Here is a 46,482-nt window from a genome sequence, read left to right on the forward strand (position 1 = left end):
GTGCTCGCGAAACACCCGTCGCTCCGCGGTCAGCCCACCCCCTTGCGGATACCTCATATGACCGGCCTACTGCGAGAACCAACGCTTGTCAGCCCCTGCGACATCACGCCAACAAGGTCAGTAACCGTCACCCAGGCCGCACAGGCGGTCCAGCACTCGGCATACCCCAACGCCTACGCGCAGTGGGAGGACCTGGCGACCGCCCTGCAGACAGCGATCGCCGCCACGTTCCCCGACGCCGACCAGGACACCCGCGAGACGGACACCGCCTCCAGCACCACGTCCTGCGCGGCAACGGAGGACGGCTCGGGGTACGGCACCATCCCGGAAGGATCGGTACCGAGGGGCTACTCGATCCCGAAGGACGCCGATCCCACGGCACGCAAGGCAATCGCCTGGGCGATGGCGCAGCTCGGCACGATGTACCAGTGGGGCGGTACCTGCACCGCGCCGCACGGCCCCGACCCGATGGGCCGCTGCGACTGCTCCTCGCTGACCCAGCAGGCATACGCACACGCCGGCATCCCGCTCACCCGCACCACCTACACGCAGATCAACGAGGGCAAGGCCGTCTCCACCAAGGCACTTGAGCCCGGTGACCTGATCTTTTCCCGCGGCAGCGCCGCCCGCCCCGAACACGTCGGCATGTACATCGGCTCCGGACTCGCGATCGAGGCACCAAGGACTGGAAATCCCGTTCGCATCACGTCTCTTGCGGACTGGGACGTCCTCGCCGCCCGCCGGGTCATCTGCCCCTCGGCCGGAGTTCGGCAACCCCGGCCCACTACTCCTGGCCGGAATACCCCCTGGGCCTCGTCCGCCCTCCTCGGGGGGACCGCCCCCGCAGGACACGCCGTCCTGCTCCTCCCCTTCCCTGACAGTACGGAGCATCTCCTTGACAACCCGCCACCGCGCCCAGCGCGCCCTCGCGGCAACCTCTCTGGGCCTGGCCATCGTTGCCGGCGGCCTGGCCACCGCCTCCACGGCGCAGGCGTACGACACCGGTACCACCAAGATCTCGTGCAGCGCGGTCAAGGTCCGCACGTCACCCTCGACAACGGCCACCGCAGTCGGCGTCGCCTACCGCAACGACAAGATCACCTACGACCAGTGGGTCTACCGGAAGGCCACCAAGACCTGGTGGACCCGGGGCACCGTGACCCGTAAGTCCGACGGAAGGAAGCTGCGCGGCTACGTGATCTACAAGTGCGCCAATCCGTACGGCACCAACGGAGCGCCCACCCCGTCGATCCCGAAGTAGCCCATCCCGGCAGCCTGTTCGGAGTCTGAGCCACAGCGCCATCGGCAGCAGCATGGCCCGATCCGCGGCCTCGCCTCAACCTCGGCACGACGCCTGCCGTGTCCGATCCGCCCTCGCGGACGCCGACCGGGCCAGCTGGCTTCCGCCCCGCTCGTCGGCCCTCCGTCTCATGGCAATCGGCTCGTCCCTTCTCACCTTCTGTGATTCCCGCGCGCCGGGTTTCGGCGTGCCCAAGGAGCCTTGTTGCACCTGCTCTCAACCGTGCAGTACCTGGCCTACGACCCCGGCATCACGCCCTCCGGCGGCGGGCTGCCTGGCCTCGCCGTGCTGAAGAACGTCGTCAACTCGATCAACCTGTTCGCGATCGTCGCCGTCGTCGGCGCACTCGCCGTCTCCCTGGGCGTGTGGGCCTGGGGCCACCACACCGGCGGCCACCAGGCCGAGGCCAACGGCAAGAAGGGCGCTGTCGTCTCGGCCGGCGCCGCCCTCGGCCTCGGCGCCGCCAACGGGATCGTGGCGTTCTTTTCCGCCTTGGGGTCGCAAGTCCACTGATGCCGAAACGAATCCCCTCCCTGTCCGGCTACGGCCTCGCCTGGTCGACCCGCCAGCGCACCCTGGTCATCGCGGCCGGCCTCGCCGTCCTGCTGGCCCTCGCCGCCGCCGTCGCCCTGCTCACAGGCCGCACCACAGCCAGCGACAGCCAGACCGCCGAACCGTCTGCAGGATCACACAGCAGCACCACTTCTTCCGCCAGTGCGCCGGCATCGGCAGGGGCTGCCCCAGTCGCGAAGCCCCCGCAGCTGGCAGACCCGGTCGCCTTCGCCAAGGCTGCTGCCTCGATGCTGTGGTCGTACGACACCCGCACCACCAGCCGTGATCAGCAGATCGCCGGAATGCGGGCGTGGCTGACGACAGAGACGCAGTACGCCGACTGGTCCTCGATCAGCGCGCAGGTGCCGGATCCGGTGCTGTGGTCGCGGATGGCCGACCAGAACCAGTACGCCACGGCCACCATCACCGAGGGCCACTACCCCTCGGCGTTCAAGGAAGCACTGGCGGACGATCCGTCGGCGATCACGGAGGCGTACATCTACGCCGTCACCGTCACCGGCAAGCAGCAGATCGTCTGGAAGAAGGGCGGGGCAGGAGCCGAGGACCGCTCCCTCACCCTCGCCGTGCAGTGCCGCCCCAACGCGAACTGCTCGCTGGTCGCCATCGCCCCGAGCGTCGCGCCCTGACACCCCCTGAGCCCACCTGAGAAAGGAGGGGTGACTCCCCTTTGGGCTTTTGCGACCTCCCCCTCACCGGCACCTTGTGTGCCGTCGGCGACGCCGTCGATTTCGCCTCCGACCCCGGTACGGCCATCGGTAACTGGATGGCCAAGAGCGCGGGCGAACTCGCCGCAGCCGCCGCCGACCTGGCCGCAGAGGCGGTCGACACCACCACCAAGGTCGACCTCAACGCGACGTGGTTCCGTGAGAACTACGAGATGATCCTGCCAATCGGCCTGATATGCCTCGTCGCCACGTTCTGCGCCCAGCTCCTGCGCGCCGCGATCCGCCGCGACGGCCAGGCCCTGACGCAGGCATTCACCGGCACCGCCACCGGTGTCCTGTTCGCCTTCACCGCGATCGCCTTCACCACCGTCGCCATCGAGGTGGTCGACGCGCTCTCTGCCGGGCTGTTCAAGGCTGCCAACACGGACATCGCCACCGCGGTACGCCGCATCGTCAAGGTCTCCCAGATCCCGGGCCTGGAAGCACTGGGTTGGCTGGTCGCCGTCTTCGTCGGCGTCGGCGCCGCGATCGGCGCCATCTTCTACTGGTGCGTGATGGTGGCCCGCAAGGTCGGCATCCTCGTCATGGTCACGTTGGCCGTTTTCGCCGGTGCCGGCGGCGGCTGGGAGGTTGCCCGGCGCTGGCGCAGGGGCTGGATCGAGGCCACCGCCACCCTCGTCGTCTCCAAGTTGCTCATGACCGTGATCTTCGTCCTGGGGATCGCCGCGATGGGCAAGACCGAGGCCAAGGACGGCATCGCCGCCCTCGCCGACGTCATGGCCGGCATCGTCATCATGGCCTTGGTGCTGCTGTGCCCGTACGCGACCTTCAAGTTCGTGCACTGGGCCGCCTCCGAAGGTTCCGACGCGGAAACGTTGCACCGCTCCGGCGGAGCCGGCGCGCAGATGGCCCGCCAGCACGCCGAGCGCGCCGGACGCAAGGCCGCCGCTGCGGTCGCCACCACCGGATCCGGTGGTGGCGCGGCCGGAGCGAGCGCCGCTCCCCAGGGCCCAGAATCCGTTCCGGGCGGCTTCCCCGGCGACATCGCCGCCAACCCCACTCCGGGTACTGGCATGGAAGGCGGCAGCTCAAACGCTCCGTCGTCCGGGAACGAGGGGATCAAGAACGGTCTGGACAAGGCCGTCCAGCCCCCGCCGACCAGCTCCCGTGACGACACCACTGGTCAGATCGGCGGCGCACCCGGACAGGGCGGCAGTCCTGGTTCTCCCTCCGGCGGCAGCGGCTTCATGTCGCAGCCCGGCCCCGGAGCCTCGGCACCGCCACCTCAAGGCGCCCCGCCCGCGCCGGGCCCGGCCACAACCGCCAACGGAACGGGAACGCCACCGCCACCGCCCACGGGTCTGTGACCTTGCCCAACTCCGGGGCGGCGCGCGCCGTTGACTTCGTCGCCGTGTGCCGCCCCGGCCACCACCCTGCGCACCACCGGAACGGCCCTTGTCTGATCTCACCGTCACACCGCTCACCGTCAAATTCCCCCACCGCTCCCGGCGCGGCATCCTGCTCGGCCTCTCCCTGCCCCAACTCGTCCTCGTGTCCACTTCGCTGGCACTGCTCCTGGTCACGGTGATCTCCACGGGGCTGCTCGGCACCTTCGCCCTCGCCCCGCTGTGGGCCGCCGTCGCCGCCCTGGTCGTCATTCGACGGCACGGCCGCTCTCTGATCGACTGGGCGCCGATCGTGCTGCGCTTCGCCCAGCGGCGGCGCACCGGCCAGAGCCTGTGGCTGGCCCGGCCCGTCACCCGTCCCCGCCAGGACGGCATCCTGCACCTGCCCGGCACCACCGCCTCGCTGCGCGTCGTCACGCCCGGCGATTCCGCCAACGGTGCCGCTGCCGTCCACGACCCGCACGGCCAGACCCTGACCGCTGTCGCCCGCGTCTCCAGCAGAGCCTTCGCGCTCCTCGACCCGGCCACCCAGAACCACAACGTCAGCAGCTGGGGACGGGCCCTGGCGGGCATCGCCCGTTCCGGACACGTGGCTACGGTGCAGGTCCTGGAGCGCACCGTCCCCGACAGCGGCGACACCCTCGCACGGCACTGGAGCCAGCAGGGCCACCCCGAGACACCGGTGGCCGGGCAGGTCTACAGCGAACTGGTCGCTTCCGCCGGACCGGCCGCCGCCCCGCACGAGGCGTATCTGGCGATCTCCCTCGATCTGAAGGCGGCCAAGCGCCTCATCTCGCAGGCTGGCGGCGGCCTTCCCGGCGCGTTCACGGTGATGGAGCAGACCACCAGCTCGATCGCCCAGGCCGCCCGCAGCGCCGGACTGATGGTGACCGGCTGGCTCTCGGCGCGCGAGATCGCCGCCGTCATCCGCACCGCCTACGACCCCAAGGCGCTCTCCGCACTGCAGCAGTGGTCGGAGTCCGGGCGAGCCGAGGCCCACCCGGCCGCCGCCGGGCCCGTGGTTCAGGTCGAGGAGTACGACCGGCTCGCCACCGACACCGCCCGGCACACCACCTACTGGGTCGAGGACTGGCCGCGCACCGAAACCTCGGCAGGGTTCTTGCACGGACTCATGTTCACCGCCGGGGTCCGCCGCACCTTCTCCCTTATATACGTGCCGCAGGGGCTTGAGTCCGCGATGCGCGACGTGCAGCGCAAGAAGGCCGCGATCATCGCCGACGCCAACGAGCGGTCGCGACGCGGACAAGTCGAGTCCGAAGCCGACTCCGTGGAGTACGCGGACGTCAAGACCCGCGAACTCCAGCTGATCGCCGGGCACGCCGACGTCGCCCTGACCGGACTGCTCACCGTGAGCGCCGAGACCGACGCCCACCTCGACGCCGCCTGCGCCCAGATCGAGACCGCTGCCGTCACCGCCCAAGTCGACCTGCGGCGCCTGAACTTCCAGCAGCCCGACGCGTTCACACTCGGCGCCCTCCCCCTCGCCCGCACGGCCCTGTAACGCCCGCACCGGCCATCCGCCGACGTCCTGCCGCCGCGGCAGGAAGGAACCTTTCCCCCTTGACCTCTGCCCTCCCCGTCGAAGACGCGTACCCGTACCTGCGGGCCGCCAGTGCCGGCATCCGCCACCACGCGCGCGCCCTCGCCCCTCACCCACAGCACCCGGCCTCTCCCACCGACCGCGCGCACCTCGACGTGCTACACGCCCATATCACCGCCCTGCACCAGCTGCTCGACCAGCTCGCCGAAACCACCAGGCCCCCGCATCCCTCCGCCGGCCGACAGCTCGCCACGGCCCACACCCGGCTGTGGCAAGCCACCGCCGCCATCCACGACGCCTACCACCTCCTTCCTGTGGCGGACGAGACCGGCTCCGAATGCCACCCCGAGCGCCTCCCCGAGGGACCGCCCGTCCTGACCATCTGCCAACGCCACCTCGCCGCCGGCCACGCCGTACGCCGCAAGACCACACCGGCCGACCTCAACACCCCGGCACCCAGCCGCACCACTACCTGCGCCCAGTGACCCCCACCTGCGAAAGGCCCCGCATGCGCAGGCGCTCCACCTCCGTCGCCGTCACCGTCGCCACACTCATCGAACTGGACTGGTCCGGTGACGGCGCGGGCTACTGCAAGCCGCTCCAGTTCAGCGCCTCCCCACGCGTCTGACCTGCGCAGTGTGCCCTGAACTCCGTCACGTGAAAGCCACCCCGTCATGAGCCACAGGCCCGCGCGTCGCGCCCGCCGCGCCAGTGCCAGCCCGCTGTTCACCCCGCACGGCACCGACCGCGCCTCGCGCAAGGCCGCCCGCCGACAGCTCGCCGAAGCCGCCGCCAAGGCACGCACCGAAGCTGCCGCCCACACCGGCAGCTCCGGCGCAGCCGAGCACGAGATGCCGGCGCCGCTCTTCCCACCGGCCGGACGCCCCGGCCCCGCGTCCTCGCGCAACAACAAGATCAAGCTGCCTGCCCACCGCATGACCACCGCCACCGCTTCCGGGGCGTACCCGTTCCTCGCCGAGGGCGGCCTCGGCGCCGAGGGCATCTACATCGGCCGCGACGTCCACGCGGAGGCGTCCTTTTGCTTCGACCCGTTCGCGCTGTACGGCAAGATCGAGGGCTTCACCAACCCCAACGTCTTGTTGGCCGGGGTGATCGGGCAGGGCAAGTCGGCGCTCGCCAAGAGCTTCGCACTGCGGTCGATCGCCTTCGGCTACCGGGTCTACGTCCCGTGTGATCCGAAGGGCGAATGGACGCCCGTGGCACAGGCTCTCGGCGGCACGTCCATCGCCCTCGGCCCCGGGCTGCCCGGCAAACTCAACCCGCTGAACGCCGCGCCGCGCCCCAACAGCGTCTCCGAGACCGACTGGGCAGGCGAGATCCGCAAGCGCCGCCTGCTGCTCCTCGGCTCTCTGGCCCGCACCGTCCTCGGGCGGGACCTCATGCCGATGGAGCACACCGGCCTCGACGTCGCCCTGGACGCCGTCGTCGCCCGCGCCGCCGCGAACGGACGCACCCCGCTTCTCGGCGACATCGCCGCCACCCTCAACGACCCCGACGAACTCGACCGGGTCGGCGGGGTCATGTCCGGCCGCCTCGGCGACGCGTCCCGCGACCTGGCCCATGCCATGCGCCGCCTGGTGCACGGCGACTTGGCGGGCATGTTCGACGCGCCCAGCACCGTGGCCTTCGACCCCAACTCGCCCGTGCTGACCATCGACCTGTCACGTCTGGGCGGATCTGGCGACGACACCGCCCTCGTCCTCGCTATGACCTGCGCCTCCGCGTGGATGGAATCCGCACTGTCCGACCCGAACGGCGGCCGGCGCTGGATCGTCTACGACGAGGCATGGCGCCTGATGCGCCACCCCGGCCTGCTCGCGAGAATGCAGTCCCAGTGGAAGCTGAGCCGCGGCCTGGGCATCGCCAATCTGATGGTCATCCACCGGCTCAGCGATTTGCTCACCGCGGGGGACGCCGGATCTCGCGGCCGGGCGCTCGCCGAGGGCCTGCTCGCCGACTGCTCCACCCGCATCATCTACCGCCAGGAGACCGACCAACTGCACGCTGCCGCAGCTCTGCTGGGGCTCACATCCGTGGAAGCCGACGCGATCTCCCACCTCAACCGTGGTCGAGGGCTCTGGAAGGTCGCGAGACGCAGCTTCATCGTGCAGCACCTCCTTCACCCCCACGAGCTGGCGCTCTTCGACACCGACGCCCGCATGCACTGACCCCAGGATTTCCGACCGCCCCGGCTGCCTGCGATTCTTCAGCCCTCACCACCGGGAACCAATGCCCCCAGCCCGCACCGACTTGAACGCCTTCGCTACCCACCTGGCCTTGCGCCTGCCGGGTATCTGGAAAAGCGAGTACCACCACCACTCCGCCTACGAGGACCAGTTCGCCCTCACCGAACAGCTCTGGGACCACGGTCATGTCGACTGGGTCGCCAGCGAGTTCGTCCTCACCCACGACGCCGTCCTGCACAGGCCCGACGGCATGCGCCTCTACGTCACCGACCGGCCACTGCACCCGCACGAGTTCGTCGTCGCCCCGCTCGAGCCGGACGACACCCGCCTCAAGCCCCACCACTTCGTCGGCGTCGCCGAGCCGAACGGCATCGCCGTCCCGGACGATCCCGTACGCGCCTCCACCCGGATCACCCGCCGACTCCTCCCCCGCTACGAACACGCGCTGCAGGCCGTACGCAGAAACGCCGCCGAGCAGCCCGAGCCCCCGCACCGGCCCGCTCCGCCGCAAGTTGCCCAGGTGGTGACGCTGACCTGGTACGACAACGGAGCGCTCGGGGCGCCGTATACGAGCGTCCCGGAGCAGGCGCGAATGACGCTGTACGCGCACGGATTCCAATACCACCCGCACCAGGCGGCCTTCCTGCTGCCCGCTGCGTACGGCGAGGACGGTCGTGCTCTGCGGATTCGGGCGGTCGCCCACCGGCTCGCCGAGCAGGGCATCGGGGTGAACCTGCGCCACGCCGCACCGCCCACAAACGCCGTGCTGCCGCCCTCGCTGCCCACGGCCGCCCGAGGACATCACCGCTGACCGCGCCTTCGCCCGGATGACGGTCTGTGGCGGCGCCGGGGAGGTGCAGCGTGCGCTACCTCGGCACTCCCTCGGGGCCTGACATACGGGCCGCGATGAGCGCGGGACGCCTCGGTTGTATGACCACCCCGGCACAAGGCAGTCGCATCCCCGAAGGCGCCCTGTATGCCTGCGACAACTCCAAGTTCGGTAGCGACGGCAAGGGCCGCTACTGGCCCGGAACCGAGGCGTGATTCGCCTGGCTGTCGCGAACCATCGACAGGTACGGGCCGGATCGCTGTCTGTGGGCGCTCGCCCCGGACCAGCCGTTCGACGCCGCCGGCGCCCTCACCGAGTCGCTGTCGTGGCTGGCCCGCATCCGAGAGCTGGGCGTCCCCGCAGCCTTCGCAGCACAGGACGGTTGCGATCAACCCGGGCTGCTGCTCTGGGACAGCTTCGACGTCCTCTTCCTGGCCGGATTCGCCGAATGGAAACTCGGCCCGGTCGCCGAACGGCTGGCCCGCGAGGCAAAGGCCCGTGGCAAGGGCGTGCACATGGGTCAAGTCCCGGTCCCGTCTGAAGATCGCCGAGTGGTTCGGCTGCGACAGCGCCGACGGCACCTACCTCGTCTACGGGCCCGACAAGAACCTCCCCAAGCTCCTCAAAATGGCTCGACGAACTCGACGGCACGCCCTCCCTCTTCGGCGGCACGCACCCCTCCGGCGCCCACGACGCGCTATCGAGCACCTCACCCGCGCACAAAGCCCCCCGCCACCGCACACCACCGCATCAAGCGTCTGCCGCGAGAGCACAGATATCTCCGCCCGCAGGGACACCTGCTCCTGCCGTACCGACGGCCGGACATCCAGGCCCCCGAACCCGCTGACCGCGCCGTCCCCCGCCGCACACTTCCAGGAGCCCATCTGCCCTTCCCCTACGACCAGGTCAGTCAGCTGCACTCGCTGGCCGAGCGCATCCACAACGCGGCCGATGAATTGCCGCTCACCGACTCGGTGCACTCCGGCGTCGGCAACCTCGATGCCCTTGACGACTGCGTCCGCGACGTCGCCGGACTGATCACCCACCTCACCACCGCGGCAGCCTTCGCCGCGCGCACCGTACGACTCGGACGCGCCCCTGAGACCGATCTCACCCGCCGCACGGTCGCCCAACTCACGCTCACGGTCGGCGCCTTGGGGCACGCCCTGGCCGAACTCGGCGAAGCCGTCGCCCACGCCGGCGCCCTCCACCAGTTCGCCGCCGCGCCCCGCTCGACGCAGCGCGATACGGCGATCGAGTCCACCAGGGCCCTGCTGCACGCTCGGATTGACAGCACTCGCGGTCGGCTGAACAAGGCCGGCGGCGGGCTCCATCAGCAAGCCGATCGGCTCGCCGCTGCGCCGACACCCAACCGCAGCCCCAGCCCGACCAGCGCCATCCCTGTCACCCCGCCCAGCCCTGCCACCCCCCGCAGCCGCTGAACTTTTCCCGACCAAGACCCTGGAGCACGCCCATCCACACCGCCCGCCGCACCCTGCCCCTGCTCGTCTGCGCCGCGCTGCTCACCGGGGCCGCCACCGCCTGCAGCAGCGACAACGCCCCGTCCACGAAGAAGTCCGTCACCACACCTGCCGCGCCGAAGCCGGCGCCCGCCCTCAGTGACGCGCAGGCCCGCGCCGTCATCACCCACTACTCGAAGACCAACAACGAGGCCAACGCACAGCGCGACCGCGCCCTGCTCGACACCGTCGAAGACGGCCCGCTGTACGCAATGTCGGTATCCGACTACACCGAGACCGAGGGCCTGCCCAAGACCGACCGCAAGCCGTACAAGCCCTGGTCGTACGACACCTCCAGCGCCAAGCTGTACATCCCGCGCTTCACCGCCGGCCAGGAACGCTGGTTCGCCGCCGCCCTCTCTGGCGAGAAGGGCAAGAACCCGAGCCTCATCGCCGTCTTCGCCGAGCAGCCAAAGAACAAGCGGTGGGAGATGGTCTCCGTCGTCGACCTCGACAGCACGACGCTCCCGCACATAGCCCTCGACAAGCATGGCTACGCCACCGCGGTCGCCGCCACGGGCAACAAGCAGCTCGCGGCCGACTCCGACGTGCTGCGCAACGCGGTGATCGACAACTTCGCGACCGGCGGGACGAACACCGGCACCAAGGTCTTCGCCCCGACCACGTCCAGCAAGCAGCAGATCAAGGTCCACGACAAAACAACCCGCAAGTTCGGGAAGTTGGGCACCACCGTCTTCGCCGGGGGCACCAACCGTTTCAAGGACGCCTACGCGCTGAAGACCAGCGACGGCGGCGCACTGCTGCTGTTCGCCCACACCCACACCCAGACCGACGCCGTCGCACACTCCGGGCTGCAGATCAACCCCAGCAAGGACGACAACGCCTGGCTCCACGGCATCCCCCACACGTCGGTGACGTACACGTTCGTCTGCGCCGACGCCGCCACCGTCCCCGCGAAGGCCGCCCCGTCCCGCCTGATCGGCTACACATGCGCCCGCACCAACGCCTCCGGCCCGCCCGTCGTCTCCGCGCCGACGGACCGCGCGTAGCCGACATGAGAAGCTCCTTGTCCCTGCCACACCCCGACTTCGAGCTGTACGACAACGTTGGCCGCACCACCGGGCAAATCACCGCTCATCGGGACGACCGGCCAACCATCGACGACCTGCATCGCTAGGCCGCCTACGACGCGCGGGAGTTCAGCGCCTCGCTTCCCGACAATGACGATCTGTACTCCAATCCCCGGGCACCGCCGGCTCCTGAATGGAGACAGGTTCGCAGGCAGCTCGGCGTCGCCGTCCTGTCGGCCACGAGACATGGCTCGCCGAAAGCAAAGCATTCGCACGCCGGGTGCGCGCCGCAGTGCCGGGCGGCCCGGTAGTTCTGTCCACACCCAGCCCGCGGCTGCTCACCGCCCGCTCTGCGCCGCCGCCGACGTCCCGTACTGCCACGGCGCACCGCTGACCGCTCCCAGAAAGGATTCGCCTCTGTCTGACCACTTCCGCTTCGGCGCCCACCCCGACCACGGATTCGTGGCCGCCGCCACCGCGGGCATCCCCGCCCACCTCGCCAACTGGTTCCTCGTGCGCGAGCAGTTCGAGCCCGTGCCCGACACTTCGGGCCTGTACCGGCTTACCAACCCCGATCGGGACGGGGTCCGCCGCACCCGCCAGGCCGTGCACGATCTTCGACGCCACGGCTATGAAGTCCACGCCGACTACGGCCTCGACCCCGGCCGCAGCGCCTCTCCGCCCCAGCCAGCCGAGCGCAACGGGCTGGTGGAGCGCCGCAACCGCATCGCGCAGGCAGCGGCCACCCGCTCCCTACAGCAGCTCGGTGCCCCGCCCACCGCGCTCCCTGAGTTTCCGCTCCAGCCGGGCACCGTATCGGAGGGCGGCCAGACACAGGCAGCCGGGACGGGGCGAAGCCGGTGAGCGACGAGCCGATCCGCATCACCCGCGGCCAGGGCGGCGAAGTCGACGTCGAGGGCCCTGTCGACGGCTTCGCCGCCAGCATCCTCAAGCGGGCCGGGTTCAACACCTACCCCCAGTTGCGCGGCGTCTGGATCCGGCTGCCGTTCGACCTGGGCCGCCGCTGGGAGAACGAACACGCCACCTGGGCGGCCGAGATGCTCACCGCTGCCCGCTACAACGTCGACCTCGACCCCGGCCTGCAGCCCACCCAGCCCGCCGCGTCCGCATGGTCAGCACTGCGCCGAACGAAGGTCATGACAGCCCAGCCTCGTGCGGAAAGGCGAGCCAGGTAGCTGCGGGGCGGTGAGGCCCGCCCTGGAACATGTCGGCAGTCATTGCCCATCGTTCGTGGTCCAGCCACGCACCGTTGATGTGCTGGAGGCTCCGGAGCCGCCTCGTCTTCGCCCAACACCCCACCGCTTTCCCGCCACCACCGACAGGAGATCCGCCTTGCCTGAAGCACCAACAGAGCCGTTTATGACGATCCGGCACACCATCACCGGCGAGATCACCACCACCGGCTACAACGCCGCCGCCCGGCGGATCCTGCTCCAGGACGGCTTCGAAGAGACGCCAGGCTGCGCCTGCCGAGCAACGGCACCCGGTACGGAGCGGACGCACGGGCCTGCTCGGCGGCCAGCGAGCTGCTCGTCGCCAGCCATCGGGTGCACCTGGACCGAGCCCTCGGTCGGCCGGTGAGCGCTGCCGGTACGCCCCGGTTGGCCCGGTCGCCGATGTCGGCACAGTCCGTGATCCGCTCCGAGAGCAGCCCGCGTCTCCAGCACATCGCCAATCCCGCCCGCACCCGCACCTGTTGAAAGATCCTCGTTTTGACCACACCCGGAACGCCTACCAGTCCAGCGCGCACCAAGGGTGGCGAACTACGGGCCAAGGTGGCCCGACTGCTGGCCGACCGGCCGGCGGACACGCTCACCATCGGGGACATGGCCAGGCAGCTGGGCCACTCCCACGGCGCCGTCCGCAACGCCGCCCTCACCCTGGTGCGACGCGGCGAGGCCGACCAAGGCGGAAGGGGACAACCGGAGTTCCGCGCGAACGCGAAAACCGCCGCAGCCGCGCAGAGGGCTGTGATCAGCCCACCGGGCACCCACTCTCCCCGTGCCCAGGCGGCCACGGCCCGCACGACCCTTCCCGCCGCAACCACGCCCAGGCAGACCGGCCCGATCCGCCGCGCGGGGGGCCAGCTCTACCACCCCCGGGAGCTGGCCGATCTGCCCGACGTCGAGGCGTTGAATCGCTTGCGCGACGCCGACGTGCCGGTGCTGCTCTACGGCCCTCCGGGCACCGGCAAGACCAGTCTGGTCGAGGCGGCGTTCGAGGACCTGCTCACCGTCGCCGGCGACGGCGACACCACGGTCGGCGACTTGATCGGCGAGTACACACAGAACGACGCGGGAGCCTACGTCTTCCAGTACGGTCCGCTGGTCACCGCGATGACCGAGGGCCGCGCCCTGCTGATCGACGATGCCACCTTGATCTCACCGAAGGTCCTGGCGGCGCTGTATCCGGCGATGGACGGGCGCAGGCAGATCCAGGTCAAGGCCCACAAGGGCGAGACCATCAAGGCCGAGCCGGGCTTCTACGTGGTGGCGGGCCACAATCCCGGCGTCCACGGGGCGGTGTTGACGGAGGCGCTCGCGAGCCGGTTCAGCGTACAAATCCAGATCGGCACGGACTATGACCTCGCCCTGGCCTTGAGGATCGATGCCCGGGTGGTCCGGGTCGCCCGTCACCTCTCCCGCCAAGTCGAACTCGGCGAGCTGGGCTGGGCCCCCCAACTGCGGGAACTGCTCAGCTACCAGAAGACCGAGGCCGTCCTCGGCACCAAGGCCGCGCTCGCGAACCTCGTCGGCATCGCTCCTGTGGAGGATCGCGACGCCGTCGCCGCTGCCGTCATCAAGGCTGTCGGTGTCAAGGAGATCGCTCCCCTCACCCTCGGCAAGCAGCTTCCCGCCTCGACCGTCCGGCAGGCCCCGAGCAGCACCGGCTCCGCACACCGGGGCCGCTCGCGATGAGCGCCCACCACCACGTCCAGCCCCCCGCCACCACACCGGACGACGACGCCGACCTCGCGCGATGGGACGACGACGGCGCCCCGCCCGCGCACCCCCGTTCCTCCCCGCACTTGTGGCTGCGCGTGGGAGCCGAACTCGGCGATCGGCTGGTCGCCCTCTCCGGCCGCCAGGACCTCCTCGTCACCTGCCGCCCCGGCACGCGCAGCGGCGCACCGGCCGCGTTCTTCCCCGCGCTGGGCGAGGTCGAGTTCGACGCCGGCCTGTTCGCCCCGCTTAAGCCCCACGAGATCCATCCGCGGATCGTGGGCGACGAGGAGAGGTATCCCGCAGCCTGGGGAGTGTTCGTCCACGAGGCCGCGCACGCGGCCCACTCCGTCTGGACGGCGCCAGCCGGAGCGAACCCCCGTGTCGTCGAGGCCGCGCTCCTGCTGGAGGAGAGCCGTGTCGAAGGCGCACACCTGATCACGCGGCCCACGGACCGCACGTACCTGCGCACCAGCGCCCGAACCCTGGTCATGCCCGACATCGCCCACCCCACCCTCCAGGGCATCGAGCACACCGCCGCCGTGGCGGCCCTGGTCCTCGGCCGCCGTGACGTCGGCATCCTGGACGCCAGCGAAACCCGGGCCGTCGCCGATCTGTGCGAAAGGGTGCTGGGCGCAAACCTGCTGGCCACACTCACCGGCATCTGGACGGCAGCCCACCAGTGCGCCGACCACGACGCCACGACCATGCTCGTGCACGCTCAAGAGTGGTGCGACGCTCTGGACACCGCGGCCCCCGCCCTGCCCGTGCCGGAGAACCTCACCGATCTGCTGTCCGGCGCCGTGGGGGTTGTCTTGGACAGCACGGCAGCCACCGACGCCGCCGACCTCGCGGCACAGGCCGCAGCGGCGAACGCCATGGCCGCGCAGTCCAAAGCGCGGGCTCAGGACCGCGCCGAGCGAGCCGACCAGCGACGCAAAGCCGCCGCCACCGCCAAGTCGGTCTTCAACGCCCGTGGCACCACCGTCGCCCCCGACGGCACACCGGCGCCCTACGGCAACCCGGTCACCGGCACCCGTCGGCCCACTGCCGCCGAGCAGAGTGCCGCCGCGCGCCTGAGCCGCGCCCTGCGTGCCGCCGCCTACCGCGAGCGGACCGAGGAACGGACCACCAGCCCCACCCCGCCCGGCCGCCTCAACATGCGCGCGGCCCTCGCCCGCGATGCCCAGCGCGCGGCCGGGTCGGTCCCCACCGCGGAACCGTTCACCCACACCCGCCGCCGAAACACCCCCACCCCACCGCTGCGTGTGGGTATCGCTGTCGACGTCTCCGGCTCCATGCGTGCCGCCTGCGCGCCCGTCGCGTCCGCTGCCTGGATCGTGGCACGCGCAGCAGCCCTGACCGACCCCGACTCCCTTACCGCCACCATCGCCTACGACAGGCACCTGACCGCATTGACCCGACCCACCCACCGAGCACCAGAGCGCGTGACGACGTTCGCTGCCAACGGCGGCCACCACAACCTCGGCGACGCCATCGACGCACTCGACCACGGCCTCGAACTCAGCCGCCCAGGCGCCGGCCGCCTCCTCGTGATCGTCACCGACGCCCATTACGGCAGCGACGAAACCGCTCAAGCCGTCACCCGCGTCAAGCAGCTCACGACCGCCGACTGCGCCGTACTCCAACTCACGCTCACCGCGAAGTCCCGCCACTTGCCGGGGACCACCTTGCTGCACCTGCCCCAGCCCTCCAGCGCTCCCGCCGCCATCGCCACGGCAGCCACAGACGCCATCCGCAGGACACGCTGAGACAACACAGAAGACAGAAAGCAGGAACAACCACGTGGCAGTCCGCACCACCTGGAAGATTGCCCACAGCTGTGGACATCAAGTGACGCACAACCTGTCCAACCGTCCCGCCGACCGGCGAGCCGGATTCGCTCGCTGGCTCGAAGGACGCGACTGCACCGACTGCTGGAAGGCCGCGCGCGATTCCGACACGGAATCCAAGGAAGCCTGGCTCGCGGCCAAGCGCGCCGAGGAGCAGCAGGCAGCCCGCGAGTGGGCCGAGCAGTTCGACATGCCGCCGCTCGAAGGGCCCGAGCGGGCCCTGGACTGGGGCGAGCGCTCCCGTCACCAGCTCGTCACCGCCGCGTACAGCGCGCTGGTGAGCGAGGGCACCTGGGACGAGGCCGACTGGGCCGTCCTCGAAGACAAGATCCGCACCATCGCCCGCGCCGGCTGGTGGATCGACCAGAGGGACGTTGAGGGCTCTGACCTGCCTGAGCTTCTCGACGCCGCCGCCTCGGACGACATCGGGACGGAGAACCCGTTCCGGTAGGACGCCGAGCTGTATACCCGACGATCCCCGGTTACCGAAACCGGGGATCGTCCGGATCCTTGTTCCTCCCACCGCCTCCCCGCGTACCTCGTGGAAGGAACCCTGCTGTGCCCGCTTCCCGCCATCCGCATGCCCCCGGTGACATCGTCACCCCTGACCGGGACATCACCCACGCCCACTTCCGGCCCGGCGACCAGGTCGTCATCCTCAAGGGCGTCTCCGGCGGCGAACTGTGGGGCGACGCCTACAAGGTCGTCGCGCCCTCGTGGCACACCCCGACCGAGGAGGACGGCTGGCGCCTGTACGACCCGGCCGGCGGTGAGCGCACGTACATCACCGCGCACCCGCGCTACCTGGTCCACCTCTCCAGCCGGTGCCCGGACTGCCTCATCTATCAGCAGGCGCTGCGTACTTACCTGGTCCCGCGCCTTGCCGACGCTGACGAGGACGTCGACTGCGGCTGGTACTCCGTCACCCACCTCAACCAGGTGGTGCACGTCGCCGACGCCCGGGGCGGCCAGTGACCCACACACTCGGCTCGGAGCCCGCCGCGGCCCAACCGCCAGCCGGCTTGCCCGCTGGCCCATCCGAAAAAACAGCTTCTTGGCCCTTGCCGATCGTTTCCTGACCCTGGGGCGCGACGTGCACTCCGGAGAAGTCCTCGCCCGCGGCGGCGATCCCGAAGCCCACAGCATCCTCCAGCGCAGCGGCTTCGTCCCCGTCGTCCGCCTCCACGAGAACTATCACCGCCTGCCCGTCGGCCTCGACGAAGCCGAGGAGAAACGTCTCGCCACCCGCGCCGTCGCCCGGCTGCGCGCCGTCAAGTACGGCGTCGACGCCGACGACGCCTTCGACACCGAGACACGAGAGCCGAGCCCCACTACCTTCCGCTCGGCTCCTCAGTCGCACATCCGCCGAGCGGATCCGCGACGCCACCACCAGCGACGAGGTCGCCGACGGCCTGACAGAACTCACAGCCTCCCACGACGGGGTGTTCATCGCCCTCGGCGAGGTGCTCGCGGCCACCGCCGCCTTCTATCAAGACCTCGGCCAACCGCCGGACCCGCACATCGCGAAGCGGCTGCAGTACCTCGCAGAGCACCGGCTCGCCGTGCTGTGGTCAGACCTCGCGCACATGCGCAACGACCTCGCCGACCGGCACCAGGACCATCCCCAGCGCCGCGCGTGCACAGCCGAGGTCGGACCAGACGAACGCGAAGCCTCCGCCGCCTGCGCCTGCCCGCCGCCTCCGCCGCGCCTGACCACCAGCCCCGTCGCCGCACCCGCCGCACCTACACCGGCACCCCCGCGGCGCTGATCCGCACCCTTCCCCTCCGAGGAGCCCATGCACGACCCCACCCCCGACACCAGCCTCGGCTCGTTCGCTACGGTCCTCGCCAGCGAACTGCCAGGCGCCTGGACCAGCGCGTACCACCCAGACCATGGCGGCCTTAACGTCCACCACGTCCTCACCGACACGGTCTGGGACATGAACGAGGTCGCCGAAGCACTGGCCAAGCACCCCGTGGATCACTGCGCCGTGCTGCAGCGGCACGACGGAACACGCCTGTTCGTCACGGAACAGCCCGGCCACGCCGAGGGATATCTCATCGCCGCGCTGGCCCCCGACGACGTACCGGCTGAGGCATTCCGTGGCGTACGCGAGCCCGACGGAATCGCAGTCGACGCCGACCCGTTCATCGCGGCCGAGAACATCACCTTCGACCTCCTTCCCCGCTACTACGTCGCCGCTCACCAGGTCTTCAAGAACGCTGAGCACCTCACGCGGGAATCGTCCGCTCCAGAACTCCTGGTCATGACCTGGTCGGATGGTGCACTCGTGGTCGACAAGCCCGACCGCGCCGACATCACCCGGGTACTGACTGACCACGGCTTCGTTCTCGACACGGCGCAAGACGTGTTTGTCCTGCCGGGCGACGACACCGCCCGCCAGGCTGCCTCCGTACGAGCCACCGGCGAACGGCTGTCCGCGCTGGGCATCGACACCGTGCTGCGTCATCCGCAGACGCGCCCCGCCCTGGACACCGCCCCCGTCACGCGGCCCGCCACCTCGTCCGCGCCGTCTGCACGACGGCGATAGCCCCGGGACCCGCGCAGGAGTTGCCGCACGTGGAAAACCGTGCTGACAACGCAGGCACCGACGTCATGATCTACCGCGACCCCCTCACCGACACCGTGCACGCCGACACCCCAACCGGCGCACCCGAGCAGCTGCTCGCTCTCCTCGACAGCCTCGGCTTCGAGCGCCGGGCCCTACCGGCCCCCGGGCCCGTCTGCGTCTGGCACGAAGCACCCGCCCACCTAGACGAGGACGCGAAGAAGCAGCTCGCCAGCTCTGCGGTGCCCTGGCTGCACAAGGCCGGATATGTGGTCCACATCGGTGGTGAAGTCTGGAACGCTGCCGCCTACACCGACGCCGCAACAGCCATGCACGACCACGGCGCCCCAGCCCCGCCAGTCGCTGTCGCCGCGGTGCCCGTAACGGGTCGTCCGCCACGGGCGCACCGCCGGTGAGCCTCGCCGATGACTACGACGTCGACGTCACCTTCTAACACCGCGACGGAACGATCTACGGCGGGACCCGCGCCAGCGCCCCCGAACACCTCGTGGCGCTGCTCGACGGCCTCGACCGGCACCGGTCAACGTCTGGCATCAGATCCCGGACGAGATGGACGAGATCGCCATGCAGACCATGGCCGACCGGGTCGTGCCCCTGCTGGCCCGGGCCGGATACCGGGTCCACATCGACGCGGGCCTCTTCGGCGGCTCCGCCTATCGCGCAGCTCTCGCCGAACAAGCAGCGCACCAACCACAACCGTCACCCACGCCACCCGACGCGCAAGCACGCCGTACGCGCTGACCGCCCATTCCCCGCCGGCCCCGGCCCACCGGGGTCGGCCCCATCCTCCCCAGGAGCCCGCCGTCACTCAGGCACCCGACCGCACGCCCCCGCCCATCACGGCCAGCCGCAAACCTCGCCTGGTCACCGCCCTGTTCCGCCGCTACCTGCGCGCCGTCACCGTCGGCAGCCGGGAACGCACCAACCCGCTGGCCAGCGGGCGCCCCGAGGCGGCCCTCGACGAAGCCCGCCGCCGCGACGCATTCCTCCTCGTCGACACCTACCGCATCCGCCACCACGACTAGCACCTCGACCCGGCCTGTTCAGGAGGCCCATGACCGACTCGAACCACCTTTCCGTACAGCTCGCTGACGCCATCGCCGTTCAGTTCGGACAGCTCCGCCGACACCTCGCGCTGGCCCCGCCGCACGAGGCCGCTCATATCCTCGCCCGCGTCCTGGACTACGACACCGGGCTCCTCAGCGAGGTCACCGAACTCGTCGCCATCGGCTCGCGTTTCGCGAAGGACCACTCCGAGCGCGGACTCCTGCCGCCCGACGTCGCGCTCGCGCTGGGCCGCGCCGCCCACGAACTCAACAGCGTGGGCGTCGACCTCAACGAGCACACCGGCACCATCGAGCGGCTCGCCGCGCCCACGCCTCCGTCCAGCAGACCGGCCGCGGTGCCGGTCGCCTCGGCGATGGTCATCCGGCGGCACCGATGAAGAGCAAGCAGTGGTCCGGCTGGGGCCCCGCCGGTCAACAGGCCCAGCAGCACTACCTCGTCGAGCCCCGCCACCTCGCTGGCGGCGGAGACCTGCGCTTCGTCACCGAGTACCTGCGCGCCTCGGGTTGGAAGGACAAGTCCAAGACCGGCGGCCCCGTCGTGTTCGACAGTCCCGACAAGTCCATGCGCATCGGGTACGACCCGTACACCCAGCCCGGCGGTTGGACGATCAGCGGGAAGCCGACGAGGACGGAGCAGGCGTGGCATGCCACGCTTGGACGGCAGGTCCCCGTCGAGATCGTGGCCGGCGTGACCGACGCGCTGACTCGGCCGCGTTCCGCCCACGCCCCCAACGTGTGGGCGCCACTTGAGGCACAGGGCTGGGAAACCGAGCGCGGACAGCACTTCACCGCCCGCAGTCCAGACGGCGATGCCGTCATCCGCTTCCACCAGTCCGCCTCCGGACCGGCGCACTGGTGGGCCGGCGCCCGCAACGAACACGGCACGGTATGGCAGGCGACGTTCACGCCGAGCACGCCGATGCACCTGGTACAGGCGTTCAGCACCGCGCTCGCCGACCCGCAGCCGGTGATGCGGCCCCTCGGCCACGTCCCGCCCTCTCAGCGAATCCGCACCACCTCGGTGTCGGTGCTGCCCTCGCAGCTCGGCGCATGGCAGCAGGCCCGGATCACCGCAGCCCGCGCCGCCACCTGGGCCAGCAACGCTTTCGCCAGCAACAAGGCGCGTACTCAAGGTCCCGGGGCCCGACCGTACGTCAAGGGCGGGCGGATGCAGTGAGCCACGAGCTCTTCTACTCCCGGGTCAACGGGCCCACCCTGCACCGTGTCAACGCCGCCAGCTGGCTGGACGAGGTGGCGCCGCGTCACCTGGCCAGCGGGGCGACGCCCGGCACGTGACCGAGCATCTGCTCGCGTCCGACTGGAGCAACCACTCGGTCCCGGGCTATCGGGATGTCCTGCTGGAGAGCCCCGACCGTCCGCTGCACCTGACGCTGGAACCCGAGGAGGACGAGTTCAGGCCGGTCGTCCTGGCGCGTTCGCCCGCCGCTGACCGTCTCACGTCAGCCCACAGCCCAATCGAAAGTGCATCACCTTGACGCAGTCCCCCGACCTCACGCCCGGTGGCTTTGAGGCCCTCACCGTCGAACTCCTGCGCCTCGGCCGGCAGATCGACAACTCCGAACGCCCCGAGGATCTCGCCAACATCCTCACTCCGATCGTCGACCGAAGTCACGGTGCACTCCACCTCATCGCCCAGATCTTCGACGTGATCGCAACCACCTGTGCTGACTTCGCTGTCCAAGACTCCTACGCCAACGATCTGCAGGACCTCTGCTGCGACGCGTACAGCAACCTGACCGACCTCAGAGATCGCTTCAACGGACTCGACGAACAGTTCCGCACCTTCTCCCCGGACGTCACACGCGTACCCCGGGGCCAGCGCCCAGTCCGGCCGTGGTGAGCGTGCCCCCGTCACTTCCATCCAAAGGACATTGATGCCTAACCCCTCCGCCCCCAGTGCCGACGACGTCGCGCAGGCGACCGCCACGCTGGCCCATGTCCAGAACTACCTGCACACCGATCCGTCGGTAACCGACGTGCTGCCGCTGCTCGCCGCCCTCCTCGACGAGGACACCGGCGTGCCCATCCTGCTCGGCGACATCATTCGTAATGCCGCACACCTCGTAGCCCAGGAGGCGAAGGACGACAGCGACGAGATCCGTCTGATCGTTGGCGAGCTCCGGGAAGCCGCCCAGGAGGCCACCGACTGGCACGTTCTGCACTGGGACGTGCAGCGTCTGAGCGGCCACGCGTTCGGGCCTGCCAGTCCGCCGGCGTCGTGACGCGCCCGTACATCGTCAGCAAGGCCAACGAGCCCTGGTCAACGATCTGGTTCGACACCACGCCTCGCCACCTGGCCGGTCCCGGTGACCCGCGCCACGTCACCCAGGCATTGCGGGCCGGCGGGTGGAGGAGCTTCGGCGACGCCGACCTTCCCCACGTCGTTCTTGCCAGTCCCGACTACCGGCACACGCTCGTCCTGGAGCCGACCCCGGACACAAGCAGCGCCTGGTGGCGAATCTCGTCGCAGCGCTGGTACGCCTCCTTCGGCGGCAACACACCCGCCGAGATCCTCGCCGGATTCACCGACGCGCTCCTGCGGACCGCGCCCGAGGCCGAACCGGACCTCTGGCCGACACTGCAAGCAGCAGGCTGGACGTACGAGCGCGGCGAACGAGGCAACGAGTACGCCCGCCATCCGGACGGCATCACCATCATGGAACGGTCGGCAACGCTCACCAGCGACTACTTCAGATGGAGGGCCGAGGTAGCCCTGCCCACCGGCCTCGGCGGCCATCACGTGCTGTGGCACGCGTACTTCGACGACCGCACCCCGCGCCACCTGCTCGCCGGATTCGCCACCGCCCTCGTCGACCCCGCGCCCGTCGCGCGTGGCCACTACGACGTCCCGCACTACTACCTCGTCGCGCAAGTGGAACGCGGCGCCCAGGGCGAGCAGCTCGCCGCCGCCCACGAAGCCCGGCTGAAGGCCAGCCGGGCTGCCGCCCGCAAGGCCCGCCGCAGCGCCGCTCCCACCGCCCAGCCGTCGGCAGGCCCCGCAGCCGAGGCGGCCACGCCCGCTGCCCGCAGCCGCTGACCGTGCGGAGCGGCTCCGGCCGCTCCGCACCCTGCCCGCCCTCATAACTGCCCGCCCAAAGGCCCTCTTTGACCATTTCACTCGAACCGGCCGGCCCGGCCCACCGGCTCTATCTGAGTCAGCTCGCCCTCTACCTGCGGCACAGCCGACAGATCCTCGCCGCCTGGGACCTCTACTCCGACCGGCACTCCGACCCCGAGACGTTCCAGCCCCACGACGAGGACGCCTACGGCCGTCGCCAGCAGAAGCGAGACGCCGACACCCTGTCCGCGTTCGGCCGGGTGTACTACCACGCGGACGAACTCGTGCACGTCGCCGAACGGCAGCTCGCCGGGCTGTCGCCCTCCGCCCGGACCCGGCGCTACGCCTGGCAGGTCCGAGAACTGCGGGATGCCACACAGCGCCTGTACGCGGTCCACGACGACTGGCGCGCGGCACGCGCCGCCCTGCCCGAGAGCGCACGACCCGGTACGAAGGCGTACGAGGAACCGCTCGCCGAGAGCTACGCGGAAGCCTGGTCCTACCTCGACCAGTGGACCATTCACGGCCAGGCCCTCTTCGCCGTCAACGCACTCGCGCAGCGGCAGTCGACCGCATCCGCGCCGGCCCTGCCCGCGACGGCGCCCGTGCGCAAGGCCACCGCCACACCGTCCAGGGTCCGGCGGTCACGGGCGTGAGCGAGACCGTCGAGCAGGCGTTCATCACCCCGCGCTACCTCGCGGGCATCGGAAATCCCGGCTGGATCACCCAGCCGCTGCACCGGGTCACCGGCTGGAGCTACGGACATGACCCGCTGATACCTCGCGTCCTGCTCACCAGCCCGGACCAGCTCACACAACTGCGTCTGGCCCCTGGAGATCCGGATGATCCCGACTGGTGGACCATCCGGCAGGCGCGTACCACGGATCAGCCAGCCTGGGCGGCCACCTTCCAAAGCCGCACCCCCGTCGAGATCATCGCCGCCTTCACCGACGCGCTGACCGACCCGTCCGGGCCGCCCACGGCTCCGCCCGACCCCTTCACGGCGTTGCAGGACGCGGCATGGGAAGCACCCCAGCACTTCGGCGGGCTTGCGGCACCCGACGGCATCGCGCGCGTCGAGCGGGTGGGAACTCCTGGCAGCGACCTGTGGATGATCGAGACCACTCCGTTCGTCGTGGAGCCAACGATCTGGCGAGCCGTGTTCACCGGCACCACGCCAACACACCTGATCGCCGCCGTGACGCAGGCGCTCGCCGACCCCGCGCCCATCAGGCGCGACCCTCGCCGGATCCCGGGTGGGCCCGCGACCGCATCACCGTGGACACCCGGCACGTCCCCGCGACGGACGTCGCCTTCGCTCTGGAGCGACGCATCAGTGCCCTCGCCGAGCGGCACCGCAGCGTGAGCGGCGTTGCCCCCGCGCCGCCCGGACCGGCGCGAGGCCGCACGCGCTGACCGGTCCTTCGCGCGTCCGGCCCCCTTTTCTCCCTCGTCCCTGGAACAGCCCTTGCCCCAGCCCAACTCCACGTCCACCGACGGCTACGACATAGCTTTCAAGGTCCTCCTCGGCGCCATCGCCGTCGCCGTGCCCCTGTCCAACCTCGCCTGGCTGGGCGGCAATCTCACCGCCTGGACCACCGACACCGCCCCGGCCCCCTACCAGCCGGTTCAGGCCCTCTTGCACCCCGACCAGCTGTGGCCCGGCCTGAGCGAAACGTCTCTTCTGATCAGCACGCGGATCCTGCCCGGCGCCGTTCTCGTCGCGCTCGGCATCACCGCCACGGTGCTCTACAAGAGCTACCGAGGCGGCGGCAGCGGGCGCAAGAAGCGCGTCGCCGGCATGGCCAAGCAGCGGGATATCGAGCCGCTGATGGCGAAGGCCATCACTGACAAGGCGCGCTCGCTGCGCCCAAGCCTCAAAGACGCCAAGCACATCGCCGCAGCCGACACCGGCATCCTCCTCGGCAATCTCCAGGGCACGAAGCACGAGGTGCGCATGGGATACGAGGACGTCGCCGTCGCGATCATGGCACCCCGATCCGGCAAGACGACCAGCCTGGCGATCCCCTCGATCCTCAACGCACCCGGCCCTGTCCTGCTCACCTCCAACAAGGCCGCGGGCGACGCCTACACCGCAACCCTTGATGCGCGCGCCGCCGTCGGCCGGACCTGGTCGATGGACCCGCAGCAGATCGCCCACGCCGAACGAGCCATGTGGTGGAACCCCTTGGCCGACGCCAAGTCCCTCGACGGCGCAGGCAGGTTGGCTGGGCACTTCCTCGCCGCGAGCGTGGCGGCGTCGCAGCAGGGCGACTTCTGGTCCAAGGCAGGCAGCAACATCCTGAGCCAACTGTTCCTGGCCGCCGCGGTCGACGAGCGGCCGATCACCGACGTGATGGCCTGGCTCGCCTTCCCCGCCGACCGCACCCCACTCGACATCCTGCGCGACCACAAGTTCGCCGCGGTCGCCGCCCAGCTCAAGGGCACCGTGGAAGGCCCACCCGAAACAAGGGACGGCATCTACGAGACGGCGCGCCAGTACGCCGCCGCCCTGCTCAACTCGGAGATCGCCGCCTGGGTGACCCCCCAGAAGGACGTGCCCGAGTTCCGGCCGTCCGCGTTCGCCACCTCGACGGACACGCTCTACCTACTGTCGAAGGACGGCGGAGGCGGAGCCTCGGCCCTCATCGCCGCGTGCGCGGACGGCGTGATGCGCGCCGCAACCGCCCAGGCCGAGCGGGCAGGCGGGCGCCTGGACCCACCGATGCTCGCGATCCTGGACGAGGCCGCCAACGTCTGCAAGATCAGCGACCTTCCCGACCTGTACTCCCACCTGGGCTCGCGCGGCATCATCCCGATCACCATCCTGCAGAGCTATAGGCAGGGTCAGAAAGTGTGGGGCGACGCTGGCATGGACGCCATGTGGTCCGCCTCCACCATCAAGGTCATCGGCTCGGGTATCGACGACCCCGACTTCGCCGACAAGCTCTCCCGTCTGATCGGCGATCACGACGTCGAGACGACCTCCACCTCGACCTCGGAGTCCGGCAAGTCCACCTCTGTGTCGATGCGACAGGAACGCATCCTGGCCGCCGACGCCATCCGCGCGCTGCCCAAGGGCACCGCGCTCGCGTTCGCCACCGGCATGCGGGCAGCCATGCTCGATCTTCGCCCCTGGTATCTCGAGCCCGGCGCCGCCGAACTGTCCGCCGCCTCCGCCCGCGCCTCCAAGGGCATCACCGCCCGCGCGATCGCGAAGGCCACCCCGAAGCAGAGCGACTTCGGCCCTGCCGCCTGAGCACTCCCGAGGCCGACAGCCGTACCCCACCCGACGGGAGACAAATCCCATCTACCCCTGCCCGACTGCGCAGCGTCGCTCATGACCGAGCCACCCGCCGAATCCCTGCTCTTTGACGTGCCGCCACCGCCCACGCCCGTCGAGCGGCTGCTCCACCTGGCCGACCAGTACACCCAGTACAACGACGCGCTCGACCTCCTCCTCGTCGCCGCCGACCCTCCCGCACCGGATGTCCACGCCTCCTCCGCGCAGCGTCTGGCCGCCGAAACCCAGTCCGCCGTCAAGACGATCCACGATGAACGGCTTTATGAGAGCGTCGAGTTGACCGAAATGGTCATGCGGCTGAGGCAGCTCGCCTTCCTTGCCGACGCCTCAGTGGACCTCAACGTCGCAGCCGCTCGCGAGCTGACTGCGCTGGCCCCGGAAGCCGCTGTGGGCTGCGCCGTGACGCTGGCCGGCGAGACCCGGCGGCGACGCTGGGCCACCGCGCCGGCCCCCGACGAACGGCTGAACGCCATGCATCGCACGGCCCTGGCCGAGATCGCTTGCGGACACGTCGTGGCCAGCAGTTCTCTGGGGCGCGAATTCACCCGCTCCCGTGAACCCAAGGTGCTGATGAGCACCCTGCGCGCCCTGGAGACGAAGGGCCTGGCCGAGAGAACTGCCCGGTCGGCGCCCGCCGCGTACATCGGCGGCCCGCCCCTGGACCGCGTGCGCCTCACCTCAACCGGCATCACCGCCCTCGCCTCGGTCATCGACGCGCCGCCAGCCGGGTCGCGCACCGCGCCCGGAACCACGCCCCGCCCCCTGTCCTCCGCCGCGCAGGCAGCCGCCACCCGAAACCGTTGAGCCAGCACAGGGGCCATCCCATCCCCACGCCCCAGACCAGCAGCGCGCCGTACTGGCTCAGCTCGCCGAGCAGCTGCGCAGCGCCGCCGAGGTCCTCGAATGGGCGCCCAGCAACGCCCTCTGGCGTCAACTGCCCGCACCCACTTGGGAATGGCTGCGTACAGCCACGGAACGCCGCCCGCGACCTCACTGCCGGCCCGGACGAGGTAAGCCCCGTCTTCGCTTACCCTCGCGCCGCCTCCACGGCACCGACCCCGCCGACGCCTGCCGCGCCCGACAGCCCCGCTCTTCGTCGCTGACCGGTCCGCCTCCGGACAGCGCCCCGCTCATCGCAAGGACACCCCCATTTCCGCCAGCCCCGTATTCCGATCCATCTCACTCGGTGCCGGAATTCAATCCAGCGCCATGCTCGCCCTGTCCGCCGAAGGAATTCTCCCCAAGATCGATTACGCCATCTTCGCCGACACCGGATGGGAACCCAAGGCCGTATATTCCCACCTCGACCGCCTGGAGCGCGAGATAGCGAAACCAGCCCGCATTCCCATCTTGCGCGTCACTTCCGGAAACATTCGCAACGATGCGCTCGACCCCGATCGCAGATTCGCCTCCATGCCGCTGTACATCCTGAACAAGGACGGCAAGGAAGGCATGACAAGAAGGCAGTGCACAGGCGAATACAAGATAAAGCCGATCAAGAAGAAGGTTCGCGAACTCCTCGGCTATCCCCACCCTGCCCGCATCCCACGAGACGTGTTCGTGGAGCAGTGGGTGGGCATCTCTACGGATGAATTCCACCGCGCCAAGGACGCGGACGTGAGGTACATGCGCAACCGGCACCCGCTCATCGATATGGGCTGGTCGCGCAGCGACTGCATCCGCTATCTATCCTCGCTCGGATTGGCCGACACTCCAAAATCGAGCTGCCTTGGTTGTCCATTTCACGGAAACCAGCAGTGGAGAAATATCCGGGATACCAGTCCTGAGGAATGGCTGGACGTCGTCGCATTCGATGCGGCCATCCGGCAGGGCAACGCCCGCGCGAACGCCTCCGGGAACCGGCTGCTCGGGCAGGCGTACCTGCACCGCTCCCGCGTCCCCCTCGACGAGGCACCCATCGACCACGTCACGGCCGCCGAGTGGGCGGCACGCCAGCAGAACCTCGACAACCGGGCCTCTGTCGTGGAGGAACTGGAGACGGGAGTGGTCGACGGCTGCTCCCCATGGGCGTGCCGCGGTGCCGAACCCGAGTCGGCGCAGGGCGACTTCGGCCTGGCCTCGTGAGGCAGATCATCCTGGATCTGTTCGCCGGACCCGGCGGCTGGAGCCACGCCCTGACCGCACTGGGGGCGCGGGATGTCGGTCTGGAATGGGACGAGTGGGCCTGCAAGACCCGCGCCAAGGCCGGGCAGTTGACGATCCGGACCGACGTCGCCGCCTATCCCGTATGGATCTTCTCCGGGCGGGTGCTCGGGTTCATCGCCTCCCCGCCGTGCCAGGCGTGGTCGATGGCCGGCAAGCGGCTCGGTCTCATCGACCAGACACTCGTGCACCAGGCCGTCGCCGATCTCTCCGTAGGACGCGACACCCGCGAGCAGCTGCTCGGTGCGTGCGCGGACGCACGCTCTCTCCTCGCCGCCGAGCCCATGCGCTATCTGCACGCCCTGAACACCCTGGGCGAGCCCGAGTGGGTGCTGATGGAGGAGGTTCCGGACGTCCTTCCGCTGTGGCGTCAGTACGCGGCGGTGCTGCGCGGGTGGGGCTTCTCGGTGTGGACCGGGATCCTCAACGCGGCCGACTACGGCATCCCGCAGACCAGGCGGCGCGCGATTCTCCTTTATCTGGACAGTTTCGGGTCCTGTGGCGGGAAGTTCCTCCCTTCGGGTGTCACTCGTTGGGGGTGCCGCTCAGGCTTCGTCGTCCAGTGCTTCGTGCGGCTCGCCGAGGTCGTCGAGCAGATTTCGCAGGCGCTCGGCGATGCGCTGGTGGCGCTCGATCTCGCGCCCCCAGCCGCGGTCTTGGGCATCGGTGATCAATTGCTGTTCGACGCAGAGGCGCTCACGCAGCCGTGGCGCGTATTGCGGGGTGGTGATGAACTTCGCGCAGGTCAGGTAGAGGTCGCATTCGCAGGGCCCTTCCTGCGGCAGGCGCAGGCAACGGCCCAGCTCAAGTTCGGTCTTGTAGAAGTTGGTCTTCAGCCAGTCCAATGCGTCCTGATCGAGCTGGCCGGCGCGCAGGGTTTCAGCGAGCGGTCCGGCGATGACGGCGCCGGGTTGAAGGACGGACTGGTAGTCGGCCAGGACGCTGGGGTCCGAGATGTGGGTGTAGGTCATCGACATGCCAGGGCTTTTGTGCCCGAGGACCTTCATGATGGTCTGCATGCGGGCGCCCTTCTCGGCGAGTTGGGTGCCCAGGGTGTGCCGGAAGCGGTGCGCGTGGATGGCGGGTTTGCCTTCGCCGTTGAGGATCCCCAGTTCTGTGCAGATCTGGCCAAGGGGGTCGGCGAACAGGTAGTCGGGGTGGGCGAGGCAGCCGTTGCGCAGGAACAGGTAGCGCACTGGCTGCCCGAGGTCGGGATCGTAGATGCCCCGGTCGTGCTGGGTGTGCCGCAGCTGGGCAAGGGTGCGGATGGCATCTGCCGCCTCCTCGTGGACGGGGACGGTGCGTTCCTTGAGGGCCTTGCCGGCCGCAAGCCGCAGCCGGGGGGTGCCGTCGGGGTAGGCGTCCAGACAGTCAAGGTGGAGCTTGCGGATCTCGGTGCGGCGGGCGCCGCTCCAGCGGGCCACCAGCAGCGCGCATCGCTGCAGCAGGCAGGTCAGGGCGCGGATGCGTTCCATGACCGGTTCGAGTTGGTGCTCGGGGATGAAGCGGGGGACCTTCTCGATGCGGCGGGGCATGTCCGCGGCGGTGATCAGCGGTCGGGTCGGGACGTCGTCCCATTCACCAAGTGCGGCGTGGCGGAAGAACACCGCGAGGGTGGAGATGATGCCGGCCCGGTAGGCCGGGCTCAGCGGCTCGTCCGGGTGCTTCATCTTCCGCAGCCGGTTGACCTTCTCCATGAAGGCGACCGCGTCGGCCCGGTTCAGCTGGTCGAGACGGTCGATGTGCGGTCGCTCGGTGTCCAGCCACAGCCCGAAGCGCCGCAGACCGCCGCGGGCGCTGCTCATACTCTCCGGCCGCAGCACCAAGGCTCGTTCGGCCAGGAAGCGTTCCATCACCGCGTTGATACGCGGCTTGCAACTCAGCAGCAGGCGCGGAGCGGCGGGCATCCGTGGGGGCGGATGCCCGATGACTCCCGTGTGGAACAGCGCCAGCCCGGCTCGGTAGGCGTTGGTGCCCCATGCCGACTGCACGGTCGGCAACCGGTAGGGAGCAATGACCTGGTCCATGCCCGGGACGCGCTGAAGGTGCCGGACGGCCTGGCGCATCTCCTCGATGTCGTCTGCGGTGATCGCCGAGATGTCCGGATCACCGCGGTGCAGAACCAGCCGGATCAGGGCCCAAGGCAGGCGCCAGTCTTCTCGGGAGTGGGCGTGCCCAAGAGCGATCAACCGCTCCTGCAGGTCGTTGACGTGTTCCCGGAAGGGCAGTCCCATCTGATCGGCGACCTGGAACGGCTTGAGCACGCCGATGCCCAGCAGCCACCCCCAGTCCAGCCGCAGTCGGCCGGTCAATCCCAGGTAGATCACGTAGTGGCGGGCCTGGAAGTTGATCCATCCGGTGGTCGCATCGAAGTCGGCGTCAGGGCGGGTGCGGCGGTTGTGGTCCTCCCCGTTGCGCCAGCCCAGCCGCTGCCGCAGCGGCTGGGCGAACCAGGTGGTCAAGTCAGGAAAGGTGTGCACGAACCGCTGGTGGGAGGAGGCGTGCCGACGCCTTCGGGGTTCGCTGACGTCGAGTTCGGCGATGAACGCGGCGTACTCCCGCATCGGGCAGTGGCCAGGCGCGCGCGGATCGGGGGCCAGCGATGAGGCCGGCAGCGGGACGATCGAGCTCACGGCGTCACCTCTCCGATCACCTGGCGGTAGTCCTTGATGACCTCGGGGTCGCTGACCCGGGTGTAGATCTTCATGGAGTCCGGCGTCGCATGGCCCAGCCGTGTCATCAGCGTCAGCTCGCGCATCCCGCCCTCGAACATCCGGGTGGCATGGGTGTGGCGCAGGCTGTGCGGCGTCAGCCAGGCATCACGGACATCGGCCCGTGCCGCTGCCCGGGCGAACATCCGCACCAGCCCGTCATAGCTGAGCGCCTCGCCGCGACGCTTGCCCCGCCCGCCCACCAAGAAGACCCACGGGGTGACGGCATCGGCGGGACGTTCGTGCATCACGTACGCGTTCAACGCCGGCAGCGCACGCCCTTCCAGCAGGTCCACGACCCGGTCCCGCCTGGACTTCTGCTGCACTCCCCGCGGGTGATCGGGACGCTTTCGCACCGTGACTCGGCGCCGGCCGTAGGAGATGTCCTCCAGCTGCAGCCCCAGCACCTCGCCGGGGCGAAGACCCCCTTCCCACATCACCTCCAGCAAGGCCCGGTCCCGGCTGGTACGCAGCTCAGCCAGCAGCGCGGCATAGACCTCGGCCGACATGGGCCGCGGCATCGTCTCGACGGTCTTGACCCGCAGCACCCGGCGGACCGGTTGCTGCCGAGCCGCGCTGTCCAGCGCAGGCCGATGCCGTCCCGGCACCCGGGCAGCCGCCTGATCGACGACCTTGACGATCGGATTGTCCCGACCGGAGTAGCACTCGCTGGCGATCAGGAACTCGTAGAACGAGGACACCGCCGCCATGACCCGGTTGCACGTCTTCGCCGACAGCACCCGGCCCTCGGCGGTCGCAACGCCCAGCTCCAGGCGCTGAGCCCGCCGCGCGGAGGACACCAGCCGCAGCCACTGCAGGAAGTCCATCGCCCGAGACGGCGTGAACTCCTGTGCACTCAGCCCCACTTCACTCAAGAACAGGAACAGCTTCTGCAGGTCATAGGCGTAGGCCCGCACCGTGTGCGGCGAGTACGCACGAACAGCCAGCAGTCGCAGGAACTCATCAACCTCGCGTACCGGCTCGCCGGACGCGTCGACCAGACGTACCTGCGGCTTGCCAGGTCCCGAATCCATCACCTTCACGACACGCACGGCCGGAACCATATGCCCAACTACCCATACGCACAGTCACCAAGAAGAGGGAATCGTCCAGATAACACCGTCGCCTCCCGCGTTCAGACGGCCGGGCCCCCGCCGCCCACCCACGCCCCCGTCGCTGAACCCGAGTCGCTGTTCGGGCCCGGGCGCGCCCGCTGGGTGTCGATGGCCGAAGCCCTGGGCTGGGGCCGCACCGACGGACCGGCGCCCACGGTGTGCGCCGGCGGCGGACCGGGAGGCGGCCCCGAACCCTTCCCCTCGGGCTCCCGCAAGACCCTCACCGACGCCCGCGACCGCGGTACCTGGACACCTCACCCCGGCTCCGAAACCGTCCTGGCCTCTCCCCGTGAAAGCTCTGGCGGGGCTGCCCGGCCCGGTGAGAACCGCCCCGCGGATGCTCCGACCCCCGCCTTTGCCACCGGGGCCAACCGCTGGTCATGGTCGCTGCGCAGCAATAACCAGACCAACGCCACCGTCCGTCCCGTCACTGAGCCCGCCGGGACGCTGTTCTTCGGTCACCGGGTCAACGAGTGCCGCTGGGTCGCCCACCCCGCAAGCCCCGCCGACGACGAGGCGAAGGCCGTGGCGCCTGCACCGATCAGGATCACCGCCCACGAGGCTGGCGTGCTACAGACCTTCCCGGCCGACTATCCGTGGCAGGGCAACAAGGGCCAGCAGTTCTCCCAGATCGGCAACGCGGTCCCCCCGCGCCTGGCCGCGCACCTGCTCCTTCCTCACCTGCACCCCGGCAAGCCCTTCGCCCCCGACGACTTCACCCCCCCCGCCTGATGCCCCACACCCCCAAGACTGTTGACGACGACGGCATCGACCGCGTCCCGGCGCCCAGGCCAGTCCACTACGCCGAGCAGGGCCTGCTCGGCGCCCTCCTCCTCGAACCCAATCGGCTCGCTGACATCGAGCAGCTGAGTGCCGACCATTTCGAAAGCCACACGCACGCCGCGCTGTTCACTGGCATCGGCACCATCCCGCCGCCCGATCCCGCCGATCACGCCAAGGACACGACCTGGCTCAACCAGGTCCTGGACTTCGCACGCCCGCACGCGCCCGGATTGAGCGCCTCCTACCTCCACGCCCTGATCCAGTTCTGCCCCCGCCCCCAGCACGCCGCGGCGTACGCGCAGCTGATCCGCGCCGACTCCGCTCGTCGGCTCCTGCGCAGCCACGCCGAGCATCTCGGCCTCACCGCGGCCGACCCTGGCCTGCCCAACCCTGCAGCCACCGTCCTGGTCCTCACCGACGACTTCAGCCGCCTCCTGGACGACCTCGCCGGCGAATTCGCCCCGCATCCCGGCTCCCTGCCCCGCACCGCGGTCCCGGCTCCGGCCGTACGGGAGGCCGACGACGTGGAAGTCGACGAGGAACGGCTGCTGTTGGCCTCGGCCACTGCAAACCCTGAGGAGGTGCAGCGGATGCGGTGGCTGACCGCGGACGACTTCGTCCTGCCGATGCACGCCGGCATCTGGCAGTCCATCGCCGCTCTCGTCCGCCGCGGCGACATGGTCGACCCGGTCACCGTCCTCGGCGAATCCCAGCACCGCGGACTGATCACCGAGGCCCTCACCCCCCGGGATCTGATGGCCCTGGTCTCCACCCCCGCAGGGTCTCCGGAGTACTGGGGCGAGCAGATCCTGCAGCGCGCGCTCCTTACCCGGACCCAGACGGTCGCGGCACGGATCACCGCCTACACCGACGATCTCGCCAACACGCCCCACCAGCTCATCACCGGCAGCCGCCGCGCCCTCGCCGACCTGAACACCCTGCGCACCCGCTACCTGCGCGCAACTACACCTGCCCTCCCGGCAGCCGCTCCTCCGCCCGCGCGCGCCGCGCCGCAGCCCCGGGCGGCCGGGCCCCCACCGCGTACCGCCCTACGAGCCCACCGCTGACCTCAACCACCAGCCCCCGCCCCATTCGCGGGGTCCGGACCGAATCGAGCCCGCTCCTCATGTCCGCCGCCGCCTCCGACGCCCGCATCCGCTTCGACATCCATCCCGCCCACCCCAGTGCCGTCACGGCTCATCTCACCGGCACCGCGCCGGACACCGCGCTCGGTCTCCTGGCCGGCCGGGGCTTCGAGCCCCTTGACGGGGACATCTTGGTCCTGGCCCGCATCGATCACGAAGAGCCGTACTGGGCCGGTACTGCTGCCCAGAAGCTGGCCGACCAGGGCGTGGCCGTCGAAATCACGCCCCGGCTGCGGGACGCTGTCCACGAGGAGTGGACCTGGGCCGGCCACCCCATGTCCTGGCTCACCCTCAGCGAAATCCGGGACGTCTCCAACGAAGCCCAGCAAGTCCACGACGACATCTGCCACGGCCGCCTGATCATCCACGCTCACGCCGACGACCACGGGACCACCGTGTCCGTCGCTACCTCACCGGCAAGAGCGTCTAGGTCAAGACGCACGACTTCCCTGGCCAGGCCGAGAAGGCGATTCCGTACGTGATCTATGACATGGCGGCGAACACCGGCTGGGTCACCATCGGCACCGATCACGACACCGCCGCGTTCGCCGTCGCGTACGCCGCCGACCCCGCAGACCACGACGCCCTCCTCGACAACTTTCTTGCCCACCACGGTGACTGGGAAAAATGGCGTACCTGGTCCGACCACACCACCCACGCCATCCACGCGGACCAGACCCTGCGGATCGAGCGGGTGCACGAAGCCGGCCCCCGCGACGCCGCCTGGACCGTGGCCGACTACGAGACCCCCGTCTCCGAGCGCATGTGGCATTTCACCGCGACCGGCGCCACGCCCCCGTACCGCCATTGCCTGTGTTCTCCACAGGCAGTCTGCTGCGTCCCACCCGTCCCCCAAGACCGCCACTCCGATGCGCCGCTCCACAGGATCTGCCTGCACCGACGCCGCCGGGCTGAAGCAGCGCTATCCCTCCAAGTCTGTCGCGGGACAGTCTTTGGCTGCTGGCCATGGCGGCGCCGTCGGCCGGGCCGGAGCGGCGCTGTGCCCGAACTGCAGAGCCTCGCCGACGATTCGTGGGCCGATGATTTATTTCGCGCCGACCACCAGCACGGTCTGGACGCTGGGTGGCTGAAAAGGTCCGCTATTGCGAATGCCTGTGCTGACGCGGCGCATCACACATGTTCGAGCGGGTACCACCCAGGGCTGTTCGCCAGCCGCTCCGTTCCGGCTGCTCCTGGCAGGGCCTCCGTCGCATCCGTCTACCGGCTGACACGGACCTTCGCGTTGGCCAGCCATTGTTTGAGCAGAGTGGAGTACCTGGCGTCGGTGTAGGTGTAGTACAGCTGGTCCTGTACCTGAGCAAACGTCAGCTGCACGGCCTCCTTGGCCACCATCTTGACCACGTAGTAGGCGTCACCGCTGTCCACGACCTTGCTGACCTGTCCGTCGGCCAGTGTCTTGGCGGTCTGGACGAGGGTGGGGTCTGCGAACTTCTCCTTACCGGTGAGCCTGAAGGAATTGTCCCTGTTCTGGAAGCCGGAGTCGCTGTAGTACGCGTGGTCCCAATTCGTGGCCAACGGGACGAAGTCCGCGCCTGCTGCGGCCTGGCCACGGAGCTTCTTGGCCAGCTGGAACGTTGCGGACCTGTCCGCCGATGTGTAGGGCAGCCGGATCCGGCGGACGGTCATTTCCTGGATCTGCTGGTGGGAGGATTTGTGCTGCAGGTACGTCGCCCGGAGGGCTTTCTCGACGGCCGACTCCGGCATGAGCTTGCTGATCAGCGCTTCTCTGACGTTTGCCAGGAACCGGTCCACTACTTCCTTGTCCGAGAGCTGTGATGTGCCGTACCCGCTGGTGTTGACGCGCAGCTTCGCCATGTTGTCGCCGCTGAACGGGACAGCGTCCGCGCTGATCAGACCCAGCCGACGACCCTGCTGGAGCTGCACCATGAACACCTCGGCACTGCGCAGCGCCGAGTGCTCGGCAGCCGCGGTGACATCCTTGCCGGGGGCCTGGGCCTGCGCGTCAGAGCGGGCGTATCGGAGGTAGAGCGCGAGTATTTGGTCCGGGATCGGCTCACCGTTCACCGTGGCGACCTGTGTGGAGGATTCCTTCGTCGTTGCCTGGGCCAGGGCGGCCAGGCCTATGCCCGCGCAGGCGAGAAGCAGGGCGCTGAGCAGGATGGTCCAGCAGTTGATCATCTGCCTCTTCACTGATGAATCCCTTCGCTGTCGGGTGGGTGCCGGGTCCGGTCAGAGAGGCAGTGGTCTCCGGCATCAGCGATGCCGGAGACCACTGCTCGCGGGGTCAGGAGAGGGGTCAGGAAAGCTGGATCTCAGCGAACTGCATCACGTAGTCCGAGCCGATCTGGGGAAGGGCGGTGCCGACGATCCGGATCCTGTCCGTGGTGTCGCTCCTGCCCCAGGTGAAAGTCTGCGCGGCCGTCGGGGTCGGGTAGTCCGACTCGGCCAGCCGGGTAATCCAGTTGGTGCCGTCCCAGACCTGGATCTCGAAGTCGGTCGGGAATCCCGCCCCGACCATCCCGGAGTCGTTGCGGGGGTAGAGGGTCAACTGGCTGAAGGTCTGGAAGCCGGGCAGATCAATCTCCGCCCACTCCGTGTGCTGGCTGGTGTTCCCCAAAGCCGAGGACCAGCCCTTGCTTCCGCCGAAGGAGGAGGTGTAGCCGTCCACGAGGTTGTTCTGGTACCAGCCGTAGTTGTCGACGGAGCTGGAGGTCACGACAGTGGCCCCGGAGGCTCCCGCGGCAAGGTTGGTGTCGTTGAAGACCTGGAGGCCAGCCAGCTCCAGCCGGTAGTCGCCGGCTCCGTTGGTCAGACCGGTCGCGTGGATCCGGACCTTGTCGGTGAAGTCGCTGCGGCCCCAGGTGAACTCCTGACCGCCCACCTCGTCCAGGGCGTAGCCGGTCTTGCTGACCCGGGTGATCCAGTTGGCGCCGTCCCAGACCTGGATCTGGAAGGAGCTGGGGAAGTTGTGTCCGGCGTGGCCGCTGTCGCTGCGTGGCCAGAGGACGACCTTGCTGAGGGTGCGCTGGACTCCGAAGTCGACGACGACCCACTCCGTGTGGTCCGTGGTCACATCACTCGATGACGCGTACCCCAGGCGGTTGACGCCATAGGCGTTCAGGCTGTGGGTCTGGCCGTTGGCGAGCGCGTCCATGGACCAGTCGCTGCTCTCGTACGAGCTGGAGGAGGTGATCGTGGCTCCCTCGGCGAGGTTCCACAGCTTGCTCGGCGGAGTGTCCGCCGCGTAGTACTGGGCTGCGCCGATGTCCGGGGCGGTGGAGGTGGGAACGGAGTTGCCGAAGTAGTCGAGTGCACCGTTGTCCGCGACGACGGCGCCCGCGCCGATGGCCGGCGAGGTGCTCTGGAGCTTGTAGCCCTGCGGGTCCCTGCCCGGGTGGACGAACTGCGGATCGGTGGTGTTCACCGCGCCGGTCTCGGTGCCGGTGTGGTTGACGTAGAGGTTGTGACTGAACGAGGTCCCGCTGCCGGTGACCGTGATGTCCCTGTTGGTGTCCACGTAGTCGATGATGTTGTTCGTGAAGGTCGCGTTGACGGCGTGCAGGTCCCATCCGGCGAAGTTCACGAGGGTGTTGTTGTAGACCTGCAGGTTCTGCTCGCCTCCGTTGGAGTCGTAGCAGTTACTGCTCGGCAGGACGTCGTTGTAGGAGATGTTGTAGCGGATCGTGTTGTTGTGGTTGTTGTACACGCTGCACGGCCAGGCCCATTCGCCGTTCCGCTCGGAGTAGTTGTACTGGTAGACCGAGTTGTCGGTACGCCAGTCGAAGTCGATCATCATGCCGTCGCTGGGCACGGCGCCGATCTGCTTGCTGCGCTGGATGGTGATGTACGAACTGCCCACCATCCATACCGGTGCGACATTCGTCCCCGGGTTGTGGGAGACGTTCACGTACGAGTTGTCGGTGATGAGGCTGTTGACCGTTCCGAGGTAGACGGTGCCTTCGCCGATGATGTCGTGGAAGTAGTTGTTGCTGGTGGTGATGGAGCTGGTGCGCGGCTTGTCGGAGTAGCTGCCGTTCGCCTCCGACACGTTGCCGCCGGTGTAGACGCCGTTGTGGACGCCGTAGAACTCGTTGTTGTCGACGAGGACGTCCGAGATCTTGTAGTCCGTCATGGTGTCGTAGGTGTTGTGCCAGGTGCCGATCATGACGGCCGCCTTGTTCTGCACCGCGTTGAATTCGGGCTTCAGCTGGCGGGCGCGGTCCACGGTGTTCTGGATGTCGTGGAAGACGTTGTGGCGGATCGTGAACCCGGACACGTCGGAGGTCGGTGCCGCCGCGAGTTGGATCTCGATGCCGGCGCCCGTCGGGGCACTGATGTCCAGGTTCTGCACCACGTAGTTCGAGACGCCGACGAACTGGATCGCGGGGTTCGCCCCGCTGGCCGTGACGGCCGGAGCGGCCCCGGTGCCGGTCGCGTCGATCGTGACGGGAGCGGACGTGGTGCCGGATCCCTGCAGGACAAGGCTGCCGCTGAACGAGACTCCGCGCTGCAGCAGGATCTGGTCGCCCGGCTGGTAGGTGCGCGCGCTCGCCGTGTCGAATTCGGCCTGCGTGCTGACAACGTACGTCGTAGAGTCGGCGTAGGCCGCGTCGGCCGTGCCGACCACGAGTCCGGGGACGGTCACCGCCAGCGCGAGCAACCCTCTCAGCAGCGATTGAACGGGTCTCCAGGTCATGTACGTTCCTTTCCGCGTGGCAGCCTGTGGACGGGGCGAGGACGGCGCCTCGCTGCGCAGCAGGGGAGGGCCGGTGGCGACAGCCCTGGACGGGGACGTGCCGACGGCATCCACGAAGCCGTGTTTCGGGCGCGTTTCTCCGGGGTGAATGCAGAAGCTACGGCTCACTGCGAGGGAAGCGTTAGGCTGGAGTGCACTGCGGCTAGCACGAAACACACCCGCGAGCGGGTCGCCACGCCGCCGCTTCGATCAGCGCTCCGAGCGCGTCCCGTCATGCGCCCCGGGGAGCGTGATCCCGCTTTTCCGGTAGTTGCCCGGACTGAGCCCGTAGAGGCTCTTGAACCGGCGGGCGAAGTAGTTCTGGTCCGGCCAACCGACGGCTGCCCCGATCTGCGCGATGGGCTTGTCGGTGCGGGCCAGGAGTACGGCCGCGCACTCAGCACGGTGGTGCGCCAGGTACGCCATGGGCGGGAGCCCGGTCGCAGTCTTGAACAGCCGGATCAGGTAGTTGGGAGCCAGGTGGAGATCATCGGCCAGCTCGCCGATCGTCCACTGGTGCGCAACGTGCGTCTCCAACAGCCGGATGGCCTCGATCACGGCGGGATGGGTCGGCCCGGACGGCCGTCGGCCATCGTCTCGCGCGGTGTCGGCCGCGCGGGCCAACTGACCGAGCACGACGGCGATGCGTCCGATCTTGTCCGCGTGGTAGCGACTTGACGGAGCGGTTTGCAGGGCCTCGATCGAGTCCAGGTGCATGACGCAGTCGCCGAGTGCCTCCGACTCCAGGTGGAGGCCGAGGATCCCCTGCTGACCGGGCGCGTACGGACCGTCCCACAGCAGGTAGCCGAGCAGTGGGTCGTGCCGTGTCCAGGCCAGTTCGTGCCGCAGCAACTCCGCCCCGAAGCAGCAGTTGACCACCTCAAGGTCCTTGCAGTCCTCCATGCCGTGCCAGGCCCCGGGGCGAAGCACCATGACATCGCCGACGCTCAGGCGGTGGGAGCCGAGTTGGGAGATCTGCGTTCCCTCGCCTCCGACCACGAACATGATCTCCACGAAGCTGTGGGTGTGGACCGGGTGCATCTGGGCATGGACGTGGTGGCCGGCGGCCGCGACGAGGCCATCGGTGAAGTAGATCAACCCGTTGTCCAAAGTGACCGGCACTTCTCCCACGGCGCGACGGTAGCGCCCCCGGGTGGCGGCTTGCGATGGGCGAGGTTCGCTTCGCCGCGTGACTGATTTCGGACCGTGACTTTCCATGGGACCTTTCGGTTCCTTCAGGACACCTGCTCGACCTTGCGGACCCACCGAGGGGCGATCGTCTGCACCCGGCCTCCGGCAGGTGCTGTGACCGCACAGATACCTCAGGTGCAAAGTGCCAAGGTACGACGGCGGGTTCGATGGGGAAGGCGAAGTGCTCGTCGGGCAACGCGCGGTGCTGAAGGCAGTGATAGAACCGGCCGCGTATGCGGTTGACGGGATTCCTTCGGGCGGCCGCGTGCCAGTCCCTGTGGCCGTAGCGGCCTGCGCGGGCGCCTTGGCCCCGTCGAAACGGCGATGACGGAAAGGCCCAGACGTGGCCGGCGTTGTTGAGGCGGTCGTCCTTCACCCACCGGTGGGTGAACCTCGACTTCTCGTCGGAGGCCCAGGCGATGGGTGCGGCGCCAGCCTACGCCTTCAGGCCCCGGGCGTCGGCCAACCGGTTGAGGTCGTCTCCGGTCTCGGCGGGCACCCGGGCATCCGGGCACCGAGCCTGGATGTCAAGTCCGGAACAGGGTGCTTCTGACGGATCTTGAAGCCGCCCCAGGGTTGGCGCGGGTGAGCCCGGCGAGGCGGCCGTTGCCTCACGAGGTGCCCCGCGTCCGGGCGGAGTGGTCACTCGGAGGCTGACCAAGAGCCATCAGAAGCGCCCTAGTCCATCACCTCAGCGCACCCGGCCAACTGTGCAAAGTGCGCTTCCAGTTGGACCAGCTGTCGCTGAGTGCCTCGTACGATTACGCGGCCGCAGGCAAGTCCCTGCGCGGCTCGATCCGCCGAACCTGCCCGGCCCGGTAGCGAGGATGGTATGGGGCGGTGCCCGGGTGGCCCATCGCCTTGATGGCACGCGCCAGATGCTGTGGGCCGCGGCGAACGGCGGTAGACGCGCAATCGGCGGCGGAGAGACGCTTCGTACGCCCCGGGGGCCTGCGGGTGTGATCTCAAGACCGTTTGGCACGAACACGCCTGAGCAGTCGACACCTCGGGCCGAAGTGCGTTTCGTGCTAACTGAGGTTTCTCCGAGGCTATCAAGGGGACCGGCTCCAGACATAGCTTCTTTCTCGCTTTGGGGAAACACCGGTGAAACACCAGGAGACCTGTGTCGTCGCGCTCCGCCACACGCCTGGCGCAACCCATTGCGGCAAGTCGAAAGAAGGCATATGCGCGGGACATCTCTGGGGCTGAACAGGCATCGCAGCCGGTGCCGCCCCGAGCCACCCGGTCCCTGTGAAGCCGGCTTCCCACCGAACTGGGAGCCGTCGGACGGCAGGTGCAGAGCTTTCCGGGTGCGAATCATTCCGTGCGGGCGAGTCCCTTCACGGAAGGGAGGTGAATGCGCGTGGGAGAACTGGCAGGCCTACAGGAAATGGCCGGGTATTCTGATGAAGCCGCTGTACAGGGCCAGCAATACCAGCACATGGCGCCCCCGACAGCAAAGAGTGACGGCTCGCACCAACCTCTGGGTGCCGTTCTGAAACCTGGGCCGGACACTGCTGGTCGGGGCAATTGCAGCAGAATTCCCGCCCTGAATTCCGTAAGGCGGGCGAGGCGGCGGCGCCCGTGCGGGAGACGTGCGGGCCCCGTACTACGGCTCGGTCGTACTCCGGCCGGCAGCCCCGGCGACCAACTGCCCCGCCGGTCGGTCCCCACCTGCCGAGGCCGCACAGCGGCGATGAGCCGCAGCAAGGAGCGGTGGCTGCTCCGCGTACGCCCAGGCGCCCCACGCCCGTCGCTTCCCTCTGAACTCCCCGGTCCCCGACTCGCCCCGGGCGCCCAGCGATCCAACACCGATCGCAACCCAGCACATCGACAGGCGGATGCCTGCCCGGCATGCCGTGGATCCGCCTGCTCAAGGATCGGAACGTCTACTCAAGGATGAGACGAAGATGAAGATCACGCGCTTTCCCCAAGTCGCCATGCTGGTCGGCGTCGTGGCTCTGACCGGTACCACGCTCGCTGCCTGCTCCACGGGCGATGACACGTCGTCCGGAGGGAAGACCACGATCTCGTTCCTCACCGGGAGCGACACTACGAACACCACCACGGCGAAGGACCTCATCGCGGCCTTCGAGGAGGCGAACCCGACCATCAAGGTCAAGCTCGAGACCCAGCCTGGCGGCCAGAGCGCGGACAACCTGGTGAAGACCAAGCTCTCGACCGGCGAGATGGAGGACGTCTTCTATTACAACTCCGGGTCCCTCCTCCAGGCGCTGAACCCCGACACCAGTCTGGTCGACCTCGGCGCCCAGTCCTGGGCGGGCAAGCTGTCCGACAGCTTCAAGTCGTCCGTGAGTACGAGCAAGGGCCTGTACGGGGCCCCGATGGGCACCACGCTCGCCGGCGGCGTGATGTACAACCGCGACGTCTACAAGAAACTCGGCCTCTCGGTGCCGACGACCTGGGCGCAGTTCCTCGCCAACAGCGAGAAGATCAAGGCCGATGACCCCTCGGTCGCACCGGTGCTGCAGACCTACGGTGACACCTGGACCGCCCAGATGATGATTCTCGCCGATTACGCGAACGTGCAGGCACAGGACCCCGACTGGGCCTCGAAGTACACGGCCAACAAGGTGAAGTACGTGAACCGGCCCGCCCTGACGAGCTGGCAGCATCTGGCCGACCTGCACAACGGCGGCCTGCTGAACAAGGACTTCGCGTCGATGACGAACGTCAACGGCCTGAAGGCGGTCGCCGATGGCAGCGCCGCCCAGTACCCGATGCTGAGCTCGCTCGTAGCCACGATCGTGCAGAACGAGCCGGCCGAGGTGGACAACGTCGGCTTCTTCGCCCTGCCCGCCGACGATGCCTCCGACACGACCCTGACGATGTGGGAGCCCAGTGCTCTCTACATCCCGAAGACCACCACGGGTGGCAAGCTCGACGCAGCCAAGAAGTTCATCGCGTTCGTCAACGGCTCAGCGGGCTGCGCCATCCAGAACAAGGATCTGAGCGCCTCCGGCCCGTACGCGATCTCCACCTGCACGCTCCCGACCGACGCGCCCTCCCTGCTGGCGGACATCGAAAAGTACACCGGCTCGGGCAGGACAGCTGTCGCACTGGAGTTCCAGTCACCCGTCAAGGGACCGAACCTGGAGAGCATCGCGATCCAGGTCGGCTCCGGCATCACTTCGGCTGCCAAGGGCGCGTCGCTGTACGACCAGGACGTGAAGAAGCAGGCCCAGCAGCTCGGCCTGAAGGGCTGGTGACCCAGAGCCGTCCAAGTGCCGAGCAGGGGCGGGCGCCGCGCGCCCGCCCCTCCGACTCCGGAGACATGACATGAAAACACTCGCAGGCCCCCTGGCCGGGTCCACGGCGGCCGCTCCCGCCGAGGCCGCCCACCGGGTGCGCAAGCCGAAGTTGAACTCGCTGTACCCGCGGTGGTTCCACATCCCCGGGTCGGCGCTGTACGTGGTCTTCTTCGCCGTGCCGACCATGGTCTCGCTCTACTTCGCGCTGACCCGGTGGACCCTGTTCGACACCCAGTTCATCGGCTTCGACAACTTCACCGAGTTCTTCGACGACCCCCAACTGTACGGGTCGTTCATCAACACCTTCATCTACGGTGCCGTCACCTCCGCGGCCAAGGTCGTCATCGGGTTCGGCCTGGCGGTCCTGCTGACGTCGCAGGTCCTGGGCCGCGGCTACCTTCGCGCGGTCGTGTTCTTCCCGGTCCTGGTGTCCACCGTCGGCGTCGGGCTGACGTTCAAGTCTCTGCTCGACCCCTACCACGGCGCCGTCAACGGCGTACTGGGCTGGTTCGGCGTCCAGGGCCCTGGTTGGCTGACGGATCCCCATCTGGCCCTGTTCACGGTCGCCGCGGTCGACATCTGGAAGGGCGTCGGTGTAGCCACGCTCATCCTGATCGCGGGCATCGTCGCCATCCCGCAGGAGTACTTCGAGGCGGCACGAGTCGACGGCGCCGGGGCTTGGCGCGTCTTCCGGACCATCACCCTGCCCCTGTCGAGGCCCGCGATCGGGTCGGTGGTCATCCTCTCCCTCATCGGAGGACTGCGGTCCTTCGACCTCATCTGGACCATGACCGGCGGCGGCCCGGGCTTCTCCAGCGACGTGATCGCCTCGGTCATCTACAAGCAGTACCAGGCCGGCTTCTACGGCCTCTCCACCGCGGGGAACGTCATCCTGTTCGTCGTCGTCACCGCGATCATGATCCCGGTGTCCCGCTACTTCAACAAGAAGGAGGCCGAGCTGTGAGGCGGCAGCAGACCCAGCGCTACGTCATCGGGTCCATCGCGATCCTGGTCTCCTTCGTGGTCTTCCTCCTGCCGTTCGCCTTCATCGTGATCCAGGCGCTGAAGGACCCGGCGGAAGCCTCGGAGATGAGTTTCGCCTGGCCGTCCGAGATCGTCGTATGGCAGAACATCGGCGACGTCCTCACCTACAACGACGACATGTTGCTGAAGGCGTTCGTCAACAGCGGCGTCCTGACCGTGGTCAGTGTGACGATCATGGTGGTGCTGGCCGCGATGACGGGCTACGTCCTCCAACGCCGCCCGAGCCGCCTCAACCCGGTCATCAACTTCTTCGTCCTGGCAGGACTCATCGTGCCACCGGCGGTGGTGCCGACGATCTGGCTGCTGCAGGGCCTGGGTCTGTTCAAGACCCTCGGCAGCATGATCCTCATCGAGGCCACCTACGGACTGTCCCTGTGCATCCTGCTGTTCCGCGCCTTCGTGGCCACCATCCCCCGGGAGCTGGACGAGGCCGCCGTCATCGACGGGGCCGGGCCTGTCCGCCTGTTCTTCCAAGTGGTGTTCCCGCTGCTCAGGCCCGTGATCGTCACGATCATCGTCGTCCAGTCGGTCGCCGTCTTCAACGACTTCACCGGGCCTCTCTACTTCCTCCCGGGCAGCGACACCGCGACGGTTCAGCTCACGCTGTTCAACTTCCAGACGCAGACGCTGAGTCAGTACAACCTGCTCTTCACCGACATCCTCCTCGTCACCATCCCTCCGCTGATCATGTACGTCTTCTTCAACCGGCAGATCGTCGCGGGAATGACCAACGGGGCCGTCAAGGGCTGACGCACGGCGCTTCCTTCGCGACTACCTCCTCACCTCAGCTGGGACCCCATCACATGAATCCGCTCATTGCTTCCGCCATGCCCGTCGTCAGGCCGCGCCCCTGGCCCGGTCCGCTCACGAGACCCGCGATGAGCAACGAGGTGGACCGCCACGACCGGATCTCCCTCACCAACCGCTACGTGGAGCGTGACGGTGAGCCCTGGATGCCGGTGTCGGGCGAGCTGCACTACAGCCGCATCCCCAGGAGCCGCTGGGCGGAGACGCTGCGGATCATGCGTGCCTCCGGGATCACCGTCGCCGCCAGCTACGTGTTCTGGATCCACCACGAGGAGACGCGCGGGCGGGTCCGGTTCGACGGGAACCTCGACATCGCCGGCTTTGTCCGCGAGGCGGCGGACGCGGGCCTGGCCGTGGTACTGCGCATCGGCCCCTGGTGCCACGGTGAGTGCCGCAACGGCGGTCTTCCCGACTGGGTGCTGGCCACGGGTACGCGGATCCGGAAGGACGACCCGGCCTACCTCGTCCTTGTGGGAGCATGGTTCGGCGCACTCGGACGTGAACTGGCATCCCTGTGCGGGCCGTCGGGCCCGGTCATCGGCATCCAGATCGAGAACGAACTCTACGACCAGCCGGAACACATCCGCACGCTCAAACGGACGGCCCGGGCCGCCGGCTTGAGCGCCCCGGTGTGGACGGCCACCGCGTGGGGTGGGGCCGAGCTCCCGCCACACGAGGTCCTGCCTCTCTTCGGGGGCTACTCCGACGGGTTCTGGATCGACTGGGACGCGCCGTGGGACGCCAGTTTCCGCGAGCACTTCTTCTTCTCCCACACCTGGAACGACCCCGGCGTCGGCACCGACCGGCCCGGCGCGCAGCCCGTCCCGGCACAGCACGCCGGGTTCGACACCTCGCTGCCGACGGCGACGTGTGAACTAGGCGGAGGCATGGCCACCGCCTACCACCGTCGCCCGCTTCCGGCAGCCGCCGACCCCGCAGCCGTCGCGAACGTGAAGCTCGGCAACGGGTCCGCCTGGCAGGGCTTCTACATGTACGCGGGCGGCACCAACCCGGCGGGCACCCACGGTATGGAGGAGTCCCATCGCACCGGCTCCCCCAACGACCTGCCGCGGTTCGACTACGACTTCCACGCGCCGATCGGGGCGTCCGGACTCCCTTCGCCGACCCTGGCGCTCCTGCGCGAGCACAACGCCTTCGTGGAGACCTTCGGCCCCCTCCTTGTCACCCTCAACTCCACGCTCCCGGCGGTCATGCCGAGGGACCTCCACGACCGCGACACTCTGCGTTGGGCCATCCGCAGTGACGGCCACCAGGGCTTCCTCTTCCTCAACAGGCACCAACCGCACGAACCACCGGAAGACCACCCGGCGACGCAGTTCCGCATCGAGACCGGCCGCGGCTCCCTGGTCTGGCCGGACCGACCGATGGTGATCCCGGCCGGCACCATCGCCCGCTGGCCCTTCGGCCTGACCGTCGCGGGCGTCACACTCGACTGGGCCACCGCCTCACCCCTGACCGTCGTAGCCGGGCCCAGCCCCACGCTGGTACTGCGAGCACACCCGGGAATCGTGCCGAGGGCCCGCTGGGCCGCCCGCCCCCCCGCCCCCCCCGCCCCCCCCCCCCA

45 protein-coding genes and 4 pseudogenes are annotated in these 46,482 nt (G+C 69.1%); 44 read left to right on the top strand and 5 right to left on the bottom strand.

What is annotated here, in order from left to right:
* Nucleotides 1-114: 114 nt before the first annotated feature.
* From HLK59_RS22210 to HLK59_RS22380, 36 genes and pseudogenes are all read left to right on the top strand, one after another.
* Nucleotides 115-750: pseudogene (locus tag HLK59_RS22210) on the top strand (C40 family peptidase); the annotation flags it as partial.
* 145 nt (nt 751-895) lie between these two features.
* Complete coding sequence (locus HLK59_RS22215; RefSeq protein WP_171143246.1) at nt 896-1,261, top strand: hypothetical protein; 366 nt, start codon at nt 896-898, stop codon at nt 1,259-1,261.
* 243 nt (nt 1,262-1,504) lie between these two features.
* Nucleotides 1,505-1,813: a DUF6112 family protein gene (locus tag HLK59_RS22220; RefSeq protein WP_171143247.1), complete on the top strand. Its 309-nt coding sequence runs from the start codon at nt 1,505-1,507 to the stop codon at nt 1,811-1,813.
* On the top strand, nt 1,813-2,499 hold the full coding sequence (locus HLK59_RS22225; protein ID WP_171143248.1) for a hypothetical protein: 687 nt from the start codon (nt 1,813-1,815) through the stop codon (nt 2,497-2,499). Before HLK59_RS22220 ends, HLK59_RS22225 begins: the two co-directional genes overlap by 1 nt.
* A 41-nt stretch (nt 2,500-2,540) precedes the next feature.
* Entirely contained in the window at nt 2,541-3,905 is a 1,365-nt protein-coding gene (locus HLK59_RS22230) for an ATP-binding protein (protein WP_171143249.1), read from the top strand.
* A gap of 88 nt (nt 3,906-3,993) precedes the next feature.
* Complete coding sequence (locus tag HLK59_RS22235) at nt 3,994-5,466, top strand: SCO6880 family protein (protein ID WP_171143250.1); 1,473 nt, start codon at nt 3,994-3,996, stop codon at nt 5,464-5,466.
* Nucleotides 5,467-5,525: 59 nt separating this feature from the next.
* A complete protein-coding gene (locus tag HLK59_RS22240) occupies nt 5,526-5,990 on the top strand; it encodes a DUF6238 family protein (RefSeq protein ID WP_171143251.1) in 465 nt (154 codons plus the stop codon).
* A 189-nt stretch (nt 5,991-6,179) separates the two neighbouring features.
* Nucleotides 6,180-7,694 carry an ATP-binding protein gene (locus tag HLK59_RS22245; RefSeq protein ID WP_171143252.1) on the top strand — a complete coding sequence of 505 codons (1,515 nt, stop codon included), beginning with the start codon at nt 6,180-6,182 and terminating at the stop codon, nt 7,692-7,694.
* Nucleotides 7,695-7,803: 109 nt separating this feature from the next.
* On the top strand, nt 7,804-8,523 hold the full coding sequence (locus tag HLK59_RS22250) for a hypothetical protein (protein WP_240982568.1): 720 nt from the start codon (nt 7,804-7,806) through the stop codon (nt 8,521-8,523).
* 95 nt (nt 8,524-8,618) lie between these two features.
* The gene (locus HLK59_RS51155; protein ID WP_240982569.1) at nt 8,619-8,756 is read left to right on the top strand and encodes a hypothetical protein; all 138 of its coding nucleotides are present in this window, start codon (nt 8,619-8,621) and stop codon (nt 8,754-8,756) included.
* A gap of 741 nt (nt 8,757-9,497) precedes the next feature.
* On the top strand, nt 9,498-9,983 hold the full coding sequence (locus tag HLK59_RS22260; RefSeq protein WP_206327442.1) for a hypothetical protein: 486 nt from the start codon (nt 9,498-9,500) through the stop codon (nt 9,981-9,983).
* 290 nt (nt 9,984-10,273) lie between these two features.
* The gene (locus HLK59_RS22265; RefSeq protein ID WP_171143254.1) at nt 10,274-11,071 is read left to right on the top strand and encodes a hypothetical protein; all 798 of its coding nucleotides are present in this window, start codon (nt 10,274-10,276) and stop codon (nt 11,069-11,071) included.
* A gap of 483 nt (nt 11,072-11,554) precedes the next feature.
* The gene (locus tag HLK59_RS22270; RefSeq protein ID WP_171143255.1) at nt 11,555-11,956 is read left to right on the top strand and encodes a hypothetical protein; all 402 of its coding nucleotides are present in this window, start codon (nt 11,555-11,557) and stop codon (nt 11,954-11,956) included.
* A complete protein-coding gene (locus HLK59_RS22275) occupies nt 11,953-12,288 on the top strand; it encodes a hypothetical protein (protein WP_171143256.1) in 336 nt (111 codons plus the stop codon). The genes HLK59_RS22270 and HLK59_RS22275 overlap by 4 nt, the downstream gene beginning before the upstream one ends.
* Nucleotides 12,289-12,472: 184 nt before the next feature.
* Nucleotides 12,473-12,694: a hypothetical protein gene (locus HLK59_RS22280; RefSeq protein ID WP_171143257.1), complete on the top strand. Its 222-nt coding sequence runs from the start codon at nt 12,473-12,475 to the stop codon at nt 12,692-12,694.
* Between the two features lie 194 nt (nt 12,695-12,888).
* Entirely contained in the window at nt 12,889-14,031 is a 1,143-nt protein-coding gene (locus tag HLK59_RS22285; protein WP_171143284.1) for an AAA family ATPase, read from the top strand.
* Nucleotides 14,028-15,827, top strand: a complete 1,800-nt coding sequence (locus tag HLK59_RS22290; RefSeq protein ID WP_171143258.1) for a hypothetical protein — start codon at nt 14,028-14,030, stop codon at nt 15,825-15,827. Before HLK59_RS22285 ends, HLK59_RS22290 begins: the two co-directional genes overlap by 4 nt.
* Before the next feature lie 82 nt (nt 15,828-15,909).
* The gene (locus HLK59_RS22295) at nt 15,910-16,359 is read left to right on the top strand and encodes a hypothetical protein (RefSeq protein ID WP_171143259.1); all 450 of its coding nucleotides are present in this window, start codon (nt 15,910-15,912) and stop codon (nt 16,357-16,359) included.
* A gap of 107 nt (nt 16,360-16,466) precedes the next feature.
* Complete coding sequence (locus HLK59_RS22300) at nt 16,467-16,883, top strand: hypothetical protein (protein WP_171143260.1); 417 nt, start codon at nt 16,467-16,469, stop codon at nt 16,881-16,883.
* Nucleotides 16,884-17,350: 467 nt separating this feature from the next.
* The gene (locus HLK59_RS51165; protein ID WP_240982572.1) at nt 17,351-17,677 is read left to right on the top strand and encodes a hypothetical protein; all 327 of its coding nucleotides are present in this window, start codon (nt 17,351-17,353) and stop codon (nt 17,675-17,677) included.
* A gap of 27 nt (nt 17,678-17,704) precedes the next feature.
* On the top strand, nt 17,705-18,460 hold the full coding sequence (locus tag HLK59_RS22310) for a hypothetical protein (protein WP_171143261.1): 756 nt from the start codon (nt 17,705-17,707) through the stop codon (nt 18,458-18,460).
* Between the two features lie 29 nt (nt 18,461-18,489).
* The gene (locus HLK59_RS22315) at nt 18,490-18,894 is read left to right on the top strand and encodes a hypothetical protein (protein WP_171143262.1); all 405 of its coding nucleotides are present in this window, start codon (nt 18,490-18,492) and stop codon (nt 18,892-18,894) included.
* Nucleotides 18,895-19,048: 154 nt separating this feature from the next.
* Complete coding sequence (locus HLK59_RS51170; RefSeq protein WP_240982573.1) at nt 19,049-19,240, top strand: hypothetical protein; 192 nt, start codon at nt 19,049-19,051, stop codon at nt 19,238-19,240.
* A gap of 313 nt (nt 19,241-19,553) precedes the next feature.
* Entirely contained in the window at nt 19,554-19,943 is a 390-nt protein-coding gene (locus HLK59_RS22325) for a hypothetical protein (protein WP_171143263.1), read from the top strand.
* Entirely contained in the window at nt 19,940-20,743 is an 804-nt protein-coding gene (locus tag HLK59_RS22330; protein ID WP_171143264.1) for a DUF317 domain-containing protein, read from the top strand. The genes HLK59_RS22325 and HLK59_RS22330 overlap by 4 nt, the downstream gene beginning before the upstream one ends.
* Nucleotides 20,740-20,862, top strand: a complete 123-nt coding sequence (locus HLK59_RS52035) for a hypothetical protein (protein ID WP_277349513.1) — start codon at nt 20,740-20,742, stop codon at nt 20,860-20,862. Before HLK59_RS22330 ends, HLK59_RS52035 begins: the two co-directional genes overlap by 4 nt.
* Nucleotides 20,859-21,062 carry a hypothetical protein gene (locus HLK59_RS22335; protein WP_240982574.1) on the top strand — a complete coding sequence of 68 codons (204 nt, stop codon included), beginning with the start codon at nt 20,859-20,861 and terminating at the stop codon, nt 21,060-21,062. The genes HLK59_RS52035 and HLK59_RS22335 overlap by 4 nt, the downstream gene beginning before the upstream one ends.
* Entirely contained in the window at nt 21,059-21,427 is a 369-nt protein-coding gene (locus HLK59_RS22340; RefSeq protein WP_171143265.1) for a hypothetical protein, read from the top strand. Before HLK59_RS22335 ends, HLK59_RS22340 begins: the two co-directional genes overlap by 4 nt.
* A 34-nt stretch (nt 21,428-21,461) precedes the next feature.
* Entirely contained in the window at nt 21,462-21,809 is a 348-nt protein-coding gene (locus tag HLK59_RS22345; RefSeq protein WP_171143266.1) for a hypothetical protein, read from the top strand.
* Nucleotides 21,806-22,624, top strand: a complete 819-nt coding sequence (locus tag HLK59_RS22350) for a DUF317 domain-containing protein (protein ID WP_171143267.1) — start codon at nt 21,806-21,808, stop codon at nt 22,622-22,624. Before HLK59_RS22345 ends, HLK59_RS22350 begins: the two co-directional genes overlap by 4 nt.
* Before the next feature lie 68 nt (nt 22,625-22,692).
* On the top strand, nt 22,693-23,301 hold the full coding sequence (locus HLK59_RS22355; RefSeq protein ID WP_171143268.1) for a hypothetical protein: 609 nt from the start codon (nt 22,693-22,695) through the stop codon (nt 23,299-23,301).
* Entirely contained in the window at nt 23,298-24,011 is a 714-nt protein-coding gene (locus HLK59_RS22360; protein WP_346779790.1) for a DUF317 domain-containing protein, read from the top strand. Before HLK59_RS22355 ends, HLK59_RS22360 begins: the two co-directional genes overlap by 4 nt.
* A gap of 102 nt (nt 24,012-24,113) precedes the next feature.
* Entirely contained in the window at nt 24,114-25,904 is a 1,791-nt protein-coding gene (locus HLK59_RS22365) for a type IV secretory system conjugative DNA transfer family protein (protein ID WP_171143269.1), read from the top strand.
* Nucleotides 25,905-25,985: 81 nt separating this feature from the next.
* Complete coding sequence (locus HLK59_RS22370; protein ID WP_171143270.1) at nt 25,986-26,753, top strand: hypothetical protein; 768 nt, start codon at nt 25,986-25,988, stop codon at nt 26,751-26,753.
* A 405-nt stretch (nt 26,754-27,158) separates the two neighbouring features.
* Nucleotides 27,159-28,034 carry a hypothetical protein gene (locus HLK59_RS22375; protein WP_171143271.1) on the top strand — a complete coding sequence of 292 codons (876 nt, stop codon included), beginning with the start codon at nt 27,159-27,161 and terminating at the stop codon, nt 28,032-28,034.
* Between the two features lie 5 nt (nt 28,035-28,039).
* A pseudogene (locus HLK59_RS22380) lies at nt 28,040-28,588 on the top strand (DNA cytosine methyltransferase); the annotation flags it as partial.
* 69 nt (nt 28,589-28,657) lie between these two features.
* Here the strand turns inward: HLK59_RS22380 and HLK59_RS52430 are convergent.
* Together HLK59_RS52430 and HLK59_RS22390 are read right to left on the bottom strand one after the other, a co-directional pair.
* Nucleotides 28,658-30,745, bottom strand: coding sequence for a tyrosine-type recombinase/integrase (locus HLK59_RS52430; protein WP_171143272.1), 2,088 nt, complete (start codon nt 30,743-30,745; stop codon nt 28,658-28,660).
* On the bottom strand, nt 30,742-31,875 hold the full coding sequence (locus tag HLK59_RS22390) for a tyrosine-type recombinase/integrase (RefSeq protein ID WP_346779791.1): 1,134 nt from the start codon (nt 31,873-31,875) through the stop codon (nt 30,742-30,744). The genes HLK59_RS52430 and HLK59_RS22390 overlap by 4 nt, the downstream gene beginning before the upstream one ends.
* A 69-nt stretch (nt 31,876-31,944) precedes the next feature.
* Between HLK59_RS22390 and HLK59_RS22395 the strand changes: the two are divergent.
* The 4 genes and pseudogenes from HLK59_RS22395 to HLK59_RS22410 form a co-directional block, all read left to right on the top strand.
* A pseudogene (locus HLK59_RS22395) lies at nt 31,945-32,670 on the top strand (DNA cytosine methyltransferase); the annotation flags it as partial.
* On the top strand, nt 32,670-33,788 hold the full coding sequence (locus HLK59_RS22400) for a DnaB-like helicase N-terminal domain-containing protein (RefSeq protein ID WP_171143274.1): 1,119 nt from the start codon (nt 32,670-32,672) through the stop codon (nt 33,786-33,788). The pseudogene HLK59_RS22395 and the gene HLK59_RS22400, both read left to right, overlap by 1 nt.
* Nucleotides 33,789-33,847: 59 nt before the next feature.
* Nucleotides 33,848-34,348, top strand: a complete 501-nt coding sequence (locus HLK59_RS22405) for a hypothetical protein (protein WP_171143275.1) — start codon at nt 33,848-33,850, stop codon at nt 34,346-34,348.
* Nucleotides 34,297-34,419 (top strand): annotated as a pseudogene (locus HLK59_RS22410) (ISAzo13 family transposase); the annotation flags it as partial. The gene HLK59_RS22405 and the pseudogene HLK59_RS22410, both read left to right, overlap by 52 nt.
* 665 nt (nt 34,420-35,084) lie before the next feature.
* Here the strand turns inward: HLK59_RS22410 and HLK59_RS22420 are convergent.
* The 3 genes from HLK59_RS22420 to HLK59_RS22430 form a co-directional block, all read right to left on the bottom strand.
* Nucleotides 35,085-36,038: a peptidyl-prolyl cis-trans isomerase gene (locus HLK59_RS22420; RefSeq protein ID WP_171143276.1), complete on the bottom strand. Its 954-nt coding sequence runs from the start codon at nt 36,036-36,038 to the stop codon at nt 35,085-35,087.
* Nucleotides 36,039-36,144: 106 nt separating this feature from the next.
* Nucleotides 36,145-38,544 (bottom strand): discoidin domain-containing protein, encoded by a 2,400-nt coding sequence (locus HLK59_RS22425; RefSeq protein ID WP_171143277.1) that lies wholly within the window; start codon nt 38,542-38,544, stop codon nt 36,145-36,147.
* A gap of 249 nt (nt 38,545-38,793) precedes the next feature.
* Complete coding sequence (locus HLK59_RS22430; protein ID WP_206327444.1) at nt 38,794-39,714, bottom strand: AraC family transcriptional regulator; 921 nt, start codon at nt 39,712-39,714, stop codon at nt 38,794-38,796.
* A gap of 1,970 nt (nt 39,715-41,684) precedes the next feature.
* On the opposite strand from HLK59_RS22430, the gene HLK59_RS22435 reads away from it, so the two are divergent.
* The 4 genes from HLK59_RS22435 to HLK59_RS22450 all read left to right on the top strand — a co-directional run.
* Entirely contained in the window at nt 41,685-43,004 is a 1,320-nt protein-coding gene (locus HLK59_RS22435) for an extracellular solute-binding protein (RefSeq protein WP_171143279.1), read from the top strand.
* Nucleotides 43,005-43,074: 70 nt separating this feature from the next.
* Nucleotides 43,075-44,010 carry a sugar ABC transporter permease gene (locus HLK59_RS22440; RefSeq protein WP_171143280.1) on the top strand — a complete coding sequence of 312 codons (936 nt, stop codon included), beginning with the start codon at nt 43,075-43,077 and terminating at the stop codon, nt 44,008-44,010.
* Nucleotides 44,007-44,840: a carbohydrate ABC transporter permease gene (locus tag HLK59_RS22445; RefSeq protein ID WP_171143281.1), complete on the top strand. Its 834-nt coding sequence runs from the start codon at nt 44,007-44,009 to the stop codon at nt 44,838-44,840. Before HLK59_RS22440 ends, HLK59_RS22445 begins: the two co-directional genes overlap by 4 nt.
* A gap of 128 nt (nt 44,841-44,968) precedes the next feature.
* On the top strand, nt 44,969-46,482 hold a 1,514-nt coding region (locus HLK59_RS22450), incomplete at its 3' end, for a beta-galactosidase (RefSeq protein ID WP_206327445.1).

This window comes from Streptomyces sp. S3(2020) (assembly GCF_013044505.1).
Classification (GTDB): Bacteria; Actinomycetota; Actinomycetes; order Streptomycetales; family Streptomycetaceae; genus Streptomyces.

Excerpts from the sequence above, each read along its gene's own strand:
- HLK59_RS22225 (WP_171143248.1), top strand. The coding sequence starts at position 1,813 with ATGCCGAAACGAATCCCCTCCCTGTCCGGCTACGGCCTCGCCTGGTCG.
- HLK59_RS22245 (WP_171143252.1), top strand. The coding sequence starts at position 6,180 with ATGAGCCACAGGCCCGCGCGTCGCGCCCGCCGCGCCAGTGCCAGCCCG.
- HLK59_RS51155 (WP_240982569.1), top strand. The coding sequence starts at position 8,619 with ATGAGCGCGGGACGCCTCGGTTGTATGACCACCCCGGCACAAGGCAGT.
- HLK59_RS22265 (WP_171143254.1), top strand. The coding sequence starts at position 10,274 with ATGTCGGTATCCGACTACACCGAGACCGAGGGCCTGCCCAAGACCGAC.
- HLK59_RS22280 (WP_171143257.1), top strand. The coding sequence starts at position 12,473 with ATGACGATCCGGCACACCATCACCGGCGAGATCACCACCACCGGCTAC.
- HLK59_RS22290 (WP_171143258.1), top strand. The coding sequence starts at position 14,028 with ATGAGCGCCCACCACCACGTCCAGCCCCCCGCCACCACACCGGACGAC.
- HLK59_RS22310 (WP_171143261.1), top strand. The coding sequence starts at position 17,705 with ATGCACGACCCCACCCCCGACACCAGCCTCGGCTCGTTCGCTACGGTC.
- HLK59_RS51170 (WP_240982573.1), top strand. The coding sequence starts at position 19,049 with ATGGACGAGATCGCCATGCAGACCATGGCCGACCGGGTCGTGCCCCTG.
- HLK59_RS22325 (WP_171143263.1), top strand. The coding sequence starts at position 19,554 with ATGACCGACTCGAACCACCTTTCCGTACAGCTCGCTGACGCCATCGCC.
- HLK59_RS22330 (WP_171143264.1), top strand. The coding sequence starts at position 19,940 with ATGAAGAGCAAGCAGTGGTCCGGCTGGGGCCCCGCCGGTCAACAGGCC.
- HLK59_RS22345 (WP_171143266.1), top strand. The coding sequence starts at position 21,462 with ATGCCTAACCCCTCCGCCCCCAGTGCCGACGACGTCGCGCAGGCGACC.
- HLK59_RS22370 (WP_171143270.1), top strand. The coding sequence starts at position 25,986 with ATGACCGAGCCACCCGCCGAATCCCTGCTCTTTGACGTGCCGCCACCG.
- HLK59_RS22375 (WP_171143271.1), top strand. The coding sequence starts at position 27,159 with ATGCTCGCCCTGTCCGCCGAAGGAATTCTCCCCAAGATCGATTACGCC.
- HLK59_RS22400 (WP_171143274.1), top strand. The coding sequence starts at position 32,670 with ATGCCCCACACCCCCAAGACTGTTGACGACGACGGCATCGACCGCGTC.
- HLK59_RS22405 (WP_171143275.1), top strand. The coding sequence starts at position 33,848 with ATGTCCGCCGCCGCCTCCGACGCCCGCATCCGCTTCGACATCCATCCC.
- HLK59_RS22425 (WP_171143277.1), bottom strand. The coding sequence starts at position 38,544 with ATGACCTGGAGACCCGTTCAATCGCTGCTGAGAGGGTTGCTCGCGCTG.
- HLK59_RS22435 (WP_171143279.1), top strand. The coding sequence starts at position 41,685 with ATGAAGATCACGCGCTTTCCCCAAGTCGCCATGCTGGTCGGCGTCGTG.
- HLK59_RS22440 (WP_171143280.1), top strand. The coding sequence starts at position 43,075 with ATGAAAACACTCGCAGGCCCCCTGGCCGGGTCCACGGCGGCCGCTCCC.